Raw genomic sequence first — 56,222 nt, 5'->3', positions numbered from 1 at the left:
GTTTTGCCTGATTTGCTCCTATAGTGAAGCATGGCCGGCGTCGGCCAGGGCCCGAAAAATTCAGGATGAGGGGGATGCAAACCATGCGGACTTCTTTTTCTAGGCGCTTCAAGATCGTTCTGGCATCTTCTGTGCTGGTTCTGCTACTCATCCTGGCGCTGCTGGTCGTTCAGGAGATACGCACATCGAGCTATCAGGCGTATTTTTTTTCCCGGCTGGCCAGCAAAGCCAGTTATGCATTGGGTCCGGGGCCGAGTCCGGCGATTCGTTTTCCGCCGAATGCCCCCTACGACGACAGACTCGGTTATGCCGAGTTGCCGGTGTTTCTCGACAAGCTCCAGGCCCGGGAGTTTGCGATTGTCCAGCAGGCACGGATGTCGACAGGCATGACGGAGATTGTCGACGCTGGTTATTTCGCCCCTTACCCTGAAAAAATCCAGAGTGGCCTAGGCATCGTGGATTGCCACAAGGCCAGCCTGTTCCAGGAGCGTTATCCGAAGCGGGTGTACGAACAGTTTGACGACATTGCACCGATTCTGGTGCAGAGCCTGCTGTTTATCGAGAACCGCGAACTGCTGGATCCCGAGCATCCCAAACGCAACCCGGCCGTGGAGTGGGACAGGTTGGCCAGTGCGGTGTTGATCAAGGCCAAAACCACACTCACGGGTGAGAGCCGCTCGCCGGGCGGTAGCACCCTGGCGACCCAGATCGAAAAATACCGCCATTCGTCCGAGGGGCGGACTTCCTCGATCCGGGAAAAATTTCAGCAAATGGTGTCAGCCGCCTTGCGCGCCTACCAGCAGGGCGAAGATACCAGCGCGGTGCGGCGCCAGCTGGTGCTGAGTTACCTGAACACCATGCCGCTGTCCGCCAAGGCCGGTTATGGCGAGGTGCATGGCCTGGGGGATGGCTTGTGGGTCTGGTACGGCGGCGACATCAACGAAGCCAACCGCCTGCTGAAAAACGTGGACATGGACGCCGGTGATGCCGACCTCAGCGAGCCGGCGCAACAGTTCAAGCAGTTGCTCAGCCTCTTGATTTCACAACGCCGGCCTTCGTATTATCTGGACGCCAACGAGGCGGAGCTGACGCAACTCACGGACAGCCATTTGCGCCTGCTGGGCAGTGCCGGCGTGATTCCGCCCGCGCTGCGTGATGCGGCGCTCAAGGCCCCGCTGCATCGGCGTGTGAGCCGGGTACCGGCGCCCGCAGTTTCTTTTGTCACGCAAAAGGCCGCCAATGCGGTACGCACCCATCTGGCGGGTTTGCTGGGCGGCAGCCGCTTTTATGACCTGGACCGCCTGGACCTCAGCGTGGCCAGCACGCTGGACGCGCCGGTGCAGACCGCCGTGACCGACCTGCTGCGGGACTTGCGTAATCCGGCCAGCGCCAAGGCGGCCGGCCTGTCCGCCAAACAGTTGCTGGAGCGCGGCGATCCGGCCAAGGTGGTGTACAGCGTCACCTTGTACGAACGCGGCGCCAAGGCCAATTACCTGCGGGTGCAAACCGACAACTTTGACCAGCCGCTGAACATCAACGAAGGCACCAAGCTCGACCTGGGCTCAACGGCCAAGTTGCGCACCTTGGTGACTTATCTCGACATCATGGCGAATTTGCACCAGCGCCTGTCGGTGCTGGACAAGCGGCAGTTGCGCGCGCTGGAAGTGGACCGGCAGGACGTGCTGACGCGCTGGGCGGTTGATTATTTCCTGGCGTCCAAAGACACTGGCCTGAGCCCCATGCTGGAGGCGGCGCTGGAGCGGCGTTATTCCGCCAGCACGGGCGAAGGTTTTTTCACTGGCGGCGGCTTGCATCATTTCAGCAACTTCAACCGCGACGACGCAAGCCGCGTGATGTCGGTGCGAGATGGTCTGCGCAACTCGGTGAACCTGGTGTTCATCCGGCTGATGCGCGACATCGTGCACCACTACATGTTTCTGACACCGGGCTCCTCGGCCAAGCTGCTGCAGGATGCCGGGGATCCGCGCCGCGCCGCCTACCTGAGCCGTTTTGCCGACCGCGAGGGGCAGGTCTTCATGCGCCGCTTCCTGGCCAAATACCAGGGCAAAACCGCGTTAGAGATGCAAGCGCTGCTGCTGGAGAACCGGCGCCCCACGGTGTCGCGGCTGGCGGCCATGTCCCGCAGCATTGCGCCTGAGGCCACGCTGGCGCAGTTCAAGGATTTTGTGAAAGGCAATCTGCCGGACGGCGTGGATCCGGACGAGGCCCGGCTGGCCAAGCTCTACGTGCAATACGCGCCGGCGCAGATGTCGCTGGCCGATCGCGGCTATCTCGCGGGGGTCCATCCGCTGGAGTTGTGGCTGGTGGCTTATCTGCGTCAACACCCTGGGGCGAGCCAGGCGCAAGTGGTGTTGGCCAGCAGTGCCCAGCGACAGGCCGTGTATGCCTGGCTTTTTTCCACACATCGAAAACATGCGCAAAACCAGCGGATTCTGGGGTTGCTCGAAAGTGAAGGCTTTCTGGAAATCCACCGGCAATGGGCGCAAATGGGTTACCCCTTCAATTCGCTGGTGCCGTCTTACGGGACCGCCCTCGGCGCCTCGGCCGACCGTCCAGCCGCGCTGGCGGAACTGATGGGGATTCTTGTCAACGACGGTTTGCGCAAACCCACCACACGTATCCAGTCGCTGCATTTTGCCGTTGACACGCCTTATGAAACCCTGTTGCAAAACCAGCCTGGCAAAGCGGAGCGGGTGCTGGCGCCGGAAGTGGCGCAAGCCGTGTTGGGCGTACTTCGGCTGGTGGTGGCGGGCGGCACCGCACAACGTGTGAAGCAGGCGTTTGTGCGGCCCGATGGCCGTGTTTTTGCCGTCGGTGGCAAGACCGGCACCGGTGACCAACGCTTCGATACCTATGGCCCGGGGGGGCGTCTGATTGAATCGCGCGTGGTGAATCGTTCGGCGACGTTTGTGTTCAACATCGACGAACGATTTTTCGGCACCATCATTGCCTACGTGCCAGGCGCGCAGGCTGCGGGCTACGATTTCACCAGCGGCTTGCCGGTGCAATTGTTAAAGGTGCTGGCGCCTAAACTCATGCCCTTGATCCTGGCCGATGCCGGGAGCCCCGCGACGACCGGCGCTTGTACGCATTGAAGGGCGACGGCCGGCGCATGGGGCGTTTGACGCGCCCGACTCCAACAAGAAAGTAATTCATTCATGAGCTGGCAAACCCTGGTGGCCCAACCCTGCGAACTGGGGGAATCCCCTTTCTGGCACCCGCATGAGCAAACGCTGTATTGGGTGGATATTCCCGGCCGGCAGATTCATCGCTGCAATGTGTTCATGGGCACGGTGGAAAGTTGGGCCATGCCGACCGAGCCGGGTTGTATCGCACCGGCGCGCAGCGGTGGTTTGGTCATCGCGCTGCGCGACGGTATTTACCGCGCGCGAAGCTGGGGTGGCGTACTGGAAAAACTGGTGGCTGCAGCGCACGAGGTCGCCACCACCCGCTTCAACGACGGCAAGTGTGATCCCTTGGGCCGTTTCTGGGCCAGCACGATTTACGAGCCACGTGATGCGCGCAAGGCGGCCCTGTATTGTTTGGACAGCAGCGGCCAGCCGCCCAAGCTGGAGGAAAAAGCCGGCGACGCCACCGTCGGCAACGGCCTGGCCTGGTCGGCCGACGGCCGGACCTTGTACTGGTCCGACACCACCGCCCATGTCATACGCGCCTGGGACTGGGACGCCGCGGGCAACCAGTTGCAACAAGGCCGCGTGTTTTGCCAATTTCCGTCCAAACCACCGGGCTGGCAGGCCGGCATGCCTGGTTATGGCGGCCGGCCCGATGGTGCGGCGGTGGATAAGGAAGGCAATTATTACGTGGCCATGTTTGAAGGACGCCGTGTGCTCAAGCTGTCCCCTGGCGGCGATGTGCTGGCCGAAATTCCCACGCCCGTGTTATGCCCGACCATGGTGTGTTTCGGCGGGGACGACTTGCAAACCCTGTATCTGACGACGGCCAGGCATGGTCGACCGGCCGCCGAGCTGGCCGCGATGCCGCTATCGGGCGCGGTGTTTTCCATGCGGGTGGCGGTGCCGGGACTGCCGGTCAATTTTTTTGCTGACTGAGATTGTTAAAAACGAACAGCCACCGTTCAAAAAAATCAAACTGCACCGGCCGGCGCGCCTTTACCATCAGCGCCATGGATTCAGCGCTTCAATTGATCACAGCTCAGGTACACGCGGCCGCCGCCGCCGGCACCCCCTTGCGTATTCGCGGCGGGGGCAGCAAGGACTTTTACGGCGAAGCCACGGACGGCGAGTGGCTGGACACCCGACCGCTGACTGGCATCAGCAGTTACGAGCCGAGTGAACTGGTGGTGACCGCGCGTGCCGGAACAAAGCTGGCCGAGCTGGAAGCCGTGCTGGCCGAACGTGGCCAGTGCCTGGCCTTTGAGCCGCCGCATTTTGCGGGCGGCGCCACGGTGGGTGGCATGGTCGCGGCGGGGCTGAGCGGCCCGGCCCGCGCCAGCGTGGGCGCCGTGCGTGACTACGTGCTGGGGCTGACCCTGCTCAACGGCCGGGGCGAGCAACTCACCTTCGGTGGGCAAGTCATGAAAAACGTGGCTGGTTACGACGTCTCGCGCCTGATGTGTGGTGCTTTGGGCACCTTGGGCCTGATCACCGAAGTCAGCCTCAAGGTCTTGCCGCTGGCCCCGGCCGAGGCCACGCTGAAGTTCCAGATGGACCAGGCCGAGGCGCTGGCGCGGCTCAACCGCTGGGGCGGCCAACCGTTGCCGCTCAACGCCAGTTGCTGGGTGATGGACGCGGGCCAGCCCACGCTGTACCTGCGTTTGCGTGGCGCCGTCGCAGCAGTCGATGCCGCCTGCAAGACGCTGGGCGGTGAACGGCAGGACAACATCGCCGCCGCACCCGACTGGACCTGGTGCCGCGACCAGCAACTGCCCTGGTTCCGGGCCGGTGGTGCGCGTGACTTGTGGCGCTTGTCCGTGCCGCAAACAGCGCCGGTGCTGGACCTGCCGGAGCCGCCGCTGATCGAGTGGCACGGCGGTTTGCGCTGGGTCCATGCGGCTGCGGAGGATGCTTCCCGCTTGCGCGAGGCGGCTGCGCGTGTGGGTGGAAGCGCTACGCTTTTTATAGCTGGTGGCGCTTATCCATTAAGGGCTGGAGGTCGATTTGATGCCTTAAAACCGCCGTTGGACCGGATTCACCGCGAGCTCAAGCGTCAATTCGACCCCGCCGGCATCTTCAATCGCGGCCGCATGTACCCGGGGCTGTAAGTCATGATTGACGCCGAAGCCGCTCGAAATGGCAAATTGTTAGAACTGATTTTTGCCGAAACAGGCAACGGTATCCCCGATCAGCCTAGTCAATCGGGCTTTCTTGCGCTAGCGCATGCCGGGAAAGAGGTATGGAACACCTGGCGTCAAAGCTGGCCGATGCCTGAAGGACATTCGATTGCGTGGCCGTTTGTTGATTTCAGTAATTGTCATTTTGACGAAGAGCTTGATTTCAACGGATTCGAGTTCGGCGATTTCGCGAATTTCCGAGGGGCGACGTTCGCTAAAAAAGTTGATTTTCGCAACACCGTTTTTGGAGACACAGCGGACTTTATTGGTGTTTCATTTCAGGAGCAGGCGCAGTTCGAAAATGCCAAGTTCGGCGCGGATGCTCAATTTGAAGGCGCGCAATTCGCCTTTGGTGCCAGCTTTTCAAAAGCGCAGTTTGATCGGCATGCCAGTTTCTTCGGCGCGCAGTTTGGCGACGATTCAGAATTTGATGGAGCCAGTTTTGGAGAGGACGCACAGTTCGATGGCTGCAATTGGGCCGTCCTGAAATTACGGTATGAAGAGCAGTATTTGAGGCGTAAGCAGTGGGCAGAAGACCAGGAAATGAGCCCTCACACATTCGAATCGCTTAGTTTTCGTGGATGTACGTTTCAGGGAGAGGTTAACTTCTCAAACAGGGAATTTCTTGGGCAGGCAACATGGGCGCCGCTAGAGGGGATGTCGACGACTTTCAATCGAGTTCCGAAATTCCACAATTGCAAACTTCATCAAGACACCAGTTTTGATGGGGCGAAGTTCCCCGCTGCTACCGGAAGCGAATCCGCAGCGCGGGCTTATCGCACCATGAAACTTGCCTCGGCCCAGCAACAGGCGACTCGGGAAGAACAGCGTTTCTTCAAGCTGGAAATGGCCGAGGAGCATCGTTCGGTTGAGGCACCTCGGCGGTGGCTTTATTCTGCGTATGCGCTGTTCAGCGACTATGGTTTTAGTACGTGGCGGCCTTCAATACTTCTGCTAGCCAGCCTGCTGTTTGCATGGGGTAGTTACGGCTGGCTGGCCGGTTATTCTGTTTGTCTTCCTTTTTTGAGTAGTTGTGCGCCGGCCAGAGAATGGTTTGAGTTCGGCCTGGTCAACGCCTTTCCCCTGCCTGGATTGGACAAGTACGCGGAGGGTCTTCGAAGCGTGCTGTTTCCGCCACACCTGCACCCGGCTGCGCAAGTGCTGGTAACGACGGTGGTGATCGTGCAAAAGACGCTTTCTCTGCTGGCCTTCTTTCTAATTGGCTTGGCCTTGCGTAACTTATTCAAGATGAAATAGCGCCATGCAAACCCACCTCGCCCCCGAATTCAAAAACACCGCCGACGGCCAGGCCGCCGAAGCGATTTTGCGCAAATGTGTGCATTGCGGTTTTTGCACCGCCACCTGCCCGACCTACCAGTTGCTGGGTGACGAACTCGACGGCCCGCGCGGTCGCATCTACCTGATCAAACAGGTTCTGGAGGGCGAGAAGCCGACACGCAAGACGCAGATGCATCTGGACCGCTGCCTGAGCTGCCGCAACTGCGAAACCACCTGCCCCAGCGGTGTGCAATACGGCCACCTGGTCGACATCGGCCGCAAGCTGGTCGATGAACGGGTACCGCGTCCGGCGGGCGAAAACGCCTTGCGTTGGGCGCTGAAAGAAGGCCTGCCTTCGCCGCTGTTTGCCCCGGCCATGAAACTTGGCCAGGCCGTGCGTGGCCTGTTGCCAGAAGCGCTACAGGCCAAGGTGCCGGCGCGGCAGCCGGCCGGCGTCTGGCCACAGCGTGAACATGCACGCAAGATGTTGCTGCTGGCCGGTTGTGTGCAGCCGGCCATGATGCCCAACATCAACGCCGCCACGGCGCGCGTGCTGGACGCCGCCGGCATCCAGACCGTGCTGGCGCCCAAGGCCGGCTGTTGCGGCGCCGTCAAGTTTCACCTGAACGACCAGGACGGCGGCAAGGCCGAGATGCGGGCCAACATCGATGCCTGGTGGCCGCATATTGAAGCCGGTGCCGAGGCCATCGTGATGAATGCCTCGGGCTGTGGCGTCACGGTCAAGGAATACGCTTATCACCTGAAAGACGAGCCGGCCTACGCGGCCAAAGCGGCGCGTATCAGCGACCTGACGCGCGACCTCAGCGAGTTGTTGCCCGAACTGGTGGAGGTTTTGCGGATGCGCGTGAAGGCCCACGCCGGCCAAATCGCCTTTCACCCGCCCTGCACCTTGCAACACGGCCAGCAATTGCGTGGCGGTGTGGAGCAGCACCTGGGCGCGCTGGGTTTTCAGATCAAGCTCGCCCGTTGTGAAGCGCATTTGTGCTGCGGCTCGGCCGGGACTTATTCGGTGCTGAACCCCGGCATCGCCACCCAGTTGCGCGACCGCAAGCTGGACAAGCTGAACGAGATGAAACCCGCTGTGATTGCGTCGGCCAACATCGGTTGCATCACGCATCTGCAAAGCGGCACGGCCACGCCGGTGCGGCATTGGGTCGAGGTGCTGGACGAGGCGCTGGACTGATGGGCATGACTGCTGACACCACGTTGTCAGCAGCCCCGGTTTAGCATCCAGCTCTTCCATTCTTCACAGGAGTTCTTGATGCAGCCTACCCGCCACACCCTTGCCACGTCTTTTCCCGTGGCGGGCCTCATGGTTCGTACCACCAACCGGGCCGAGCAAGACCCCGGTACGGCCAAACTAGGGGCCTTGTGGGGTCGCTTTTTTGCCGAAGGGCTGGCCGACCAAATCCCCGGCCGCCTGCCGGACGCCGGTCTATACGGTGTGTATTCCGTCTATGAGTCCGACCATCAGGGCGCTTTCGACGTGACGGCCGGCGTGGCGCTTGCGGCGCCAGGGGCGTCTGCGCCGTGGCACGGCGTGACCATCCAGGCCGGGGACTACCTGGTCTTTACGGCCAAAGGCGCCATGCCGCAGGCGGTGATCAACACCTGGGGCCTGATCTGGCAATTTTTCCAGGACCACCCCGAGATCGTGCGCAGCTACGCCACCGATTTCGAGGCCTATCATGGGCCCGACGAAGTGGCTGTTCACATAGGGGTTCAGGTTTAAACCAAGCCTTCGTACGCTTTATTTTTTATAGCTGCTTGCCTCCATGCAGCATGGGCCAGCGCCTTCAAACACCCGAAAGATTTCATGCGCCGCGCTGATCGCCTGTTCCAGTTGGTCCAGCTCATACGGGGGCGCCGGCTCAGCACGGCCGCTTATCTGGCCGGGCGGCTGACGGTGTCGGCACGCACGGTGTACCGCGACATCGCCGAGCTGCAGCAGCAGGGCGTGCCGCTCGAGGGCGAGGCCGGTGTGGGTTACCGCCTGGGCGCGGGTTTTGCGCTGCCACCCCTGATGTTCACGCAGGAGGAAGCCAAGGCGCTGGTGGCCTCGGTGCGCCTGGCACAGATCGGGCTGGACGCCGGCCTGTCCCGCGCGGCCGACGATGCGCTGGGGAAAATTCTGTCGGTGTTGCCGGCCGCCGCACGTGCGGCGGCGGAAAGCCTGGCGGTTTATGCGCCGCTGATCGCGCTGGATGTGACCCACCAGCAACGCCTGCAGCAACTGCGTGAAGCGCTTCAGGCCCAGCACAAAGTGCGGTTGGATTATTGCGACCCGCGGGGCAAAACCAGCCAGCGCACAATTCGGCCGCTGGGCTGTTTTTTCTGGGGCAAGGTCTGGACCCTGGCGGCCTGGTGCGAAACACGCTGCGACTTTCGCAGTTTTCGTGTGGACCGTATTCAGTCGCTGACGGTGCTGGAGGCCGGTTTTCAGCAGGAGGCCGGCAAAACGCTGGCGGATTTTTTGCGCCAGCTCAACGCGGCGGCCTGAGGCTTTGTTTTGGTCGCTATAAAAACAGGAGCTATCAGAGCCCGTGTTTAAAGGACTAGAGCCGGATTTGACTGTGAATCAAGCGGCGAGTGCGGCTTCCACGTCTTTTGCCAGGTCGGCCGGTTTGTCGGTGGGCGCATAACGCCGTATCACCTGGCCGTCCTTGCCAACCAGAAACTTGGTGAAGTTCCACTTGATGGCCTTGCTGCCCAACAGACCGGGCGCTTCGGACGACAGCCATTTGTACAGCGGGTGGGCGGCCGGGCCGTTGACATCTATCTTGCCCATCATCGGAAAACTCACGCCGTAGTTGAGTTGGCAAAACTCCGAAATTTCCCCGTCGCTGCCCGGGTCTTGCGAGCCGAACTGGTTGCACGGAAAACCCAGCACGGCCAGACCTTTGCCCGCATAACTTTTGTGAAGTTCTTCCAGCCCGCCGAACTGCGGCGTGAAGCCACATTTGCTGGCGGTGTTCACGATCAACATGACCTTGCCCTTGAATTCCGAGAGCGAGATGTCCTTGCCGTTGATCTGCTGGGCTTCGAAGTCATAGATGCTGCTCATGGGTGCTCCTGAAGTGATCTGTCACTTTAACGCAGCGGGCAGGATCAAGGCGATTTTTCGTCGCCTGGCAAGGCGGCCGGGGCGGGGGCCATGGCGGCCAGCACGGCGGCCAGCACGATCAGGCTGCCGCCCAGCAGGAGGCGGGGGCTGAACGCCGCCGCGCCCAGCAGGGCGGCAGACAGGCTGGCGAACAGGATTTCGGTCAACATCACAATCGCCGTGGTGCTGGCGGCCAGCCGCGCCGCGCCGTATTGCAGCGCCATGTTGCTGACCAGGAAAGCCAGGCTCAGGCCCAGGGCCACAGGCAGCCAGGCGCTGGTCCAGGCCGGCGCCGGCACGTATTGCCCGGCCATGCCCAACAAGGCCGTGGCACTGGCCATGAGGGCGCCACCGCCAAACATGGCCATCATGCGTGAGGGGCTGGGTGTGTACGCCAGTTTGCGCAGCAAGACATTGGTGGCGGCAAAACACAGGCCACCCATCAGGGCGAGCCAGTCCGCCGCACCCTGCGGCACCGGCCAGGGCGAGTCGGGCGACTTCAGCACAATCAACACGCCGACCATGGCCAGCAGCAGCCGCAGCAGGGACGCGCGTGTCGGTTGTTCACCCAGCACGGCCCAGGCCAGCAGCACCGACCAGGCGGGCATCAGGTAAAACAGCAACACCACACGCACCACGTCGCCAACCGTGACGGCCCAGTTGAAGCCGACATTGGTCAGGCCGGCCGCCACCGCCAGCAGCCACAGCTGCGGATGTTGCGCAAAGCCGCGCCAGGCGCGGGGCCAGACGCAGAACACGCAGGCCAGTGAAAAAAAGTAGATCAGCGCGGTAGCCCACAGGGGATGCAGGCCCAGGGACTGCAGTTCGCGAAACGGCCACCAGGACACGCCCCAGACAAAGGCGTTGCACACCAGGGCCGCTGCGGCCAGGGGCGGGCCGTGGCGAGCGGGGATCGCGCCGGCCTGCATCAGTGTGATTTGTCGCTGCGGGCGATGGTCAGCAGGTGGTCCACCTGCTCTTTGTACTTGATGCAGTTGCTTTTGTGCCAACGCTGGATCAGCCACATGAAGCCCGCCACCACCACGCCAAAGGTGGTGATCGCGCCAAAGGCCGACAGGCCCATGCCGGTGGACAGGCTGTAACCTGCGCCCAGGGCCAGGATGCAGGCCTGTTCGTTGAAGTTTTGTACCGCGATGGAGCGGCCCGCGCCCATCAGGTTGTGGCCGCGGTGTTGCAGCAGCGCGTTCATGGGCACGACCAGAAAACCGCCCAGGCCGCCCAGCAAAATCAGGAAGGGTGCGGCGACCCAGACGTTGGTGATGAAGTTCATCAAAATCACCAGGATGCCCATGGCGATGCCCAGGGGCATCACGCTGGTGGCGTGTTCCAGCCGCATACGCATGGAGGCCAGGATGGCGCCTATGGCCGTGCCAATCGCCACCACGCCCACCAGGCTGGACGCCTGCGTGGTGCTATAACCCAGCGCGGCGGCACTCCAGGCCAGCACGATGTAGCGCAGGTTGCCGGACACGCCCCAGAACAAGGTGGTGGTGGCCAGCGAAATCTGGCCCAGCTTGTCGCGCCACAGCGCCGCATTGCAGTTCCAGAAGTCGGGCAGCAGCTCCAGCTTGTTGCGCGGCATGGGGCGCATTTCAACGCCGGTGAGCGGGATGCGCAAGTTGAACCAGGCGGCGATCACGTACAACACAATCAGCGCGGAAATGGCGGCTTCGGGGGGTGTGTCTATGCCGGTGTTGATGACGGGGAAATCAAAGGACAGCAGCAAATTCGACACCGAATGGCCAACCAGCTGGCCGCCCAGCAAAACACCCAGGATGATGGAGGCAATCGTCAGGCCCTCGATCCAGCCATTGGCCTTGACCAGTTGCGAGGCCGGCAGCAGTTCGGTGAGGATGCCGTATTTGGCCGGCGAATACGCGGCGGCGCCCAGGCCAACAATCGCGTAAGCCATCAGCGGGTGGGTGCCGAACAACATCATCAGACAGCCCACCACCTTGATGGCATTGCTGATGAACATGACCTTGCCCTTGGGCTGCGCGTCGGCAAAAGCCCCGACAAAAGGCGCGAGTACCACATAAAACAGCGCAAACATAGGCACCAGCGCAGCCGGCTGCCATTTGGGCGCGCCACTGGTCCTGAGCAGCTCGACGGCGGCGACGAACAGCGCGTTGTCAGCCAGCGAGCTGAAAAACTGGGCTGCCATGATGGTGTAAAAACCGCGCTTCATTAAACTGTTTTGATCACCATTGCGTATGCACCAGACAGTCTGGTGCCACAAGATAAAGTGAATGTCTCCTAACGATGGAGGTTTATAGCACGTGGCAAGCTGGCAGAATCGAGAAATTGGCCTTGACAGGCCGGCCCTCCGCCGTATTGGCTTGTCCATTTTTTGTTGTTTTCCCGACCTCCTAGCCTGCCATGCCCCGTCCGATTCTTGCCACTGTTCACCCCGCAGCGCTCAACCACAACCTCGCGCGTGTACGTGCCGCCACGCCCGATGCCCGGGTCTGGGCGGTGGTCAAGGCCAATGCTTATGGCCATGGCATCGAGCGGGCCTTTGACGGTTTGCGTAGCGCCGACGGTTTTGCCCTGCTGGATCTGGCCGAGGCGCAGCGTCTGCGCGCGCTTGACTGGCGCGGCCCTATCTTGTTGCTGGAAGGTTGTTTTGAACTGCGTGATCTGGAGCTGTGTTCGCGCCTGGGCCTGTGGCACACGGTGCACTGCGAGGAGCAGATCAGCATGCTGGCGACCCACAAAACCCAGTTGCCACACCGCGTGTTCCTGAAAATGAACACCGGCATGAACCGCCTGGGTTTCACGCCACAACGTTACCGCACCGCCTGGACACGGCTGAACGCCTTGCCGCAGGTCGACGAAATTTCGCTGATGACCCATTTCAGCGACGCCGATGGCCCCAAAGGCATCAGCGAACAACTGCGGGCTTTCGAGGCCGTCACGCACGACCTGCCCGGCGAGCGCACGCTCAGCAACAGCGCCGCCATCCTGCGCCATGGCGCGCTCATAGGCGAAAAATCCGACTGGGTACGGCCCGGCATTGTGGTCTACGGCAGCGCACCCGATTTCCCTGAAAAAAGTGCCGCCGACTGGGGCTTGTTGCCGACCATGACCCTGGCCTCCAAAATCATAGGCATCCAGCAACTGGTGGCCGGCGACACCGTGGGATATGGCTCCAGCTTCACCGCCGACGGGCCGCTACGCATCGGTGTGGTGGCTTGCGGTTATGCCGATGGTTATCCCCGGCATTGCACAACGGGCACGCCGATTCTGGTCAACGGGGTGCGCACCCGCCTGGTGGCGCGGGTCAGCATGGACATGATCACGGTGGACCTGACACCGGTGCCCGAGGCCGGCATCGGCAGCGAGGTGACCTTGTGGGGCCGTTCGGCCCGCGGCACGGTGTTGCCGATTGACGACGTGGCGCAGGCCGCCGGCACGGTGGGTTACGAGTTGATGTGTGCGCTGGCGCCGCGGGTGCCGGTGGTGGTGGATGGATCTAACACGATCTAAGCAAGGACAAAGACATGCAGTGGCTTATTTTGTCCCTGGCAATTGTTGCGGAAGTGCTCGCCACGTCCGCACTCAAGGCATCCAACGAATTCACACGCCTGTGGCCCTCGGTGATTGTGGTGCTGGGTTACGGTCTGGCGTTTTATTGCCTGTCCATCACCTTGCGCACACTGCCGATAGGTGTGGTGTATGCGATCTGGTCCGGTGCGGGGGTGGCGCTGATTGCGCTGATAGGCTGGTTGGTGTTTGGGCAGTCGCTGGACGGCCCGGCGATTGCCGGCCTGGGCCTGATCGTCGCGGGTGTGGTGGTGCTCAACGTCTTTTCAAAATCCGTCGCCCACTGACGAGGCTCAGCGCTTCCTCAAACCCAGCACCATCACCGCGCCCACCACCAGCAAGGCCCCGGCCACCTGCACAGGCGCAATCGCCTGGCCCAGGATCAGCCAGGCCAGCACCAGCGCAAACACCGGCTCCACATTCATGATGGCCGAATTGCCCGCCACCCCCAGCCGGGGTAAGACGGTGAACATGATGGTGAAAGCCGTGCCGTACAAAAAGGTCAGTGCCAGCAGACCCCACCAGCCCACGGCCGCCTGCGGCAAATGAAAGCCGCCCTGCACGGCCACGCCGACCAGTGCAAAAAGGCCGACGGTGCTCATGGTGGTCAAGGTGCGCACGCGGCCATCCACATCGCCGGCTTCGTGCTGGGTCAACACCAGCGCCACGCCAAAGGTGGCCGCGGCGGCCAGCGCAAACGCCACGCCGGTGCCTATGCGGCCCCATTGGCCGGCGGCCCCCAGGCCTGAGGCCGCACCCAAGACGTCCAGCGCCAGCGCCAGCCCGATCAGGATCACCGGCATGGCGATCAGCATGGCGCGTTCGGGCGCGCGGCGGTACAAGACCCAGTCCCACAAAGCAGTCCAGATCGGGTAGGTGTTGAAGGCCAGCAAGGCCAGCGCCACCGGCAGCCGCGCCACCGCGGAATACAGGCACAGGCTTTGCACCGCGATCAGCAGGCCGATGACCGGCAGGATACGTTTGTTGCGTGGGCTGAAACGGATGCTCACACCCTGGATGGCCAGCAACGCCGCCACGGCCAGCGCGGTGACCACACTGCGAAACGCGACGGCCGTGACCACATCCACGCCGTTGTTGAACGCCAGGCGCGCCGCCACATGGTTGGCGCCCATCATCAGCGCGATCAGCAGCAGGGTGGCGAAGGCCGTACCGCTGATGGCTTTGCCGGCGCTGGGTGCCATCAATACAAACCGTGCACGCGCGCGTGCAAGCGGCTCAGGCCCAGCAGGGCGTCGGTAAACGGCGTGGGCACCTGGGTCAGCTCGCCGAGTTCTTTCACCACTGTGACCAGCGCATCGAGTTCAATGCCTTTGCCGGCTTCCACGTCCTGCAACATGGAGGTTTTGAAGGCGCCTAGCTTGAGCGTGACCGCGTGCCGGTCTTCCGGCTGCTGGTCGATCGGGATGCCGATACGGGCGCCGATTTCCTTGGCCTCCAGCATCACTTTGGAAATGAAACCGCGCACCAGCTCATCACCCATGATCAGGTCGGTGGTGGCGCCGGTGAAGGCGCTGATCGGGTTCACCGTCATGTTGCCCCAGAGTTTGTACCAGGCGTCTTTCTGGATCTGCTCCGACAACACGACCTCGTGGCCGGCTTGTTCCAGCAGCGCCGCCAGCGCCAGCACGCGGGCTGTTTTTTCGCCGGAGGGCTCGCCGATGATGAGTTTGTTGCCGAAGTGATTTTTCACAAAACCCGGGCTGTTCAGCGAGCAACTCGCATGCACCACACAGCCGATGATGTGGCGCGCCGGAATCGCGCGGGCAATCGTGCCGTCCGGGTCCACGGCCTTGAGCCGTGTGCCGGCGTATTGCGCGCCGAAACCTTCAAAAAACCACCAGGGCACACCGTTCATGGCGGTGAGCACCAGGGTGTCGGGGCCGATCAGCGGCGCGATGGCTTTGGCGACGTCGGCCATGGCCGGCGCCTTGACGGCGACGATGACCAGGTCCTGCACGCCCAACGTGGCCGGGTCGGCGCTGGCACGCACGGGCGCGGTTGTGATGTCGTCACCGCGTTGCAGGCGCAGGCCGTGTTCTTGCAAGGCGGCCAGCGTGGCGCCGCGTGCCACCACGCTGAGCTCGCAGCCGGCTTGTGCGAGTTTCACGCCCATCCAGCCGCCGATAGCGCCAGCACCGTAAATACAAACTTTTTTAATGGTCAAAATGGGCTCCAGCCCTTGCTGTACGGACGCAAGGCGCTCTAGTTTTTATAGCTGTCATCAATCCGGTCCATCTGCCGTACCAGGGCATCAAAAACGTCCTGGCCGGCGCCAAACTGGGCGTCGAACTGGAAGGAGTCGTGTGTGGTCTTGCGTGCCACGGCCGCGGACACGGCAATCGCCGGCCCCATCGCCGCTTGCGCCATCTGGATCTCGCAGGCGCGTTGCAAGGTCCAGAGCCGCACAAAAGCCAGCGGCAGGGTCGATGCCCAGGCCAGCAGGCCGTGGTTGCGCAGAATCACCACCGGCTTGTCGCCTATGTTTTTCAGCAGGCGCGGCGCTTCGTCGGCGTGGATGGTGATGCCTTCGAAGTCATGGTAGGCCACCAAGTCATGCAACTGGGCCGAATAAAAATTGTTCTGTGCCAGTCCGCCTTGCGTGCAGGCCACGGCCACGCCGGCCGTGGTGTGGGTGTGCATCACACAATGGGCGCCGGGCAGGCCGTCATGGATGGCGGCATGCACCGTGAAACCGGCCGGGTTCACCGGCCAGGGGTTGTCATCCAGCTTGTTGCCCTGCAGATCGATCTTGAGCAGATTGCTGGCCGTGACTTCCGAATAATGCAGGCCAAAGGGGTTGATCAGGAATTGCTTCGCACCCCCCGTGACACTGTCCGGCAGCCGCACCGTGATGTGGTTGTAAATCATCTCGGTCCAGCCCAGCATCGCAAACACGCGGTAACAGGCGGCCAGCTGCTGGCGCTCCTTCCACTCGTCGGGATGCATGCTGGCGGGAGGTGATTTCAAAACGGTATTCATGGTGTGCTCACGAAATATCAAACAAGGACGGAGACCGGCGCCGGGCCGCCCCAAGCCGGTCGCGCCCCCTCGGGGGGCAGCGCAGTATGCGCAGCGACCAGCGTGGGGGCTATGAATTACGCCTCAGCCGTGAAGCCGACGGACTTGACGATGGGTGCCCACTTGGCGGTGTCCTTCTTGAGCAGCTCGGTCAGCTCGGCCGGTGTGGAAGAGATGGCTTCCAGGCCAAAACCGGCCAGGCCATCGATCACGTCTTTTTGCGCCAATGCGACTTTCAAGGCAGCGTTCATGCGGTTCACCACCTCGGTCGGGGTTTTGGCCGGCATCAGGAAGGCAAACCATTCGCTGTGGATCATGTCCTTCAGGCCTTGCTCGGTGTAGGTGTGCACGTCAGGGGCGAAGCGGCTGCGTTTGGCGCCGGACACCCCCAGGATGCGGACCTTGCCGGTGGGCAGGTGTTGTGTGAGGTCACCGATCGGGCCGGACACGGCCGAGATGTTGCCGCCCAGCAGGTCCAGCATGGCCGGCTGTGTGCCGCGGTAGGCCGCGTGTTTCAGGTCGACGCCGGCGCTTTTGCCGAGCAGTGCACCAATGAAGTGGGGCGTGGAGCCAGCGGCCGGCGAGCCGAAGTTGGCGCCCAGCGGATTGGCCTTGGCCCAGGCCAGGAACTCGGGCACGGTTTTCACGCTGAGCGGCACGGCCGGGCCCACGGCCAAACCGAAGTCGAACACACAGGCCAGCGTTACCGGCGCCAGGTCCACCAGCGGCTCATATGCCAATTTTTTGTAGATGTGCGGGTAAATCGTGAGCATGGACGTGGGCGTCTGCAGCAGCGTCATGCCGTCCGGCGCAGCGCTTTTGACATACTGGATGGCGATCTGGCCACCGGCACCGGTGCGGTTCTCGACCACGGCGGTTTTGGCGTAATCGGGCGCCAGCTTGGTGCCCATGCGGCGGCACAAGGTGTCGGAGGTGCCGCCGGCCGCGAAGCCGGTGATGATCTTGAGGTTCTCCAGTGCCTGGGCCCAGGCGGCGTTGCCGATGCTGGCCAGCAGCGCGGAAGCGCCGGCGGACTGAATAACTTGACGACGTGAGATGTTCATGGATTTGTCTCCTGTTGGTAGTGAAATAAGAAGTTGAAGATCAGGCATCGTCGCGCAACCAGATCACGCCACCCGAGTGGGTGACCGCGCCTTGGTGACTGGGCCTGACTGTCAGCGCATATTTTTCCAGCAAACCACCCCGATGCACAGCCGGGGTTTCACCAGTCGTGGCCAATCTTTCCCGGATTTGTGCATCGCTGAGTTCCACGGAAATACTGCGTGCGTTCGCGCGGGCGTCGATGCTGACCATGTCGCCATCACGCAAGGCGGCAATCGGGCCACCGTCGGCGGCTTCCGGCCCGGCATAACCGATACACAGGCCGCGTGTGGCGCCCGAAAAACGGCCGTCGGTCAGCAGCGCCACCTTGTCGCCCATGCCCTGGCCGTACAGCAGGGCGGTGATGCCCAACATCTCGCGCATGCCGGGGCTGCCCTTGGGGCCTTCGTTGCGGATCACGATCACGTCGCCGCTTTCGTAGCGGCGCTGTTGCACCGCGCTTTGGGCGGCTTCTTCCGAATCAAACACACGGGCCGGGCCGCGATGCACCAAGGTGGCCAGGCCGGCGGTTTTCAGCAGCGCACCGTCCGGGCACAAATTGCCCTTGAGCACGGCCAGGCCACCGTCGAGTGACAGCGCATGCGCCAGGTCACGCACCACACGGCCGTCGGGGGCGGCTGCGCCTTCCAACTCTTGCGCCAGGGTGCGGCCGCTAAAGGTCAGGCAGTCGCCATGCAGGTAGCCGCGTTGCAGCAATTCACGCATCACCACGCCGGCGCCACCCACGTAATACAAATCACGCGCCAGGTATTTGCCACCCGGGCGCAGGTCGGCAATCAGTGGCGTGCGGGCAAACACCTCGGCCACGTCGTCCAGATGGAACTTGATGCCGGCTTCGTGCGCAATCGCCGGGATATGCAGCGCGGCATTGGTCGAACCACCCGTGGCCGAGACCACGGCGCAGGCGTTTTCCAGCGCGTGCCGCGTGACGATGTCGCGCGGCAGCGGGGCCTCGCCCATCACGGCTTTCATCAAGGTTTTGGCGGCGCGGCGCATCAGCGGCGCACGTTCGCTGAAAACGGCGGGCACCATGCTGGAGCCTATGGGCGCCAGGCCAATCGCTTCGGACACCATGCCCATGGTGTTGGCGGTGAACTGACCGGCGCAGGCGCCAGCCGTGGGCAGACAGGCGTGGCTCATGGCGTCGAGTTCGTCCGGCGTCGCGTCACCAGCCAGCACCTTGCCTATGGTTTCGTAGGTGTCCACCACATTCAGGTCGCGGCCATCCACGCCAGGTGCCTGGCCCGGCAGCGCCGAGCCGCCATGCACAAACACGCTGGGCACATTGCAACGCACCATGCCCATCATCAGGCCGGGCAGGTTTTTGTCGCAAGCACCGATGCCGAAAATGCCGTCCCACTGGTGGCCACGTGTGGATGCTTCCACACTGTCGGCGATCAGCTCGCGCGAGATCAGTGAAAACCGCATGCCCGAATGCGCCATGGTCAGGCCATCAGACACAGAGACCACCGGGCATTCGTGTGGCATGCCGCCGTGGGCATAAATGCCGGTCTTGGCGTGTTGCGCCTGATCGCGCAGGTTCAGGTTGCAGGGGCTCATTTCGCCGCCGGTGTGGAAGACGCCGATGTGCGGGCGCTTTATCTCTTCGTCGTCCTGGCCCAGCGCATACAAAAAGCTGCGTGTGGTGGCACGTACCGTGCCTTCGTAAATCGTGGCGGAGCGGAATTTGCGCGGCGGTGTGGGCGGGTCGTTGTTGTCGTGGTTGCTCATGGGTTTCTTATTTATCCTGCGTTGAGGTGCAGGCCGTTGTCCATCATCAGCACGGCGCCGGTCATGCCAGGCGCCTGTGCACTTAAATACCAGGCGAGCGCCGCCACCTCTTCGGGCTGCGACACGCGCTGAAGAACCGAGGCGGCGGTTTGTGCCGCCAACACTTGTGCGTAGCGGGCTTCGTCCAGCACACGGCCGGGCAGGCCGCCATCGACAAACCCGGGCGCAATCGCATTGACACGCACTTGTGGTGCCAGCGAGCGGGCCAGCGACAAGGTGAGGGTATTGAGCGCGCCCTTGGACGCGGCATACGCCATGGACGAACCACGGCCCAACACGCCGCCTATCGACGAGATATTGACCACGGCACCCTGACCGCCGGCCTTGAGCGCGTCTGCGCAAGCCTTCACCATCTGGTAGGCGCCCACCACATTGACGTCGTAAGTGCGGTGAAACTCGTCCGCGTCCAGCGCGGCGAGGTCGGTGTGTGCAATAAAACGCGTGGTGCCCGCGCAATTGATCAGCGCATCGATGCGGCCAAACCGTGCCAGCACGGCTTGCACATAACGCTGGCAGGCAGCGTCATCACGCACGTCCAGGGCTTGCAGCCAGGCTTGCCCACCGGCTGCCTGACAGTCCTCGGCCACCGCCTGGGCTTCGGCTCGTGTGTGTTCGTCCAGGTAACTCAGCGCCACACACCAGCCCTGGCGCGCAAACAAACGCGCGCAGGCTGCGCCTATGCCGGTGGCGGAGCCGGTGATCAGGCAGACAGGCGTATCCGTAGTCATGGGCTCAGTAGGTTTTGCCGGCGGGCGCCACCGTGAGACCGCTTTTGAAACGCGCAGCCAGCGCACTGGTGTGGCGCACCAGCAGGTTGGTGTCCAGGCCCACGGCGACAAAGGTGGCGCCCAGGTCCATGTAGTGGCGGGCCAGCGCTTCGTCGGTGGTCAGGATGCCGGCGGCCTTGCCGGCCTGGACGATACGCTGGATCGCTTTTTCAATCGCCGTCTGCACGTCGGGGTGGCCGGGGTTGCCGACATGGCCTAACGAGGCCGACAAATCGGCCGGGCCGATAAACACGCCGTCCACACCGTCGGTGGCGGCAATCGCGTCCAGGTTGTCCAGCGCGGTTTGGGTCTCGGCCTGCACTAGCAGGCAGACTTGTGCATTGGCTTCATGGGCATAGGCCGGGTAGCGGCCCCAGCGCGAGGCGCGGGCCCCGGCCATGCCGCGAATGCCGCCGGTGGATTTACCCTCTGCGTCAAACTGCGGGTAACGCGTGGCGCGCACCAGCGCGGCGGCCTGCTCGGCGGTGTCGACCATGGGCACGAGCAGCGTCTGCACGCCTATGTCCAGGTATTGTTTGATCAAGGCCTCGCCGACATGGCCATGGCCCATGGGTACCCGTGCGATCGGGTGCGACGGGTAAGCCGCGACCACCTGCAACTGGGCCAGGATGCTGCGCACATCGTTGGGGGCATGTTCGCCGTCGATCAGCAGCCAGTCGAAACCGGCGCCGGCGCAGATCTCGGTGCTGTAGGGGTCGGCCAGGCTGACCCACAGGCCGATTTGGGTTTGTTGCTTGGCGATCGCCTGCTTGAAGGGATTGGTTGGTGTTTGCATGTCGGTCTTCTAGACAAAGGAAAATTCAAAACGGCCCAGCGGGCCATAGTCGGCGTCGAACACATCGCCGGGTTTGGCGACGGCAGGCCGGGTGAAAGAGCCGGCCAGCACAACCTCGCCGGCCTCCAGGCATTCGCCCCAGGGGGCGAGTTTCATGGCCAGCCAGGCCACACCGATGGCCGGGTGGCCCTGCACACCGGCGGCCAGGCCGGTTTCCTCCACCACGCCATTCTGGCGCAGGATGGCACCGACCCAGGGCAGGTTGACCTCGCGCGGCAAGACCTTGCGGCCACCGAGCACGATGCCGGCGTTGGCGGCGTTGTCGCTGATGGTGTCCTGCACTTTGCGCATGGTTTTGCTGTGGCGGTCGAACTGCTCGATACGTGCGTCGATGATCTCTATGGCTGGTTGTACGTAATCCGTCGCTTCCAGAACGTCGTCGATGGTGATGTGGGTTCCTTCCAGTTTGCGTTTGAGTACAAAGGCCAGCTCCACCTCGACACGCGGCGCGATAAAACGCGACGCCGGAATGTCGCCGGGTTCGAAAAACATGTCGTCCAGCAAGGTGCCGTAATCCGGCTCGTCGATCTGGCTGGACAGCTGCATGGCGCGCGAGGTCAGGCCGATCTTGTGGCCGCGGATACTGCGGCCTTCGGCCAGTTTCATCTGCACCCAGGCGCGCGAGATGGCGTAACCGTCCGCAACCGTCATGACCGGGTAACGTTTGGAGAAATGTTCGACCTGCACACGCGATTGTTCGCTGTGTTGCAGTTCGGCGGCGAGCTGGGTGATGAGGTCTTGGGGCAGCATGGCGTTTTACTTGTTGAAAAGTGGATGCAGGTTGCTGTGTTTGGCGTCGTAGACCTGCACACCTTCGTCGATCTGCAAGGTGATGCCCATCAGTGTTGTTGAGAATAGGGATTCAAAATGGGCTTTTGTCCTTGCCAGAAGGGCGTCGCCAGCTATCTTTTTGGTAGCGTCGCTGCGCCCTGTCGCGATCCGCAGGTTCAGGTAGACAAAGGCATAGTCCTGTTTCCCGTCGGCCACCGCGTGGTAAGGCGCGGGGTAGGCCAACACACGGATACCCCCCACGGGGAAGGCCGCTTGGCCCTTCTCATCCCTGGCTTCCAGCAAGACCTGGTTCAGCGCCTTGCACAAGGTGGCTATATCGGCGCGGGCGTCGATGTTGGCGGTGTATTCGATTTTCAGATGTGGCATGTCAGGCTTTCGCGGTGCTCGGTTCGGTCAGCGGCGTGACCGGAAAAATCGCGTTGATCTGGCCGGTGCCCGAGCTGCCGAAATAAGGCGTGATGATTTCCACCGGCGCCGTGTAGTCCTTCCAGCCCAGCAGGCCCAGCAACATGGCGGTGTCGTGCATGTCGCCTTCGCCCCAGCATTTTTCGGCGTACATGGGCAACATGCCGATAAAGCTTGTCCAGTCGCCGGCTTTCCAAAGCTCCACCACACGCTGGTCCACCTGCTCGAGGAAAGGGTCGTAGACCTTGTGCATGAATTCGGGCGCGCGGCCGTTGTCGGCAAAGTGATGCGAGAGTGAACCGCTGGCAAACACCGCGACGGTGCCTTCGTATTTTTCCTCGATGGCCTTGCGCACGGCCAGACCGAAGCGGGCGGACTCTTCCAGGTCGTGCCAATCGCACCAGGCGCTGACACAGACGACCTTGTAATGCTGGTCGCTGTTCATGTAACGCATGGGCACCAGCGTGCCGTACTCCAGCTCCAGCGTGGTGTCCGAATGCGCCCGGCTTTTCACCCCCATGTCGTTGGCCACGTCGGCGATCAGGTGGCCCAGTTCAGGGTTGCCGGGATAGGCGTAGGGCAGGTTCTTGATGAAGTGCGGCAGCTCGTTGCTGGTGTAGGTGCCTTCGAACTTGGGCGCACAGTTGATGTGGTATTCGCTGTTGACCAGCCAGTGCACGTCGAACACCACGATGGTGTCCACACCCAGCGCGCGGCAGCGCCTGTCGATTTCCTTGTGGCCGTTGATGGCGGCGTCGCGGCAGCCGAAGTTGGGCCCCGGAAACTCCGACAGGTACATCGACGGGACATGCGTGATTTTGGCGGCGAGTGCGAGGGTGCCCATGGTTGGCTCCAGCGTTGAGGGTTGATCGGGCTTGCGCCTCAGGTCGTGATGTTGGCGCGGCGGATCACCTGCGCGTATTTGGCGATTTCACTCTGTATGAAGGCGGCGAATTGTTCCGGTGAGCCAGACAGCGAGGCAATCCCGCCTTTGTTGAAGGCTTCGGCCACGGCCGACGTGGCCAGCGCCCGGTTGACCTCGGCGTTCAGGCGCCGCACCACGGCGTCCGGTGTGCCGGCGGGGGCCAGCAAGCCGTTCCAGGAATTCGATTCGATGGGCACACCCTGCTCGGCCAGCGTCGGAATGGCCGGTGCATAGACCGAACGTTGGGCGGTGGCCATGCCCACGGCGACCAGCTTGCCGCTTTCGATGTGGCTGCGGAATTCGGGCCAGTTGCCGAACATCACCGTGACCTGGCCACCCAGCAAATCGGTCAGCGCCGGGCCCTGGCCTTTGTAAGGCACATGCACGATGTCCAGGCCCATCTGTGTCTTCAGCATTTCGCCCGAGAGGTGGGCCGAGGTGCCGTTGCCGAAGGAGGCAAAACTCAAGGTGCCCGGTTTGGCCTTGGCGACGTTGCGCAAGTCGTTGATGTTCTTGATGCCGCTGCCCGGGTGCGTGGCCAGCACATGTTCCGACATGCCCATCAAGGCCACGGGCTTGAGGTCCTTGAGCGTGTCGTAAGGCAGGTTTTTCAGCAAGGTCTGGTTGGCCGTGAAACTGTTGGCCACACACACCAGCGTGTAGCCGTCGGCGGGTGATTTGGCGACAGCATCCACGCCGATCACCGTCCCGGCGCCGGGCTTGTTCTCCACAATCACCGGCTGGCCCAGCAGCTTGCCCAGTTCCACGCCGACCAGGCGCGAGACAAAGTCGGTGGTGCCGCCGGGGGTGAAGGGCACCACGATTTTGAGCGGCTTGCCCGGCCAGGCTTGCGCGTGGCTGAAGGCCGGCAACGCGGCGAGGGCGGCAGCGCCCGAGGTTTGCAGGAAGGTACGGCGGCGCATGGAATGAAAAGTCATGGTGCTGATGGTGAACTGATGGTGAACTGATGGTGAAGTTAAATGCCCCAGTGCGGGATGTGGTGTGAGCCCAGCGACACCGCCACGTTTTTCGGCTCGCAAAAAACCTCGTAACTCCAGGTGCCGCCTTCGCGCCCTGTGCCCGAGCCCTTGGTGCCACCGAAAGGCTGGCGCAGGTCGCGCACGTTCTGGCTGTTGACAAAACACATGCCGGCTTCGACCGCCGCGGCGACGCGGTGCGCGCGGCCTATGTTTTCGGTCCAGACATAACTCGACAGGCCATACTGCGTGTCGTTGGCCAGGCGAATCACCTCGGCTTCGTCCTTGAACGGAATCAGGCAGGCCACGGGGCCGAAAATTTCTTCCTGGGCAATCCGCATGCGGTTGTCCACGTCGGCAAACACGGTGGGCAAGACGTAGTTGCCTTTCTTCACAGGGTCCGGCAAGTCCGGTGTGCCCAGACCGCCGCACAACAGCGTCGCGCCTTCTTTGGGCCCGAGATCGATGTAGCTGCGCACCTTGGCCAGGTGGGCTTGCGAAATCATGGGGCCTATGGTGGTGTTTTCGTCCAGCGGATCGCCGACCTTGATCCGTTTGGCGCGTTCCACAAACTTGGCGACGAAGTCGGCGTAAATCGATTGCTGCACCAGGATGCGGCTGCCGGCGGTGCAACGTTCGCCGTTGTTGCTGAAAATCATGAACAGCGCGGCGTCGAGGGCGCGCTCCAGGTTCGCATCGTCAAAAATCACAAATGGTGATTTGCCGCCCAGCTCCATGCTGAATTTTTTCAGGCCGGCCGCCTGCACGATGCGGTTGCCGGTGGCGGTGGAGCCGGTGAAGGAAATGGCGCGTACATCGGGGTGGCGGCACAGCGGCTCGCCGGCCTCCTTGCCATAACCATGGACCAGGTTCAACACACCGGGCGGAATGCCGGCTTCCAGCGCGAGCTCCCCCAGGCGGGCGGCCGTCATCGGTGACAACTCGCTCATCTTGAGCACGGCGGTATTGCCAAACGCCAGGCAGGGTGCGACCTTCCAGGTCGCGGTCATGAAAGGCACGTTCCACGGGCTGATCAAGGCGCAGACACCGGTGGGGTGGTACAGCGTGTAGTTGAGGTGGGTTTCAGTCGGGTAGGTGTGGCCATCGACCCGGGTGCACATTTCCGCGAAGTAATAAAAATTGTCGGCGGCGCGCGGGATCAGTTGTTTGCCGGTTTGTGCAATCACCTGGCCGCAGTCCCGGGTTTCCATCTGAGCAATTTCGGGCACATGTGCGGCGATCAGGTCGCCGAGTTTGCGCACCAGTTTGGCACGTTGCGGCGCGGGCAGGCCCGCCCATTTGGGAAAAGCCTCCTTGGCTGCGGCGACCGCGGCATTGACTTCCGCTTCGCCGCCCGAGGCAACCTCGGCCAACACCTCCTGCGTGGCCGGGTTGACGGTTTCAAAGTAGTTCTGTCCGGCAACCGATTTGCCGTTGATGAGGTGATCTATTTTCATAATCATTCAATGGTGTTGGTCAAGGCGCCCAGGCTGTCTATGCTGGTGACAATCACATCGCCAGGCCGGCAATCCACCACGCCGTCGGGGGTGCCGGTCAGGATCAAGTCGCCGGGCTGCAGGGTCATGAAGCTGCTGAAATATTCAATCAGAAACGGCACATCAAAAATCATGTCGCGCGTGTTGCCGGTTTGCGTGATCTTGCCGTTGACGGTGGTTTGCAAGGCCAGTGCCATGGGGTTGGCCACGTCGGCGGCATCCACCAGCCAGGGTCCGAGCGGCGTGCAGGTGTCGCGGTTTTTCACACGCAGGTTGGGGCGGTACCAGTTTTCGAGGTAGTCGCGAATCGCGTAGTCGTTGGCGATGGTGTAACCGGCGACAAAGTCATACGCGTCATCCCGCTTGATCTTCTTCGCAGTTTTACCGATGACCACCGTGAGTTCACATTCGTAATGCATGAACTGCACATCGGCCGGACGGCGCGTGAGCTGCCGGTGCCCGGTGAGCGTGCTTTCGCCCTTGATAAAGACCAGCGGTTCTTCGGGGGCCTTGAATTCAAGCTCCTTGGCGTGGTCGGCGTAATTCAAACCCAGCGCGAGGATGGTGCGTGGGCGCGGTGTGGGGGCCAGCGGTGGCAGCCAGCTCACGGCGGTTTCGGTGACGAGACGGCCGTCCTTCAGCAACAACTGGCCGTCGCGTTCCGTGGCATCTTGTACCGCACCTTCGTAAATTATTCGTGCGAGTTTCATACGTTCACCTCTTCCGCCACCAGGGTGTTGCTCAGCGTGCCAAAACCCGGCGCACTGATGTCGATGCGGTCGCCGACTTTGGCCAGCGGCCGGCCCACATCACAACCCAGCATCAATACATCGCCGGGATGCAAGGTCATGAACTCGCTCACATCCGCCAGCAGTTGCGAGGTGTTGCGCACCAGGTTGCCAAAATGGACACTTTGTTTGAGCACGCCGTTGATACGCACCTCCAGCGTGAACTGCGCAGGCTCGCCCACGTCGGCGCGTGTGACCTGACGGTTCCCGATGCCGAGAAAACCATCCAGGCATTTGAACTTGACCGGTGGCCGGAAAAAGCTGGCGTGCGGGATGGAGAGATCGTTCATCAACACATAAGCGACAACCGCGCCGGCTTGGCCCATCACCATCGCGATGGTGGCGCCTATCTCGACCTCAGGCACACGCGCCGGCACCTGGATGGCGGTGCCGTGTGTACTCCAGGTATTAGCCGGTTTCACATACAAGACCGGCGCTTTCGGCGGCGCCTTGTAGGGCGGCTGGTCCATCAGCGCGGCCGTGGCAGCGACTTCGCCGCGGAAATTCAACAGCGTGCCATACACCGTTCCTTGGGGCATCACGTGCATGGCTGCTCCAGTTCAATCACTTTGTCGAGCAGCTCATAGAGCTGCGCCAGTTTTTGTTTGCCCAAGGTGTTTTCCATCCATGCGTAATGTGCTTCTATGGTTTGCGACAAGGTGGCAACCAGTTGCAGGCCTTTGTCCGTGGCTTCAACGACGGTGCGGCGCTGGTCCAGTGGATCACGTGCGCGGCTTATCAGGCCGTCACGTTCCATACGCGTCAACACACCGGTCAGGCTGGGGCCGAGGATAAAAGCCTCGCGTGCGACCCGGCCGGTTTCGACCACGCCGTGTTCGCCCAGCACACGCAGGACGCGCCACTGCTGGTCGCTCAGCGCGTGTTCGCGCAGGCGCGGCCGGGTATAGGCCATGACCGACTCACGCGCTTGCAGCAGCAGGCGGGGCAGGTTGCGGTGAATAAAAGGGGTCACCATAACTTTCGTTGAAATTATTTAATATATTAAATGAATCGCGGGTTTTGCCAAGGCAAATCCACTGGGGATTAACCCGTACTGTGAATAATTACAGTAATATCCCGCATGGCCAAAGACAAGACGATTTACACCTGCACCGAATGCGGCGGCACCAACCCCAAATGGCTGGGCAAATGCCCACATTGCGAGGCCTGGAACACGCTGATCGAGTCCATCGCCGAGACGGTGTCGCCCGTGAAAAACCGCTTTGCCTCGCTGGCCAAAGCCTCGGAAGTCACCACGCTGGCCGACATCGAGGCGACCGACATGGCGCGCACCCCCACCGGGCAGGAGGAGCTGGACCGCGTGTTGGGCGGCGGCATTGTCGAAGGCGGCGTGGTGTTGATAGGCGGCGACCCGGGCATAGGCAAATCAACCTTACTGCTGCAGGCGCTGGACTCCCTGCAGCGCGGCGGCCTGAACACCTTGTATGTCACCGGCGAAGAAAGCGGCGCCCAGGTCGCGCTGCGTTCGCGCCGGCTGGGGCTGGACGGCTCGCAGGTCAAGGTGCTGGCGGAAATCCAGCTGGAGAAAATTCTCGCCACCTTGGAAGCCACGCGGCCGGCGGTAGCGGTGATTGACTCGATCCAGACCGTTTATTCCGACCAACTGACCTCGGCCCCCGGTTCGGTGGCGCAGGTGCGTGAATGTGCGGCGCACCTGACGCGGGCCGCCAAATCCAGCGGCGTGTGTATCGTGCTGGTTGGCCATGTCACCAAGGAAGGCGCGCTGGCCGGCCCGCGCGTGCTGGAACACATGGTGGATACCGTGCTCTATTTTGAAGGCGACACCCATTCGAGCTTTCGCCTGGTGCGTGCCATCAAGAACCGCTTCGGTGCGGTCAACGAGATTGGCGTGTTTGCCATGACCGAAAAAGGCCTGAAAGGTGTGAGCAACCCCAGCGCCATCTTTTTGAGCCAGCACTCGGAGCCTGTGCCCGGCAGTTGCGTGATGGTCACGCTGGAAGGCACACGGCCCATGCTGGTTGAAATCCAGGCGCTGGTGGACGCGGGCGGCCCAAGTCCGCGCCGTTTGTCAGTCGGTCTGGACCGCGATCGCCTCGCCATGTTGCTGGCGGTGTTGCACCGCCATGCCGGTGTGGCTTGTATGGACCAGGATGTGTTTGTCAATGCCGTGGGTGGCGTGCGTATCAGCGAGCCGGCGGCCGATCTGGCCGTGATGTTGGCGATCACTTCCAGCCTGCGCGGCAAACCACTGCCCAAGGGTTTTATCGCCTTTGGCGAGGTCGGCTTGGCTGGCGAGGTGCGGCCGGCGCCGCGCGGCCAGGAGCGGCTGCGGGAAGCCGCCAAACTGGGTTTCAGCGTGGCGGTGGTGCCGAAAGCCAACGCGCCAAAAAAGAATGACAAAGCCTTTGAGGGGCTTACCATTCACCCGGTGGAGCGTATCGAACAAGCCATGGAGTTGGTGCGCAGTCTGAGTTGAGTTTTTGTTATCCCTAAACCCAGGAGCGCTTCATGCAACGTGTGATGTCGGCCGGCATGATTGCCATGGTGGTGCTCTGGGGCCTGTTGTCGCCGGATAGCCTGGACAACGTGCTCAGCCTGCTGCTGGCCAGCATCACGCGCAACTTCGGCTGGTTTTACCTCTGGGTGGTGCTGGGGTTGGTGGTGTTGGCGTTTTTTCTGGCCTTCAGCCGTTACGGCGACCTCAAGCTGGGGGATGAAGACGAGGAGCCCGAGTTTTCGATGGGCGCCTGGTTTGCCATGTTGTTTTCCGCCGGCATGGGCATAGGCCTGGTGTTCTGGGGGGTGGCCGAGCCGATTTCCCACTACAGCACCGCGCCGCCTGGCATCACGCCGGGCACACCCGAAGCGGCCAATGCCGCCATGCGTTACGCCTTTTTCCACTGGGGCCTGCATCCCTGGGCGATTTACGGGATTGTTGGCCTGGCCATCGCGTTTTTCCAGTTCCGCCGCAAGTCCTCGGCGCTGGTGAGTTCAGCGACCGAAGCCTTGCCCTGGAAATTTGTGCAAGGTCTGTCACCGGCCTTCAACGTGTTGGCGGTGGTGGCCACGGCTTTTGGCATGGCCACGTCGCTGGGCATGGGTGCAACGCAGATCAACAGCGGCATGCATGTGGTGTTCGGCTTGCCTGTGGGCGTGATGGCCCAGGCCGGCATCATTGTGGTGACGACGGCGCTGTTTCTGGTTTCTGCCGTGAGCGGCGTGGGGCGCGGCATCAAATGGTTGTCTTCGGGCAACCTGGTGATGGCGGCCGTGCTGGCCCTGACGGTGCTGGTCGTCGGGCCGACGATTGCCATCGTGGACACCTTCACCACCACGCTGGGGGCTTACCTCAGCGAATTTGTGCGCATGAGCTTGCGCATGAGCCCCTTCCGCGACAGCTCCTGGATAGGCGACTGGACCATTTTCTACTGGGCCTGGTGGATTTCCTGGTCACCGTTTGTCGGCCTGTTCATCGCCCGCGTCTCGCGCGGCCGCACCATTCGCGAGTTCATCATGGGCACGGTGCTGGCGCCGACCTTGGTGGGTTTTGCCTGGTTTTCCATTTTTGGCGGTACCGCCCTGTACATGGGGATTTTCCAGGGCGTGCCGCTGGTCGAGGCCGTCAAGGCCGATGTCTCCACCGCCATGTTTGTCATGTTCAACGCCCTGCCCATGGGCGGCCTGATGTCGGTGGTGGCGACCTTGCTGGTGCTGGTGTTTTTTGTGACTTCGGGGGATTCGGCCACGCTGGTGCTGGGCATGATGAGCAGCGGCGGCGACCCCAACCCATCCAGTCGCATCAAGATCATGTGGGGTGTGCTGGTCTCGGCGATTGCCATCAGCCTGCTGTTTGCTGGCGGGCTCAAAGCGGTGCAGACCGCCACCATCATTTTTGCCCTGCCGTTTTCTGTGGTGCTGGTGCTGATGGCTGTTTCGGTCACCCGGGCCATCAGCCAGGACTGGCATGCCGAGCAACGCCGTGACAAGGACCTGCGCAAGAAAATGCGCGCCTTCATCAAGGAGTGAAGGCCCAGGGCAGGCGCGTCCGCGCCGGGTTTGGCGCGCGACAGCCGACAGATGTCGCTATAAAAACAGTAGCTGATGGCGTCCGTGGCATATGGGCTACAGGCCTAAAAAGCTTGTAAAAAGTCGGTTTTCACCCTGCAGCGGGGCGGGCTACGCATTCCCCGCAGCCAGGTGGCGGCCGGTGGCTGCGAAAATAGCGCCATGAAATTTCAGAAAATTCTTGTTCCGATCGCCGGTGTCGCCTTGGTGGTGCTGGCTTACCGCAGTTTTGGCTGGGCCGGGGTCGCTGCGGCGGCGAGTGGCCTGGTGATGTGGATACTGCTGCATTTCACCCGCATGTTGCAGGTGCTCAAACGCGCCGCCAACCGGCCTATCGGTCATGTCGACAGCGCCGTCATGCTCAACGCCAAACTCCGGCCCGGGCTCACCTTGCTGCATGTGGTGGCCATGACCCGCTCGTTGGGAGAACTGCTCTCGCCCAAGGACGAGCAGCCCGAAATCTACCGCTGGACCGACAGCTCGGAGTCCTCGGTAACCGCCACTTTTGTGGGCGGCAAACTGAGCCATCACACACTTTTCCGCCCCGCACCGGAAGAGTCGCAAGCCCTTGCCGCGCCTGAATCCAGTCCGGCCGCGGCAGCGCCGCCATCGGCCCCGTAAAATCAATCTTTCGGGGGCAGCCCTGGGGCCGGCAGATTTTGCGGCCCGCCGCCCTGGTTTCGCAACAGATACCCACAGACATCAATAGAGGATTCGCATCATGTCCCCAGTAGCTCCCTCCATGGCAGACCGCGACGGCAAAATCTGGATGGATGGCCAGATGGTGGATTGGCGTGACGCCAAGATTCACGTGCTGAGCCACACCCTGCATTACGGCTGCGGCGCGTTTGAAGGTGTTCGCGCCTACAACACCGTGGACGGCACGGCGATTTTCCGCCTCGAAGACCACACCACCCGCTTGTTCAACAGCGCCAAGATCCTGCGCATGAAACTTCCTTTCAGCCAGGAAGAAGTCAACGAAGCCCAAAAAGCCGTGGTGCGTGAAAACAAGCTGGAGAGCTGCTACCTGCGTCCGCTGGCCTGGATCGGTTCGGAGAAACTGGGCGTGTCACCCAAGGGCAACACGATTCACCTGATGGTCGCGGCCTGGCCCTGGGGCGCTTACCTGGGTGAAGACGGCATGAAACGCGGCATTCGCGTCAAGACCTCCAGCTACACGCGTCACCACGTCAACATCACCATGACGCAGGCCAAAGCGGTCAGCAACTACAGCAACTCCATCCTCGCCAACATGGAAGCGCTGGACGACGGTTACGACGAAGCCCTGTTGCTTGACGCTTCGGGTTTTGTCAGCGAAGGCGCCGGCGAAAACGTGTTTGTGGTCAAGGACGGCGTGGTCTACACGCCCGACCTGTCGGCCGGCGCCCTGAACGGCATCACACGCAACACCATCCTGCACATCTGCAAAGACCTGGGCCTGGAGCTGGTGCAAAAACGCATCACGCGCGACGAGGTTTATATCGCCGACGAAGCCTTCTTCACCGGGACCGCCGCCGAAGTCACACCGATTCGCGAACTGGACCGGGTTGAAATCGGCATCGGCTCGCGTGGTCCCATCACCGAAAAAATCCAGGCGGCGTTTTTTGACATCGTCAACGGCCGCAATCCGAAATACGCCCACTGGCTGGCCAAAGTGTGAGCCCCCACGCTTGTCACTTCGTGTACGACGCTGCCCCACTAGGGGGCGCTGCGCCTGCGGCCCGGCAAAGCCGGTTCCGCGGCCCCTGCTGGCAGGTAGCTAGCTAGCCCTACGCCTGCTCTCTCGTTGATCAAGGAATTTATGAGCACATCTGCTACCGTTGAACTTCTGGCCCAGGACCTCAATCCGCAAGGCGGCGTGTTCTGCCCCAGCCCCAAGGCCGACATGAAAATCTGGAACAGCCACCCCAAGGTCTACCTGGACGTGGCGCGTACCGGCGAAGCCAAGTGCCCATATTGCGGCACTGCGTACAAACTGAAAGCCGGCGAACATTTCGGCGCAGGCCACTAAGGTGTCTCGCCCCCTGCAAGCGGCCGCCGCGAAACCGGTTTTGCCGGGCCGCACCGGGGGGGCCTCACTGATCATCGCGCCCCAGTGGATAGGCGACGCGGTGATGACCGAGCCACTGCTGCGGCGCTTGCACGCGCGCGGGGAACAACTCACGGTTGGCGCCTTGCCCTGGGTGGCGCCGGTGTACCGCGCGATGCCGCAGGTGCACGAGGTCATCGAATTCCCGTTTGCACACGGCGGTCTGCAACTGAAGGCGCGCCGCCTGCTGGCCAAACGGATCGCCGGCCAGTTCGATACCGCTTATGTGTTGCCGAACTCGCTGAAAAGCGCCTTGTTGCCCTTGCTGGCCGGCATTCCCAAACGGGTGGGTTACCTGGGTGAAGCCCGCGTCGGCCTGCTGACCCACCGCCTCAAAAACCCGGCCAAGGGCAAACGCCCGCCCATGGTGGCGTTTTATTCGGCGCTCAGCGGCGAGGCCCATCTGGACACCGATCGGCCCGAGCTGCAGATGCCGGCGGCCGAGGTGGAACAGGCGCTGGCCGACCTCGGCTTGAAACGCGGCGCTTATGTCGTGTTTGCGCCCGGCGCCGAATACGGTCCGGCCAAACGCTGGCCGGCATCGCACTTTTCAGAACTGGCCAAACATCTGGCGGTGCCTGTGGTCTTGCTGGGCTCCGGCAAAGAGGCTGCGCTGTGTGAGGAAATCGCCGCGCCGGTCAATGCGCTGCAGGCCGGCAAGTGCCTGAACTTCGCCGGCAAAACCACACTCGTGCAGGCGCTTTGCGCGATTGCCGCGGCCCAACACGTGGTCAGCAATGACTCGGGCTTGATGCATGTGGCCGCGGCTTTTGGTGTGCCGCAGGTCGCGATTTTTGGCTCGTCCAGCCCCTTGCACACCCCGCCGCTGAACACGCAGGCCACGGTCTTGTGGCTGAAAAACGATGCGGGCTACCAGCCGCCGCTGGACTGCGCGCCTTGTTTTGCGCGCGAATGCCCGCTGGGCCACACCCGCTGCCTGAACGACATCAGCGCCGCGCGGGTGCTGGCCGCCTTGTAAGAGCCTGTTTACGATCTCGATGGGGTCGCGTTGGGGCGCAATCGGGATGAGTTGGTCGCCAAGATCGCGCAGCATGGGCTCATGCCCATGCAAGGGATTTGGTGGGCAAATCGCCCGATTTCGCCCCAACCCGAAGGGCAGGTGCCTTTTCGGGCGGTCTGCGGCGTTGCGGCGCTTGCCAATAGCCAGCTATTGGCGGCGCACCGCGCCTTGCAGCCCATCCCGAAAAGTCGCCTGCGCGGCCCCATCGAGATCGTAAACAGGCTCTAGGCCCGGACGCTTCAGGCCGGAAAGGCCTGCAGCGCGCCAAAACCGGTTGGGGCTTGTGTGGGGGTACGCGCCACATTCATGACCCAGCAAACCATCGCGAAATAACCGACCAGGGTGGTCAGCTCGACCACCCCTTGTTCGCCGAACAGGCCCAGGGCAGCGGCATAAGACGCATCACACACCCCATGGTGTTGCAGCAGCTCTGTCACCAGCGCCACGGCCGCGGCTTCATCGGCTGCGGCGGACTGCGGGTATTGGCCGGCCGCAATCGTATCCAGGCAAGACTGCGCCACACCGGCCTTGAGCGCCAGCGGCGCATGCATCAGCCATTCGAACTGGTTGGACACATGGCGCGCGACCAGGCACATCGCGAGTTCGCGGATGCGGGTCTCCAGCACGCTGTCAAAACGCAGATATTCACCCACCTTGCCAACCCGGTCCATCAGTTCCGGGCTGCGCAGCAGCGGAATAAACGGGCCCATGACGGCTTTGCGCGGGCCGGCGATCAAGGCGTCTGCCACGGCGCGTTGCGCGGCGGACATGGCTTCGCCGGACAACATCGGAAGCCGCTCTTGCGGCGTTTGGGAAAAGCCCTGGCTGACGAGGGTGGCCTGATGGTTGGGGTTCACGGTAAAACTCCTGCGGTCGATTGGGTTCTTGGCCAAACACCGGGTGGTGCCAGGCCGGATAGTCGGTGGGCCGAGGCCTGGGATGGTAACGCGGCGCACGGCCGGCGGGCAAAAAAAAGCCACCTCGCGGTGGCTTGTCAAAGTCCTTTTTGGGGATGTTTTTTTGTTGGGACGGCGTCAGTCTGTTGGTCGACTTGTTGTCCTCATCCTTTTTCTGCCTTTGTTCCTATCGCAGGTGTTGTCACAGCAACCTGAGAACTGTAGGGGGCGGTCCTTAGGTTTGCCCTCCCCCAATTGGAGGAGGGTTGTCGTTTTTCGAATGAAGAAGGTGTGAAAACCGGACTTTTTTCACGACTCAGGGCTTGAGTGCGCCAGTCACCGCGTCCTTTAGTCCGTCCAGAAAGCTACTGGCTTTGTTGGTACCGCCAAACGCCAGCGCAGGCCTGCAGTGGCTGCGCTGGGAGCTAACGCAGGCCTTGCCGCCAGACGGTTTTCGACTGGCGCTGGAGCGTGGCCAGAGGCAGGCGTATGCGACAGGAAGCGCGCGCTTCCTGTCATGGGCAACTGTCTTTCAGGCGGCAGCCGTCACCGGCAGTTCCACCACGAAAGAAGCGCCACCACCTGACCGGGCTTCGCAGCGCACCGTGCCACCATGGCGTGCGGTGATGGATTTGACCAGCGCCAGGCCCAGACCCACACCGCCTTCGCGTTCGCTGGCGCCCGGTAGCCGGTAAAAGGGTTCGAAGATGCGTTCGCGCTGATCCGGCGGAACGCCAGGCCCGCGGTCGTTGACCCGGATCACCGCATGTGGCGCCTCGCCCTTGTTGGCCAGCGCCAGCTCCAGGCTGATCTCGCCAGTGCCGTAACGCCTGGCGTTTTCCAGCAGGTTGCGAATCAGCCGGCGTAACAGGCGCGCCGAGCCCTGCACCGTCAGGCTGTGGGTCTGGGGCGTGGTGTCCAGTTCGGCCTGCACACGGGCGCATTCTTCCGCGGCCAGGCCGGTCAGGTCCAGCGCTTCAAAAGGTTCCGCGTCGGCCTGCCGGGTGTCCAGCCGGCTGGCCAGCAAAATTTCGTCGATCAACTGGTCCAGCTCGCTGATGCTGCGCGAAATTTCGGCGCGCTGCGGGGAACCGGCCCCGTCGCCCATCAACTCCAGGCCCATGCGGATACGCGCCAGCGGTGAACGCAACTCATGCGAAGCATTGGCCAGTAGCGACTTGTGGGCCACCAGCAATGATTTTTGCGACTCCATCAGGGTTTCAATACGTTCGGCGGCATGGTTGAACCGTTCGGCCAGGAAAGCCACCTCGTCACTGCCCTGCACGGCCACGCGGGCCGACAAATCGCCGTCGCCCCAGCGCTCGACGCCGCGTTGCAGGCCCTCCAGCCGCTGGGTCAGACGGCGCACGATAGGGTAGGTTCCCAGGGCCACCGCCAGGGCGACCACCCCGAGCATCCAGCCAAAACCGAAGGGCGCGCGCGTCCAGGAATTGCCGGGCGGGCGTTTGGGTCGTGGCAGCACCAGGTTCAGGGTCTGGCCGTCGTTGGTCACAAGATCAAACTCCAGGCCCTCGCCCGGCTTGCGGTTGGGCGGGGTCTGGGCCCGGCCGATGAGCTCCCCGGCGCTGTTGTGAACCAGGACTTCACGTATCGGCAACTGCGGCGGGTCAGCGCTGAACTGCCATGCGGCACCGACCAGAAAAGCCAGCACCACCACGGTGGCGACCACAGCCAGCCAGATGCGCACATAGAGGTGCGAGGTAAATCGGGGCCACATAAGAAAAGTCAAAAAGAAAGTAAAAAAGAAAGCCGGTGCGCTCGATGCGCTCAGTCCTGCTGCTTGGCGAAAACGTAGCCGACACCCCGCACCGTCAGAATACGTTTGGGGTCCTTGGCATCGAGCTCGATGGCGCTGCGGATGCGGCCCATGTGCACGTCGATGGAGCGGTCAAAAGCTTCCAGCTCGCGGCCGCGCACGGCTTCCATGATCTGGTCTCTGGAGAGCACGCGGCCGGCCCGCTCGGCCAGGGCCACCAGCAGGTCGAACTGGTAAGAGGTCAACTCGCAGGTCTTGCCGGACACCGACACGGTGCGGGCGTCCCGGTCAATCTCGAGCGAGCCGAAACGCATGGTTTTCTGGCTGCCGGCGGTGCTGACGGTGTCGCCGCCGCGGCGCAACACGGCCCGAATCCGGGCCAGCAACTCGCGCGGCTCAAAAGGTTTGGGCAGGTAGTCGTCGGCGCCGATTTCCAGGCCCACAATGCGGTCCATCGGGTCGCCCTTGGCGGTCAACATCAACACCGCCGTGCGGCCGGCCTCGCCGCCCAGGCCCTTGATGCGCCGACAGACTTCCAGGCCGTCCATGTCGGGCAACATCAGGTCGAGAATCACCAGGTCGGGTTTGCAGGCCTCCAGCGCCTCCAGGCCCTTGCCGCCGTCGACCGCGTGGGTGAAGGCATAACCGGACTGGCGCAGGTATTCCCCCACCATGGTGGCCAGTCGGGTGTCGTCCTCGATCATCAAAAGTTGCTGTGTCATGGTCTGGCTCGCTGGACGGTTGGAGGGCTGCTGGTCAGTGTAGCCACTGGCTGCCGTGGGTGGGCTGGTGGTGCTTGCGCCGCCGTGAACATCGCTCATGGGAACTCCTTCGTCTAGCCTCCCATGCTGCGCCCGCCGCGACAAGTCGCGTTGAAGCGTCTGTAAAGTTAGGTAAACGATTCCTGCGAGATGTGCCGGCGCGGTCGCCATTTGCTATATTTTTAATAGCTGCTTGCGCCCGTGAGATGTGGGCTGGATGGCGATTTCACCTGATTGGCGACCTATCTCGGATGGACTTGAATCTGCCACGGCAGATGGCCTCTACCCGGTAGAGCCGATGCATCGGCAAAGGAGCGTGCCCTGTCCATGAACGCCATCCAGTTCCAGCGCGGCCTGTCACTGCCGCAGTTCCAGGCACTTTACGGCACGGAGCCGCAATGCGAGCGTGCCCTCGTGGCAGCCCGTTGGCCCCACGGCTGGCAGTGCGCGCACTGCGGCTGCAAGCGCTTTTTTCTCACGCGCAACGGTCAGGGCCGCCAGCTGGGCGTGTCCTACAAGAGCGCCTGGCGCCTCAAGCACAAGCTCATGCAGACCATGGAGGTGCGCGATGCGCGTTACCGCCTGCAGGGGCGCGTGGAAATCGACGATGCGTACTTGGGCGGTGAGCGTGCAGGCAGCATTCATGGCGGACGCAAGCCCGCCAACAAGAGCGCCTTCATCGCCGCCGTGCAGACCCGGGCCGACGGCAGGCCCCTGTACATCCACCTGACACCCGTGGCGGACTTCAGCAACCAGGATGTTCGTCAGTGGGCCTTGCGCCACTTGGCGCCTACCAGCCATGTGGTGAGCGACGGCACGCCAGCCTTTGCACAGGTGCGCCAGGCGGGCGCCACGCACGAGAGGCATGTGACGGGCGGTGGTCGCCAGGGGGCTCAAACGCCGCAGTTGCACTGGGTGAACACCGTGCTGGGTAACCTCAAGACCAGCATGGCGGGCACCGACCACGCGTTCGATCACGCCCGCTACGGGGCTCGCTATCTGGCCGAGTTTTGCTATCGTTTCAATCGCCGCTTTGATCTGGCAGCCATGCTGACCAGGCTGTTGCGAGCCCTCGCAACCACCGGACCTCTTCCCTTGAAGGTGCTTCGTTTGTCTGAGGTAGGTCGCTAATCAGGTGATTTCATGCGTGACGCCAGCCAGACCAGCAACAACACCGGCAGGCCCAGCAAAGCCGTGGCGGTAAAAAAGTGGCTGTAGCCGAAGCTGTCCACATAACTGCCTGAATATCCGGCCAGAAACTTGGGCAGCAGCAGCATCATGGAGCTGAACAGCGCGTATTGCGTCGCCGAATAATTGACGTTGGTCAGGCTGGACAGGTAGGCGATGAAGGCGGCTGACGCGATGCCGCTGGACAGGTTGTCGGCGGAAATCACAAAAATCAGGGCCTGGACATCGTGGCCGCGCGAGCCCAGCCAGGCAAACAGCAGGTTGCTGCAGGCGCTCAGCACGGCGCCCAACATCAACACCTTCATCACGCCGAAACGCATGGCCAGCGCGCCGCCGGCAAAGGCGCCGACCAGGGTCATGATCACGCCGTAAATTTTGGTGACGGCGGCAACCTCGTCCTTGGTGTAACCCATGTCGACGTAAAAGGGGTTGGCCATGATGCCCATCACCACGTCGCTGATGCGGTACACCGCGATCAGCGCCAGGATCAGCAGCGCCTGTTTGCCGTAGCGGCGCAAAAAGTCTGCAAACGGATCGACCAGCGCGCCCCTGAGCCACTCGGCGGCGTTGCGGGCATGCGGTATCGCGCGCGGGGCCGGCTCGGGGGAACACAAAACCGTCACCATGCCCAACAACATCGAGGCCGCCATCACAAAGTAGGCGACCTGCCAGGCACCATGCTGGTAGGCGCCGCCGCTGGCCACTTCGGCGCGTGCGGCAATCCACAACACGCCGGCACCGGCCCAGATCATCGCAATCCGGTAGCCGGTCTGGTAGGCCGCTGCCAGCGCCGCCTGGCGCCGCACGTCGGCCGATTCGATACGAAAGGCGTCCAGCGCAATGTCTTGCGTGGCCGAGGCAAAGGCCACGGCCAGCGCGCACCAGACCACCGGCAACAAGGCCAGCCGGGGGTCGGTCAGCGCCATGCCGATCAGGGCCGCCATGATGACCGTTTGCGACAGCAGCAACCAACTGCGCCTGCGCCCGAGCAGGCGCGTGAGGAGGGGGATGGGCATGCGGTCCACCAGCGGTGCCCAGACCCACTTGAAACCATAAGCCAGCCCGACCCAGCTCAGGTAACCAATGGTGGTGCGGTCTATGCCGGCTTCGCGCAGCCAGAAGCTCAAGGTGCCGAAGACCAGCAGCAGCGGCAGACCCGCGGAAAAGCCCAGCAGCAACATGCGCAGGGTCGGCGCCTCCAGGTAGACCCGCAAGGTCTCGCTCCAGCCGGGGCGGTCGGGGACAGCAGGGGGGTGGGCAGAAGCCGGCACCCCGGTTGGTGGCAAGGGTCGGTGTCCGGCCAGGGATTCCTCGGATAGGGTGTCGCGCATGCGGGAATAATACGCTGTGCCCTCTTGCTTAAAAGAGGCCCCTGTACTTTGGAGATGCCATGAAATCTGTTTCGAATTTGACCCTGACGGCGCTGGCCGCGGCTTTGCTGCTGGGCAGTGCCCCGGCCATGGCCCAACGCGAAGGTGTGGAGGTGGGCGGCAATTCCGGCTTCACCAAGCTGGTGCCGGCCGACGAGATCGAACAGGCGGCGAAACAGCAATACGCCAAGATGCTGCAGGAAGCGGCCAGCCAGAAAGCCCTGGCGCCGGCCAGCAGTGCGCAAGTGCAGCGGCTGAGGCGTATTGCACAACGCATCATTCCGCAGGCCACCGCCTGGAACCCGCGCGCCAAGGACTGGCAGTGGGAGGTCAACCTCATCGACAGCAAACAAATCAATGCGTTTTGCATGCCAGGCGGAAAAATCGCTTTTTACACCGGCATTCTGGAGCAGTTGCAGCTTAACGACGACGAAGTGGCAATGATCATGGGCCACGAAATGGCCCATGCCCTGCGTGAACATGCGCGTGAACGCATGGGCAAATCGGCCGCCACCAACATAGGCGCCAGCCTGCTGTCGCAGTTGTTCGGTCTGGGCGATTTGGGCCAGACGGTGGCGAGTTACGGCGTGCAACTGCTGAATATGAGTTTTGGCCGCGAAGACGAGTCCGAGGCCGATCTGGTCGGGCTGGAGCTGGGCGCACGCGCCGGCTTTGACCCCCGCGCCGGCATCACCTTGTGGCAAAAAATGGCCGCCGCCAACAAAGGCGCGCCGCCGCAATGGCTGAGCACCCACCCGGCCGGGGCGACGCGGATTGCCGACATGGAGCGCAATATGCCCAGGGTGTTGCCGCTGTACGAACGAACACGCAAAAACTGATGGGCGCTGACCGCCGCCGCTACGTGGGTTAAGCTGCGCAGCTGACCATGTCTTCCCCCTTCAACAACGCCGGCCTCGACAGCGGCGGCAAGCCGCCTGGGGCTGCCGCTGTGTGGCTGCAGTCGCTGCGCCCGGCCCGCACCCGCATCAACGCCCGCGAGCGTTGGCGCATTGTGGTGGGGGCTTTCCTCGGGATTTTGCTGACCGGTGTGGTGTGCCATGTCGCCGGCGGCACGGCAATCGCCAGCCTGCCCTGGCTGGTGGCGCCCATGGGTGCCAGCGCGGTGCTGGTGTTTGGCGTGCCGGCCAGCCCGCTGGCCCAGCCCTGGTCGGTGCTTGCGGGCAACACCTTGTCGGCGCTGGTCGGTATTGCCTGCGCCCGCTGGCTGGGGCCACCCGAACTGGCGGCCGCGGTGGCCGTGGGTGCTGCCATCGCCCTGATGCTGGCCTTGCGTTGCCTGCACCCGCCGGGCGGCGCCTCTGCCCTGATGATGGTGCTGGGCGGCATCACCGATCCCTCGTTTGCGCTGTTTCCTGTGTTGCTCAATTCCGTGCTGCTGGCTTGCGCTGGCATGGCCTACAACAATGCCACGCGCCGGGCTTATCCGCACCGGCAATTGCCGGTGCCGGCAGAAAAAGACGGCGCCCGCCAGGCCAGTGCTGCCGATGCCGATCTGGACGCGGTGCTGGCCCGCTACAACCAGGTGCTGGACGTCAGTCGCGATGACTTGCAGGCCTTGCTGGAGCAGATGAAGTGGCAGGCCTACCAGCGCAAGCTGGCCGGCGTGCGCTGCGCCGACATCATGTCGCGGGACCTGGTGACGGTGACCCACAGCACACCGCTGGCGCAGGCCTGGGCCTTGTTGCGGGAGCGCCGCATCAAGGCCTTGCCGGTGGTGGATGCCGACTTTCGCATTGTCGGCATCGTCACCCTGGCCGACTTCATGCGTGCGGCCGACCTGGACGGTTACCCCGGCATGGACAGCAAGCTGCGCAAATTGCTGGGCGAGGTCGGTCCTTCCGGCAAACCCGCGGTGGTGGGCCAGATCATGACCCGCCAGGTCCGGGTGGCCGGCCTGTATCGTTACCTGGTGGACCTGGTGCCGCTGTTTGGCGGGACCGGCCACCATCACCTGCCCATCATCGGGGAGGACGGCCGGCTGGTCGGCATCATCACCCAGTCCGACATGGTGGCGGCCTTGTTCGAGCCGCCGACACCGCCTGCGGAGCCGGCGCCATGAGCACGCCGCAAGAAGCGTTTCAGCAATTTCTCGATCAGCAGCGCGCAGATTACCAGCGCGCCTTGCCGGAAAAAATAGCGCAAGTCCAGATGCTGTGGCAGGCCGTGGACGCCGGCGGCCCCAGCGCGCCGCCGCTGGTCGATCTGGAGCGCCAGGCGCACACGCTGGCCGGCACCGCCGGGACCCTGGGTTTTCGCGAGGTGAGTGTGGCCGCCAGAGCGCTGGAGTTGTTGTTGGAGCAGGCCAGCGAGGCCGGCCCGGCCCTGACGCCGACTCAGCGTCCGGACATTGTGCAGGCCGTCGCTGCACTGCAGGCCAGCCTGCCGCCCCCCTGAATCATCAAAGGACGTTTGCATGCCCCAGCCCCTCACCCGCATTCTGTATGTGGAAGACGAACCGGATATCCGCACCGTGGCCCAGATGGCACTGGAAGCGGTCGGCGGTTTTACCGTGATTGCCTGTGCCTCCGGCCGCGAGGCGCTGGCCACCGCGCCCACCGCCCAGGTCGACCTGCTGCTGCTGGACGTCATGATGCCGGGCATGGACGGCCCCAGCACCTTGCAGGCCTTGCGCGGCCTGCCGGCCACCGCCAACACGCCGGTGATTTTCATGACCGCGAAGGTGCAGGCGGCGGAAATTGCGCAATACCTGGCGCTGGGTGCGCTGGACGTGATCCACAAACCCTTTGATCCGATGACCTTGTCGGAGCAGATCAACCGGATCTGGGCGCAACAAGGCGCTAAAGGCGATTGAAGGCGCGGGGCTATCATGCGGTGGTCCGGGCCGATTCCAGTTGGTCTGGCGATGCAACCCCAAGCTCAAGAGGTGTCCATGTTGTCCCTGCTCGCAACCCTGATTGTTGGTTTCATCGTGGGCCTGATCGCCCGCGCCCTCAAGCCCGGCGACGACAAGCTTGGCCTGGTCATGACCACGGTACTGGGCGTGGCCGGCGCTTTTGCCGCGCGTTATCTCGGCATCGCGATGGGCTGGTACCGTGACGGCGAAGCCGCGGGCTGGATCGCTTCGGTGGTCGGTGCCATGGTCTTGCTGTTTGTGTACAGCCTGATCAAGCGCAAGGGCAGCACAGACTGATTTTTTGACGCGGCCCGCAGCTGTTGTGCGGGCCGGCCTGACGGCGACGGGCATCTTTAGAGACAATAGGGACATGCCAGATCACAGCCCGCCCGGCGCCGTTCCCCCGTCTCCTGTTCCCGAAGCCGTTTTGCTGTCAGCCTGGGCGCCGTTGCGCGCGCCGGTTTTCCGCATGTTGTGGGGGACCTGGATGGTCGCCAACATCTGCATGTGGATGAACGATGTGGCGGCCGCCTGGCTGATGACCTCGCTCACCACCTCGCCGATCTGGGTCGCGCTGGTCCAGTCCGCCTCCACCCTGCCGGTGTTTCTGCTGGGCCTGCCCAGCGGCGCGCTGGCCGACATCCTGGACCGGCGGCGTTATTTCATCATTACCCAGTTCTGGGTCGCCGCCGTGGCGCTGCTGCTGTGTGCCACCATTCTCTGGGGCACCATGACCGCGCCGCTGCTGCTGGCACTGACTTTTGCCAATGGCGTGGGGCTGGCGATGCGCTGGCCGGTGTTTGCCGCCATCGTGCCTGAGCTGGTGCCGCGGCCGCAACTGCCTGCCGCGCTGGCCCTCAACGGCGTGGCCATGAACGCCTCGCGCATCATCGGCCCGCTGGTGGCCGGCGCGCTGATCGCCAGCGCCGGCAGCGCTTATGTGTTTGTGCTGAACGCGGTTTTGTCGCTGATCTCCGGCTTTGTGATCATGCGCTGGCGCCGTGTCCATGTGCCGAACCCGCTGGGACGCGAGCGCCTGGTCAGCGCCATGCGGGTGGGTGTGCAGTTTGTGCGTCAGTCCGCACGCCTGCGTGCGGTGTTGCTGCGGGTGGCGCTGTTTTTCTTTCACTCCACCGCCTTGCTGGCTTTGTTGCCGCTGGTGGCGCGCGGTCTACACGGCGGCGCCGGCACCTTCACGCTGCTGCTGGCCTCCATGGGGGTGGGCGCGATTGCCGTGGCGTTTTTCCTGCCGCGTTTGCGCCGGGGCTTGTCGCAAGATGTGTTGGTGCTGGGCGGCGTGGTGCTGCAGTCGGCGACCACAGCCATCGTGGCGCTGGCACCCAATATCTACATCGCCGCGCCGGCCATGGCGCTGGCCGGCGCGGCCTGGCTGACCACGGCCAACACCCTGAGTGTGTCGGCCCAGGTGGCGCTGCCCGACTGGGTGCGGGCGCGTGGCATGTCGATCTTCCAGATGGCCATCATGGGCGCCAGCGCCAGCGGTGCGGCGGTCTGGGGACAACTGGCCACGATGACCAGTGTTCCTGCCAGCATGCTGGCGGCGACCCTGACCGGCACGCTGGCCATTTTTGCCGCGCACTGGTTGCTGCGGGACCGCAGCATCGAAGAAGACCTGACGCCGTCCCGCGAGTTCAAGGTGCCCAGCGCCGACGCACCGCCCTTGACGGGCCAGGTCCGGGTGACGGTGACCTACCAGATCGACCCGGCCAAGGCGGCGGACTTTCGCGCGCTGATGCTGGAAAGCCGGCGCAGCCGCCTGCGCCAGGGCGCCTTGGCCTGGGAGCTGCTGCGCGATATTTCGAATCCCGGGCGTTATATCGAGCAGATCACCGACGAGTCGTGGACCGAACACCTGCGCCGTTTTGACCGCGTCACGGCGGGCGACGTGGCGCTGCGCGACCGCAAGCTGGCGTTTCATCTGGACGAAACGCCGCCGCTGGTGACACGTTGCGTGTTGGAGGCTTAGAGCCTTTTCCTCTTCTGTCGGGCATCTTCGCCTCAGTATCAGAAAATTTATACAAAAAGTGGCTGTAGCCCAGAGTGGGCGAGCGCAAGCAGCTATGACTTTGGTAGCGGTTCGGGGGGCGCGTGCTTCCTGGGGCTCAGCCGCGCGAGCACGAGGCTCACACCTGCCCCGCAGTGCGGGACCGCCCGCCCGCTAGGGTTTAATGATCTAGATCAATTGATAAATTTGACTGTTACATCAAATTAATCAATTAAGTATTAAGTTCATCAATAAATTGCCGATAAATAAGCCAAGGCTTATGCTGCGGCAAGTTGGTGGTTCACTCGGGTGTATTCGCACCTGGTCGCGCTTAGGTCTTTTCTTGTTAAAGAAGCATCTATGTACGCGACAACACTCCCTCCACCCGTCCACCGTGACCCCGCCCCGTTCTCACGGATGAGCCTGCTGGCCATGGCGTCCCGCATCCGCGCGGCGCTGGCCACCCAGGACCTGCGTGCGCAGGCCCCTGGACAAACACCTTCTGATCGTTATCGACACGCCGATGTCCTCGGTGATGTGTCGCTTCCCATGGGGCACTGCCGGCCCGGCAGCGCCCTTTCTTGACCCCGCATCACAACTTTCTAAAACATGACGAGTCCCCTGATGAAAATTAAAAATTTGAAGATTGGCACCCGTCTGGGCATCGCCTTTGCCCTGATCCTGGCCTTGATGAGCTTCACCTCTGTCGCTGGCCTGATGGGCCTGCGGGACGTGGCGAACGCGGTGCAACTGATGCAAAAAGTGGCGTACCGGGAGAGCTTGTCGCAGCAGTGGTTGGGCGGCATCTCCAGCAACGCGGTGCGGACCATCGCCCTGGTCAAAAGTAGCACAGTTGAAGATGAAGCGTATTTCCTGGCCGAGCTGGACAAACAAAGTGTCATCAACGGCAAGTTGCAAGCCGAGCTAGAAAGCCTGGCCGAAGAAGCTTCAGGCAAGGCTTTGCTGGCAACGGTCGCCGAAAAGCGCGATATCTACAACAAGGTCCGCCGCGACCTCGTTAAGCGCCGGTCCGATCCGGACCATGGCCTGTCGCGCGTCGATGTGGAAAACATCATCCATCAGCAATTGACACCGGCCACGGAGGGTTATGTCAAGGCGGTTCTGGAGGTCGTCACGCGTCAGAAAGAGCGTCAGGCGCAAACCAAAACCGAGGCCGAAGCTGTGGTGAACAACTCCGAGACCCTGGTGTCGGTGCTGGGCGTGATCGCGCTGGCGGCCGGTGGCCTGCTGGCCTGGCTGCTGTCGCGCAGCATCACCCGGCCTTTGAGCCAGGCGGTGGAGGCGGCCCGTACTGTGGCTTCTGGCGATCTGACGCACCGGATCGAGGTGAACTCGGAGGATGAAATCGGCCAGTTGCTGAGCGCGCTGAAAGAAATGAATGCCTCCCTGGTCCAAAGTGTGAGCCAGGTCAGGACCGGCGTCGACACCATTGCCACGGCGTCCGGCCAGATCGCCTCCGGCAATCAGGACTTGTCCTCACGCACCGAAGAACAAGCCAGTTCCCTGGAAGAAACCGCCGCCTCCATGGAAGAGTTGACATCCACCGTCAAACAGAATGCCGACAACGCCAGACAGGCCAATCAGCTCGCCGTGACGGCGTCCCGCGTCGCGGTGCAGGGTGGCCATGTGGTGTCGCAAGTCGTTGACACCATGGGTGCGATCAATGCCTCGTCGCGCAAGATTGTTGACATCATCGGGGTGATCGACGGCATCGCCTTCCAAACCAACATCCTGGCCCTGAACGCCGCGGTGGAAGCGGCCCGCGCCGGCGAACAAGGCCGGGGTTTTGCGGTGGTCGCGGCCGAAGTGCGCAACCTGGCGCAGCGCAGCGCTGCCGCCGCCAAAGAAATCAAGGTCTTGATCGACGACTCGGTCGACAAGGTGGAAGAAGGCGGCAAACAGGTCAGCGAAGCCGGTAAAACCATGGATGAAATTGTCGACAGCGTCAAACGTGTGACCGACATCATGGCCGAAATCACGACGGCCAGCCAGGAGCAAACCTCGGGCATCGAACAGATCAACCAGGCCATCGCCCAGATGGACCAGGTGACGCAGCAAAATGCGGCCTTGGTGGAAGAAGCGGCAGCAGCAGCAGCCTCCTTGCAAGAGCAGGCCAGCGGTTTGTCGCAAGCCGTCAGCGTCTTCAAGCTGGACGATGATCAACTCCGGGACAGCCCCAGCCTGTCGAGCGCGCCGCTGGCCCAGCCGCCTGCGGCCAAGCCGGCGATTGCCGCGCCCAAGCGCCGATCCAGCGGCGGCGCCTTGCCTGCCAAGCGACTGGCCGTGGCGTCGGCTTCAGGCACGCCAAGTTGGGAAGAGTTTTAAGTAAAACGCAGGGGCGGCCTCGGCGCGAGGGACGTCAAGGCCTCCCGCTGGCACGCAAATAGGACTAGGATAAGGGCATGTCATTTCACGTCTTCAACCCCAACCCTGGCGACGTTTAGCGCAAGACGAAACCGGGAGAACATCATGCCCGACATCGACCCTCAAAACACTTTTCGTGGACTTCCCCTGACCGCGGAGCAGGACTCGGAAGTCCGGCACTACATCAAGAAAAAAAAGCAGCACGGCGAGCCCTGGGACACGCCGGAACTGGCGGCCATGCTGCACGACATGCTGGAGCCGCCGGGTGAGGACGAGGACGACGAACTCGACCTGACCGCGGAAGAAGCCAAAGCGGCGGCAGAACGCGCGGCGGCTGCCGTCGACGAAGCCATGGACCCGATCGAGGCCAGCGAAGAGCGTCATGCGGCCATGGAAGCCGAACGTATGAAGGGGCCTTGACGGGCCTTAGCTTTGGACTTGCCGGGGCGAATCAGCCGCGTTGGCCGGCGATGTAATGTTCGAGTTGCTCGATGATGAACTTCTGTTCGGAGAGTATGTCCTTGACCAGATCCCCGATAGACACCAGGCCGGTCAGCCGGCCGGCGTCCATCACCGGCAGATGACGCAGGCGGTGCTCGGTCATCAAGGCCATACATTCCTCGCTGGTGCGTTGCGGCGGCACACCCATGACCGAGGTTGTCATGATGTCGCGCACCGGCGTGTCTTTGGGCGCACGTGCCATCAGCACCATTTTGCGGGCCACGTCGCGTTCGGAGACGATGCCTATGACCTGTCCGTGTTCCAGCACCAACAGCGCACCGATGTTCTTGTCGGCCATCAGCTGGACGGCTTCGAACACCGAGTCGGCCGGCGCGATGCTGTACACGACCAGGTCGCCTTTTGACTTGAGGATGTCTACCACGCTTGTCATGATGATTCCTCCCCGCTGCGGGAACAAAAAAGCACGGTGCGTGAAGGTGGTCGGCCGCAGCGGACGGGCCGACCCCACACCCTTGATGCGCCAACCGCTAAGGGACATCGTACGGCAAAACCGGTCTGGAAGTTTGTGCGGCACCGCCGCTTGCGTGAGGAGGTCCCGGGCAGGCTCAGCCACCCATTCTGCTTGAAATTTATGAAAAAAGTAGCCGCAGCCCTTGGTGGGTGGGCGCAATCAGCTACGCTTTTGATAGCGTTACTGGAGGTGACCAGCGCTTACAGCGCCAGGTCGTAGTCCACGGTGATGGGCGCGTGGTCGGAAAAACGTTGGGTTTTGTAAATGGTTTCGCTTTGGGCCAGTGCCGCCAGGGCCGGCGTCGCCAGGTGGTAGTCCAGCCGCCAGCCCACGTTTTTGGCATAAGCCTGGCCGCGGTTGCTCCACCAGGTGTAGGCGTCGCCGGTGGTGGTGGGTTGCAGCTTGCGGTACACATCGACCATGCCGCCGCCGCGCACGGAGCCATCGATTCTTTCTGTCAGCGCATCTGCAGCCTCGTTCGCCAGTTCCGCATCACGCAGCAGCTCGCTCATCCAGGCGCGTTCTTCGGGCAAAAAGCCGCTGTTCTTTTTATTGCCCTTGAAGTTTTTCAGGTCGATTTCCTGGTGCGCGATATTGATGTCACCGCAGAGCACGAAGTCGCGTTCCTTTTTCAGCGCCAGCAGGTAGGGATACAACTCGGCCAGGAAACGAAACTTCGCGGCCTGGCGTTCTTCGCCCGAGGAGCCGCTGGGGAAGTAGGCGCTGATGATGGAAAGTTTGCGCAGATCTTTCCGGCCGGGCCGGTCAAAACGCAGTTCCACATAACGGCCTTCGGCATCAAACTCGGAAGAGCCGTAACCGACGATGACGTCGCTGGGTTCGTGTTTGGTGTAGACGCCCACGCCTGAATAACCCTTTTTCTCGGCAAAGTGGAAGTGGCCCTTGAGGCCGGCCATCTCTTCAAAACGCTCGCTGACATCCGCTGCCTGCGCTTTCAGTTCCTGCACACACAGACAGTCCGGTGTGGTCTGCGCGAGCCAGTCTTCCAGGCCTTTGCTGGTGGCGGAGCGTATGCCGTTGAGGTTCAGGCTGGTCAATTTAAACAAGGGGTTCTCCATGGCTTGGGCCGCCAAGTATAGGACGCACCCGCTGTTTATCTGGCAGCGTCCGCCAGGCGTTGCGCCGCGATTTCAGCCACGCGCCGCACATGCGCCTCGGACGCTTCCTGGGCCGCCTGCGGGTCGCGTTGGCGCAGGGCCTGCACGATGCGCGCCATCTCCGCCGCCGCTTCGGCCTTGCGCCCGCTGGAGCTGATGGTCATGGCGCGCAGGCGGTTGATGCGTGCATTGAGGGACTGCACGATATCCCAGGCCATGGTCAGGCCGCTGCCGACAAACATGGCTTCGTAAAAAGCCGATGTCCGCACCATGACTTCATGAAAATCGTCGTCCCGGAAGGCGGCCTGGATCTGGTCGTTCAGCTCGCCCAGGCGCTGGATGGTGGCATCGCTGGCCTTTTCGGCGCACAGGCGCGCGGCGTGGCCTTCCAGCAGCGCGCGTAATTCGTAGATTTGCGCGGCCCGGTCGGCATCCAGGCTGGCGACCACCGGGCCCTGGTGGGGAACCGACTCGACCAGGCCCTCGGTTTCCAGGTGTCTGAGCACTTCGCGCACGACGGAGCGGCTGACGTCCAACTGCTCGCAGAGCTTGCGCTCGACCAGGCGTTCCCCCGGCTTGAAATGGCCGCTGAAAATTGCACCGCGCATGTTTTCAAGCGTGAGTTCCCTCAGGGTCTTGGTACTGCGGTCGACTTTGATGGAGCTGGTTTGGGGGACGGGCACTGTTTAATGGTCCTGATGGAGATCACCGAGGCAGAAGTATTTCACATCCAGGTAGTCATCCATGCCGTAGTGGGAGCCTTCGCGCCCGTAACCGGACTGCTTGATGCCGCCAAAGGGCACGGCTTCGAAGGACATCAGGCCGGTGTTGATGCCCACCATACCAGTTTCCAGGGCTTCGGCCACGCGCCAGACCCGCGCAATGTTGGCCGTGAAAAAATAGGCGGCCAAGCCGGCTTCGGAGGCATTGGCCTGGGCAATCACATCGGCTTCATCCTGGAAGCGCAGCAGCGGGGCCACCGGGCCAAAGGTTTCGTCGCGGGCGATCAGCATGCCAGGGGTGACGTCGCGCAGCACCGTGGGTTCGAAAAAGAGACCGCCCAGCGCATGCGGTACGCCGCCGGCCGTCAGGGTGGCGCCTTGCGCCAGGGCATCGGCGATATGCGCCTGGACCTTGGCCACGGCTCGCGCGTCTATCAGGGGCCCCTGGGTCACGGCCGGGTCCATGCCATTGCCGACCTGAAGGCGGGCGACCGCGGCGGCGAGTTTGTCGGCAAAGGCGTCGTAGACACCGTCCTGCACGTAAATCCGGTTCGCGCAGACACAGGTCTGGCCGGCATTACGAAACTTTGAGTCCATGGCGCCGCGCACGGCGGCGTCGATGTCGGCGTCGTCAAACACGATAAAAGGCGCGTTGCCGCCCAACTCCATGCTGACGCGTTTGACGGTGTCGGCGCATTGCTTGATCAGCAACTTGCCAACGCCGGTGGAGCCGGTGAAGGTCAGCTTGCGCACCAGCGGGTTGCGGGTCATCTCGCCACCTATGGTTTTAGGGTCACCCGTCACGATGTTGATCACACCGCGCGGAATGCCCGCCAGTTCGGCGAGTTTGGCGAGTGCCAGCGCCGACAGCGGTGTTTGCTCGGCCGGCTTGGCCACCACGGTACAGCCGGCGGCCAGCGCCGGCGCCAGTTTGCGTGCCAGCATGGCGTTGGGGAAATTCCAGGGCGTGATCGCCGCCACGACGCCAACCGGTTGCTTGAGCACGACAAAACGTTTGTCGGTCTGCGGCGAGGGAATCACATCGCCGTAGACACGTTTGGCTTCTTCTGCAAACCATTCGATATACGACGCGCCATAAGCGATTTCGCCCCTGGCCTCGGCCAGCGGCTTGCCCATTTCCGTGGTCAGGATTTGCGCCAGCACCTCGGTATGTGAAACCACCAGGTCAAACCAGCGCCGCAAAAGCCGCGAGCGCTCTTTGGCAGGCAAGGCCTTCCAGGGACCGCCGGCTTGGTGGGCTGCCTCAATCGCCAGCCGTGTTTCGGCCGCGCCCAGCAAGGGGACGCTGGAGACAAGCGCGCCGGTTGCGGGGTTGATGACGTCGAAGTGCTGTGCGCCGGCAATCCATTGACCGTCGATATAACAACGGGTCGCCAGCAGTTCTTCATGGGTCAGGAGCGTCGTGCGCATGCGGTCTTTCGTGAAAGTGTTTGGCTTGTATGCAGGCACGCCGGAGCCGGCCGTTCCTGGCCCGGCTTCCGTGTGCACAGCGGTGGTTCAGGCCGCGATCTGGGGGGCGGTGAGGCGTTGCGTGCCTGGCATGGCCAATGGCTGCGCCAGGAATTTCTGCAGGCCCTGGTTGATACGCTGCGGGTCGGTCATGTTCATCATGTGCCGTGCACCCGGCACGATGTCCAGCGTCGCCAGGGGCGCCCGTTGTGCCATCGCGTCTGACATGGACGGGCTCGAATTCGGGTCGAACTCGCCGGTCATGAACAGGGCCGGCATGGCCAGTGTGGCCAGGCGGTCGGCATGGACCCGGTCGCAGCTGGCAAACAGCCGATAGGTGCGCGCGTAGCCCTGCGGATGCACCCGTGCGAGGATGCCGGACACCAGGCGGGCGGAATCCTGCAGGGCAGTCGGCACCGGATCGCCGAACCAGCGTGCAATGGTCGAGTCCACCGTGGCCTGCACGCCGATGTCCTGCAGTGTCGCGGCACGCGCCAGCACGGCGGCCTGTTGTTCGGGCGTACGCATGAACACCGCGTTTAGCGCAGCGACGCGCAGTGTGCGTGCCGGGTAAGTCAGCGCAAACTCCAGCGCCACCAGCGCGCCCATGGAGTGGCCCACCACATTGGCGGCAGGCAGGCCGAGGTGGTCCAGCAGCCCGGCCAGCTGCGCGGCATAGTCGGCCAGCGTCACGCCTTCGTCAGGGATGCGGCTGGCGCCGTGACCCAGCATGTCGTAGACGATGACCCGGTGATCCCGGGCCAGTTCGCTGATCTGCGGTGTCCAGGCGTCCTGCGCCATGCCCACGCCGTGGATCAATACCAGCGGCTCACCAGCGCCATACACGCTGTAGGCGGTCCCGTTCGCTGTGCCTTTGGCGGAGATCTGCTCAGGCCTCATTGCTGCCCAGCGCCTCAAGGTCTTTGTAGCGGTCGCCGATGCGGTGGTGCGGCCGGCCGCCAATCGACGCGCCCAGTGCCACCACGATTTCATCGGGGGCCGGCGCATCGTTGATGGCGAACTGCAAGGTCAGGTAATGCGAGCGCATGCCCTCGTCATCCTTGTGCATCATGGGGATGGCGATGGAGCAGTTGGGGCCGCCGCGCACATTGGTAAAGCTCAGATAACTTTTGGCGCCCACGGCCTTGCGGTAAAAATTGCCGAAGTGCAGGGTATGGATCAGGGCCGAGGCGTGTTCGACCTCGCCGCTGGTGCCGACGACGGCGGCCTTGCCATAAGCCTCGATGACGGCGCCGGAGCCGGTCATGCCGAGGATGGTGTCCGTCAGCAGTTTGCCAAGGATGGGTGCGATGGCCATGATTTCCGGCTTGAGGTCCTCCACAAAACCGCGACCGGCCCAGGGGTTCCTGAGCACGGCGGCAGCGCCAAACATCCTCAAGGGGGTGGCGGCCTGTTTCTGGCCCTCGATCAGGGTTTCTTCGCAATAGGTGACGATTTTGCGGATGCCGCTGTTTTGCATGGCTAATTCTTTCGGGAATGAAAATGGTGGCGTTTTATTGGGCGGTGATCTTGGCGGCCTTGACGACGGCGCGGTATTTTTCAACCTCGGTCGCCATGAACTTACGCAACTCGTCGGCCGACGCGCCGGAAGCGCTGATGCCTTGTTCGGCCAGTTTTTTGCGGATGGCCGGATCGGCCAGCACCTGCTGGGCGGCGGCCTGGACTTTCTGCAGGATCTCTGGCGGCGTTTTGACCGGCATGAACAGGCCGAACCAGACACCCAGGTCAAACCCTTCCAGTCCGCGCGCCATGCCCAGCGCGGGGATGTCCGGCGCCAGTTCAGACGGCTTGGCGCTGGTCACGGCATAAGCCTTGATTTTTCCGGACTTGATGTAAGCCTGGGCGGCGCTGAGTGTCGAAACACCCAGGTCGATCTGGCCGCCTATCAGGTCCACCAGCGCGGGTGCGGCGCCGCGGTAAGGGATGTGTGTCATGAAGATGTTGGCGCGCATCTTCAGCAATTCGCCGGCGACATGCATGGGTGTGCCGTTGCCTGCCGAGGCGTAGCTCAGCACGCCGGGTTTGGCGCGTGCCAGCGCCAGCAACTCGGCGACATTAGCCGCAGGCAGGCCAGGTTTGCCGACCAGCACCATGGGACCGGTGCCGACAAAAACGGTGGGAGCCAGGTCCTTGATGCCGTCGTAGGCGAGCGCCGGGTTGATCAGCTTGTTGATCAGAATTTCAGAGCCCGAACCCAAAAGAATGGTGTAGCCGTCCGGTGCGGCGCGTACCGCGCGTTGTGTGCCGAGCAGGCCGCCGGCGCCGGACACGTTGTCGATGATGACGGGCTGGCCCAGGCGTTCACCGAGCATGGGCGCGAGGTTGCGCGCCACGATGTCGGAGCTGCCGCCCGGTGCAAACGGGACCACCAGGGTGATGGGTTTGTCAGGGTAGGCGGCAAATACGCCGCCCGCGCCCAGCAGCAGGCCACAGATGGCGGCCAGACGAGCTGCGCGTGGCAAGAGACCTTGGGTGACGAAATTTTGCAAGGAGGGGGTAGGCATAGGTGTTTTGTCCGTAGGAGGCTGGCGGTTAAATTGTATTCTTGTATGTTGGTATACCAATTATCTGGAATAAAAGGCAACTCAAATCTAGGGAAAACCCTTGGCCTGACTTTGCCAGCGGCGGTCAGGATGAATCGGGAACCCTCACCACCCTCAGGCCCGACATGTGCGAAAACAGCTTGTCCAAGGTGGCGCTGCCCGGTCTGCGCTGGCACGGGCCCACCAATACAATCCAGCATGGACGGCACAAGCCGGTCTTCAAGGCCCTTGCGGGTGGCAACACAGATGCCCTTGACGGTCGGGCTGGTTAATTTAAACAAGGACATCTTCAATGAGCACCCCAACGGCCACGCCAGGGCAGGAAAATACACACACGGCCAATACACATGACAGCGCGCTGGCGCTGGAATTTGTGCAGTTTGCCGTCGAATCGGGAGTCTTGCGTTTTGGCGAATTCAAAACCAAGGCCGGGCGCCTGAGCCCCTACTTTTTCAACGCCGGTTTGTTTGACGACGGTGCCAAGCTGGGCCGGCTGGCGCAGTTTTATGCGCGTGGCCTGTTGCAGCAAGAGAAAACCAGTGGCCTGCAGTTCGACATGATTTTTGGCCCGGCCTACAAGGGCATTCCGCTGGCGGCGGCGGTGGCGGTGGAACTGGCGCGGCTGGGCCGCAACGTGCCTTTTGCCTACAACCGCAAGGAAGCCAAGGACCATGGCGAAGGCGGCACGCTGGTTGGCGCGCCGGTGCAGGGGCGGGTGTTGATCATCGACGACGTGATGTCGGCCGGCACGGCGGCGCGCGAGTCGATCGCCATCATCCGCGCGGCGGGTGCCATACCCCACGCCGTGGCGATTGCCTTGGACCGTCAGGAAAAAGCCACGGAAAACGGCGTGGATGTTGATCACAGTGCTGTGCAGTTTGTCACCAGGACCCTGGGACTGCAGGTTTTCGCGATTGCCCGTTTGACCGACTTGCTGCAGTATCTGGCTCAAGCCGACAAAACCCCGCCGGGCGGGGTCGAGTCAAACCCTGGCCAGTCGCTTCAGGCCCATTACCAGCGTGTGCTGGCGTACCGACAGCGTTACGGCGTTGATGAAGGAATCTCTCTTGGCGATACAAGCACGTAGACAAACAAGAGTGGGCGCAGGGGTGGCGGTGTTGACGGCCTTCCTGAGCCAGGCCGCCAGCGCGCAGGGTATTTACAGCTGCGTCGATGCGGCGGGCCGCAAGGTCACGGCGGACCGGCCGATTGCCGAATGTATGGACCGCACGCAGCGCGAGTTGTCACGTTCCGGCCTGGTCAAGCGTGAGGTCGGCCCCTCGCTGACCGCGCAGGAGCGCGCCGTGCAGGATGAAAAAGACAAACTTGCGGCCGAAGTGCGCGCCCGCGAGGCCGAGGAAAAACGCCGCGACCGCGCTTTGCTGCTGCGTTACCCGAGCCGGCCGGTGCACGACAAGGAACGCGCCGAAGCGCTGGGTCAGATCGACGAGGTCATCAAGGCCGCCAGCAAACGCACGTCCGAGCTGGCCGAGCAACGCAAGGCCATCAACATCGACCTGGAGTTTTACAAGTCCGATCCGGCCAAGGCGCCGGGCTCGCTGAAACGCCGGGTCGAAGAAAACGACAGCAGCGTGGCGGTGCAAAAACGTTTCATCGCCGACCAGGATGCGGAGAAAAAACGCGTGAACATGCGTTTTGAAGAAGAGCTGGTCAAGCTCAAGCAGCTCTGGGCCATGGGTGTGGCGGTGCCGGCCAAAGCGCCGCCACCGGTGCCGGTGAGCACCAAAAACTGATTTTCTTAAGGAAAAAAGGGCTGTAGCCCTTGATGGATGGGCGCAAGCAGCTATTTTTTCAATAGCGAGCTTGCAGCCCTTCCTGTTTAGCCCAGCTTTTTCTTCAGCAGCTCATTGACCTGCGCCGGGTTGGCCTTGCCTTTGGTGGCTTTCATGGCCTGGCCGACCAGGGCGTTGAAAGCCTTTTCCTTGCCGGCGCGGAACTCTTCGACGTTTTTGGCGTTGGCTGCCAGCACCTCGTCGATGATTTTCTCCAGCTCGCCGCTGTCGCTCATCTGTTTCAAACCCTTGGCGTCGATGAGTGCATCCACATCGCTGCCTTCGCCGTTCCAGAGTGCGTCAAACACCTGGCGCGCGGCATTGTTGGACAAGGTGCCGTCGGAAATCCGGGTGATCAGTTGCCCCAGTTGCGGCGCGCTGACGCCGGACTGCTCAATGGTTTTGTCTTCGGCATTCAGCCGGCGCGACAACTCGCCCATCACCCAGTTGCTGGCCAGTTTGGCTTGGCTGCACGCCTGGTTGACGGCTTCAAAATACGCCGCCACCGCCTTGCTTTGGGTCAACTGACCGGCGTCATAGTCGCTCAAGCCGAAGTTCGTCACAAAACGCTCGGCCATGACACGCGGCAGCTCTGCCATCTCGGAGCGTGTGCGTTCCACCCAGTCGCGGCCAATCACCAGCGGCGGCAGATCCGGGTCCGGGAAATAACGGTAGTCGGCCGCGTCTTCCTTGGTACGCATGCTGCGCGTTTCGCCGGTGTCCGGGTCAAACAGCACCGTGGCCTGCTGGATCGTGTGGCCGTCTTCGAGCTGTTCGATCTGCCAGCGGATCTCGTAGTCCATGGCTTGTTGCATGAACTTGAAACTGTTCAGGTTTTTGATCTCGCGGCGCGTGCCCAGCGGCTCGCCGGGCTTGCGTACCGAGACGTTGGCGTCGCAGCGGAAGCTA

Annotated in this window: 56 protein-coding genes (1 of these 56 cut by a window edge); 26 read left to right on the top strand and 30 right to left on the bottom strand. The window is 62.7% G+C overall.

What is annotated here, in order from left to right:
- Positions 1-74: 74 nt before the first annotated feature.
- The 7 genes from R6254_RS00545 (at position 75) to R6254_RS00515 (ending at position 9,131) form a co-directional block, all read left to right on the top strand.
- The gene (locus R6254_RS00545) at positions 75-3,116 is read left to right on the top strand and encodes a transglycosylase domain-containing protein (RefSeq protein ID WP_318403648.1); all 3,042 of its coding nucleotides are present in this window, start codon (positions 75-77) and stop codon (positions 3,114-3,116) included.
- Between the two features lie 63 nt (positions 3,117-3,179).
- Positions 3,180-4,091 (top strand): SMP-30/gluconolactonase/LRE family protein, encoded by a 912-nt coding sequence (locus tag R6254_RS00540; protein ID WP_318403647.1) that lies wholly within the window; start codon positions 3,180-3,182, stop codon positions 4,089-4,091.
- 74 nt (positions 4,092-4,165) lie between these two features.
- Complete coding sequence (gene glcE / locus R6254_RS00535) at positions 4,166-5,263, top strand: glycolate oxidase subunit GlcE (protein ID WP_318403646.1); 1,098 nt, start codon at positions 4,166-4,168, stop codon at positions 5,261-5,263.
- A 3-nt stretch (positions 5,264-5,266) separates the two neighbouring features.
- Complete coding sequence (locus tag R6254_RS00530; RefSeq protein ID WP_318403645.1) at positions 5,267-6,589, top strand: pentapeptide repeat-containing protein; 1,323 nt, start codon at positions 5,267-5,269, stop codon at positions 6,587-6,589.
- A 4-nt stretch (positions 6,590-6,593) separates the two neighbouring features.
- Complete coding sequence (gene glcF, locus R6254_RS00525; RefSeq protein ID WP_318403644.1) at positions 6,594-7,814, top strand: glycolate oxidase subunit GlcF; 1,221 nt, start codon at positions 6,594-6,596, stop codon at positions 7,812-7,814.
- A 78-nt stretch (positions 7,815-7,892) separates the two neighbouring features.
- The gene (locus tag R6254_RS00520; RefSeq protein WP_318403643.1) at positions 7,893-8,363 is read left to right on the top strand and encodes a GyrI-like domain-containing protein; all 471 of its coding nucleotides are present in this window, start codon (positions 7,893-7,895) and stop codon (positions 8,361-8,363) included.
- An 84-nt stretch (positions 8,364-8,447) separates the two neighbouring features.
- Positions 8,448-9,131: a helix-turn-helix transcriptional regulator gene (locus R6254_RS00515; RefSeq protein WP_318403642.1), complete on the top strand. Its 684-nt coding sequence runs from the start codon at positions 8,448-8,450 to the stop codon at positions 9,129-9,131.
- Between the two features lie 78 nt (positions 9,132-9,209).
- Here R6254_RS00515 and R6254_RS00510 read toward each other — a convergent pair whose 3' ends face one another.
- Genes R6254_RS00510 through lplT form a run of 3 tightly spaced genes read right to left on the bottom strand, consistent with a single transcriptional unit; the run spans position 9,210 to position 11,943 of the window.
- Positions 9,210-9,695 carry a glutathione peroxidase gene (locus R6254_RS00510; protein WP_318403641.1) on the bottom strand — a complete coding sequence of 162 codons (486 nt, stop codon included), beginning with the start codon at positions 9,693-9,695 and terminating at the stop codon, positions 9,210-9,212.
- Positions 9,696-9,739: 44 nt separating this feature from the next.
- The gene (locus tag R6254_RS00505; protein WP_318403640.1) at positions 9,740-10,663 is read right to left on the bottom strand and encodes a DMT family transporter; all 924 of its coding nucleotides are present in this window, start codon (positions 10,661-10,663) and stop codon (positions 9,740-9,742) included.
- A complete protein-coding gene (lplT, locus tag R6254_RS00500) occupies positions 10,663-11,943 on the bottom strand; it encodes a lysophospholipid transporter LplT (protein ID WP_318403639.1) in 1,281 nt (426 codons plus the stop codon). Before lplT ends, R6254_RS00505 begins: the two co-directional genes overlap by 1 nt.
- A gap of 191 nt (positions 11,944-12,134) precedes the next feature.
- Here lplT and alr point away from each other — a divergent pair, with 191 nt between their 5' ends.
- The gene (alr, locus tag R6254_RS00495) at positions 12,135-13,244 is read left to right on the top strand and encodes an alanine racemase (protein WP_318403638.1); all 1,110 of its coding nucleotides are present in this window, start codon (positions 12,135-12,137) and stop codon (positions 13,242-13,244) included.
- A 14-nt stretch (positions 13,245-13,258) separates the two neighbouring features.
- Positions 13,259-13,588, top strand: a complete 330-nt coding sequence (locus R6254_RS00490) for a DMT family transporter (protein WP_318403637.1) — start codon at positions 13,259-13,261, stop codon at positions 13,586-13,588.
- A 6-nt stretch (positions 13,589-13,594) separates the two neighbouring features.
- Here R6254_RS00490 and R6254_RS00485 read toward each other — a convergent pair whose 3' ends face one another.
- The 15 genes from R6254_RS00485 to hpaR form a co-directional block, all read right to left on the bottom strand.
- On the bottom strand, positions 13,595-14,503 hold the full coding sequence (locus tag R6254_RS00485; protein WP_318403636.1) for a DMT family transporter: 909 nt from the start codon (positions 14,501-14,503) through the stop codon (positions 13,595-13,597).
- Positions 14,503-15,486, bottom strand: coding sequence for a 2-dehydropantoate 2-reductase (locus R6254_RS00480; RefSeq protein WP_318403635.1), 984 nt, complete (start codon positions 15,484-15,486; stop codon positions 14,503-14,505). Before R6254_RS00480 ends, R6254_RS00485 begins: the two co-directional genes overlap by 1 nt.
- 38 nt (positions 15,487-15,524) lie before the next feature.
- Positions 15,525-16,301 carry a class II aldolase/adducin family protein gene (locus R6254_RS00475; RefSeq protein ID WP_318403634.1) on the bottom strand — a complete coding sequence of 259 codons (777 nt, stop codon included), beginning with the start codon at positions 16,299-16,301 and terminating at the stop codon, positions 15,525-15,527.
- Between the two features lie 116 nt (positions 16,302-16,417).
- Complete coding sequence (locus R6254_RS00470; protein ID WP_318403633.1) at positions 16,418-17,404, bottom strand: Bug family tripartite tricarboxylate transporter substrate binding protein; 987 nt, start codon at positions 17,402-17,404, stop codon at positions 16,418-16,420.
- Between the two features lie 40 nt (positions 17,405-17,444).
- Positions 17,445-19,193, bottom strand: a complete 1,749-nt coding sequence (gene ilvD, locus R6254_RS00465) for a dihydroxy-acid dehydratase (RefSeq protein ID WP_318403632.1) — start codon at positions 19,191-19,193, stop codon at positions 17,445-17,447.
- A gap of 11 nt (positions 19,194-19,204) precedes the next feature.
- Positions 19,205-19,981, bottom strand: a complete 777-nt coding sequence (locus tag R6254_RS00460; protein WP_318403631.1) for an SDR family NAD(P)-dependent oxidoreductase — start codon at positions 19,979-19,981, stop codon at positions 19,205-19,207.
- 4 nt (positions 19,982-19,985) lie between these two features.
- Positions 19,986-20,816, bottom strand: a complete 831-nt coding sequence (locus R6254_RS00455; protein WP_318403630.1) for an HpcH/HpaI aldolase/citrate lyase family protein — start codon at positions 20,814-20,816, stop codon at positions 19,986-19,988.
- A 9-nt stretch (positions 20,817-20,825) separates the two neighbouring features.
- Complete coding sequence (hpaH, locus tag R6254_RS00450; RefSeq protein ID WP_318403629.1) at positions 20,826-21,626, bottom strand: 2-oxo-hept-4-ene-1,7-dioate hydratase; 801 nt, start codon at positions 21,624-21,626, stop codon at positions 20,826-20,828.
- A 6-nt stretch (positions 21,627-21,632) separates the two neighbouring features.
- Positions 21,633-22,034 carry a 5-carboxymethyl-2-hydroxymuconate Delta-isomerase gene (locus tag R6254_RS00445; protein WP_318403628.1) on the bottom strand — a complete coding sequence of 134 codons (402 nt, stop codon included), beginning with the start codon at positions 22,032-22,034 and terminating at the stop codon, positions 21,633-21,635.
- A gap of 1 nt (position 22,035) precedes the next feature.
- Complete coding sequence (gene hpaD, locus R6254_RS00440; protein WP_318403627.1) at positions 22,036-22,917, bottom strand: 3,4-dihydroxyphenylacetate 2,3-dioxygenase; 882 nt, start codon at positions 22,915-22,917, stop codon at positions 22,036-22,038.
- 38 nt (positions 22,918-22,955) lie between these two features.
- On the bottom strand, positions 22,956-23,921 hold the full coding sequence (locus tag R6254_RS00435; protein ID WP_318404332.1) for a tripartite tricarboxylate transporter substrate binding protein: 966 nt from the start codon (positions 23,919-23,921) through the stop codon (positions 22,956-22,958).
- Positions 23,922-23,974: 53 nt separating this feature from the next.
- Complete coding sequence (gene hpaE, locus R6254_RS00430; RefSeq protein ID WP_318403626.1) at positions 23,975-25,432, bottom strand: 5-carboxymethyl-2-hydroxymuconate semialdehyde dehydrogenase; 1,458 nt, start codon at positions 25,430-25,432, stop codon at positions 23,975-23,977.
- A 2-nt stretch (positions 25,433-25,434) separates the two neighbouring features.
- Positions 25,435-26,181, bottom strand: coding sequence for a fumarylacetoacetate hydrolase family protein (locus R6254_RS00425; RefSeq protein ID WP_318403625.1), 747 nt, complete (start codon positions 26,179-26,181; stop codon positions 25,435-25,437).
- On the bottom strand, positions 26,178-26,807 hold the full coding sequence (locus R6254_RS00420) for a fumarylacetoacetate hydrolase family protein (RefSeq protein ID WP_318403624.1): 630 nt from the start codon (positions 26,805-26,807) through the stop codon (positions 26,178-26,180). Before R6254_RS00420 ends, R6254_RS00425 begins: the two co-directional genes overlap by 4 nt.
- On the bottom strand, positions 26,798-27,235 hold the full coding sequence (gene hpaR / locus R6254_RS00415) for a homoprotocatechuate degradation operon regulator HpaR (protein WP_318403623.1): 438 nt from the start codon (positions 27,233-27,235) through the stop codon (positions 26,798-26,800). The genes R6254_RS00420 and hpaR overlap by 10 nt, the downstream gene beginning before the upstream one ends.
- A 105-nt stretch (positions 27,236-27,340) precedes the next feature.
- Here hpaR and radA point away from each other — a divergent pair, with 105 nt between their 5' ends.
- The 6 genes from radA to waaF all read left to right on the top strand — a co-directional run bounded on the left by radA (position 27,341) and on the right by waaF (position 33,374).
- Positions 27,341-28,717 carry a DNA repair protein RadA gene (gene radA / locus R6254_RS00410; RefSeq protein WP_318403622.1) on the top strand — a complete coding sequence of 459 codons (1,377 nt, stop codon included), beginning with the start codon at positions 27,341-27,343 and terminating at the stop codon, positions 28,715-28,717.
- 32 nt (positions 28,718-28,749) lie between these two features.
- Entirely contained in the window at positions 28,750-30,267 is a 1,518-nt protein-coding gene (locus tag R6254_RS00405; protein ID WP_318403621.1) for a BCCT family transporter, read from the top strand.
- A gap of 201 nt (positions 30,268-30,468) precedes the next feature.
- Positions 30,469-30,927 carry a glycerate kinase gene (locus R6254_RS00400; RefSeq protein ID WP_318403620.1) on the top strand — a complete coding sequence of 153 codons (459 nt, stop codon included), beginning with the start codon at positions 30,469-30,471 and terminating at the stop codon, positions 30,925-30,927.
- A gap of 100 nt (positions 30,928-31,027) precedes the next feature.
- Positions 31,028-31,966 (top strand): branched-chain amino acid transaminase, encoded by a 939-nt coding sequence (locus R6254_RS00395; RefSeq protein ID WP_318403619.1) that lies wholly within the window; start codon positions 31,028-31,030, stop codon positions 31,964-31,966.
- 141 nt (positions 31,967-32,107) lie between these two features.
- On the top strand, positions 32,108-32,317 hold the full coding sequence (locus tag R6254_RS00390; RefSeq protein ID WP_318403618.1) for a zinc-finger domain-containing protein: 210 nt from the start codon (positions 32,108-32,110) through the stop codon (positions 32,315-32,317).
- Positions 32,318-32,384: 67 nt separating this feature from the next.
- Positions 32,385-33,374: a lipopolysaccharide heptosyltransferase II gene (waaF, locus tag R6254_RS00385; RefSeq protein ID WP_318404330.1), complete on the top strand. Its 990-nt coding sequence runs from the start codon at positions 32,385-32,387 to the stop codon at positions 33,372-33,374.
- Positions 33,375-33,655: 281 nt separating this feature from the next.
- On the opposite strand, the gene R6254_RS00380 is transcribed toward waaF, so the two are convergent.
- The 3 genes from R6254_RS00380 to R6254_RS00370 form a co-directional block, all read right to left on the bottom strand.
- A complete protein-coding gene (locus tag R6254_RS00380) occupies positions 33,656-34,273 on the bottom strand; it encodes a carboxymuconolactone decarboxylase family protein (protein ID WP_318403617.1) in 618 nt (205 codons plus the stop codon).
- 571 nt (positions 34,274-34,844) lie between these two features.
- Positions 34,845-36,050 (bottom strand): ATP-binding protein, encoded by a 1,206-nt coding sequence (locus R6254_RS00375; protein ID WP_318403616.1) that lies wholly within the window; start codon positions 36,048-36,050, stop codon positions 34,845-34,847.
- A gap of 50 nt (positions 36,051-36,100) precedes the next feature.
- Positions 36,101-36,811 (bottom strand): response regulator, encoded by a 711-nt coding sequence (locus tag R6254_RS00370; protein WP_318404328.1) that lies wholly within the window; start codon positions 36,809-36,811, stop codon positions 36,101-36,103.
- 360 nt (positions 36,812-37,171) lie between these two features.
- On the opposite strand from R6254_RS00370, the gene R6254_RS00365 reads away from it, so the two are divergent.
- Positions 37,172-37,981, top strand: a complete 810-nt coding sequence (locus tag R6254_RS00365; RefSeq protein ID WP_318404327.1) for an IS1595 family transposase — start codon at positions 37,172-37,174, stop codon at positions 37,979-37,981.
- Here the strand turns inward: R6254_RS00365 and R6254_RS00360 are convergent.
- Positions 37,978-39,369 carry an AmpG family muropeptide MFS transporter gene (locus R6254_RS00360; RefSeq protein ID WP_318403615.1) on the bottom strand — a complete coding sequence of 464 codons (1,392 nt, stop codon included), beginning with the start codon at positions 39,367-39,369 and terminating at the stop codon, positions 37,978-37,980. The two genes, R6254_RS00365 and R6254_RS00360, sit on opposite strands and share 4 nt — an antisense overlap.
- A 59-nt stretch (positions 39,370-39,428) precedes the next feature.
- Here R6254_RS00360 and R6254_RS00355 point away from each other — a divergent pair, with 59 nt between their 5' ends.
- The 8 genes from R6254_RS00355 (at position 39,429) to R6254_RS00320 (ending at position 47,093) form a co-directional block, all read left to right on the top strand.
- A complete protein-coding gene (locus R6254_RS00355) occupies positions 39,429-40,247 on the top strand; it encodes a M48 family metallopeptidase (protein WP_318403614.1) in 819 nt (272 codons plus the stop codon).
- Positions 40,248-40,294: 47 nt separating this feature from the next.
- Positions 40,295-41,488 (top strand): HPP family protein, encoded by a 1,194-nt coding sequence (locus R6254_RS00350; RefSeq protein WP_318403613.1) that lies wholly within the window; start codon positions 40,295-40,297, stop codon positions 41,486-41,488.
- The gene (locus R6254_RS00345) at positions 41,485-41,823 is read left to right on the top strand and encodes an Hpt domain-containing protein (protein ID WP_318403612.1); all 339 of its coding nucleotides are present in this window, start codon (positions 41,485-41,487) and stop codon (positions 41,821-41,823) included. Before R6254_RS00350 ends, R6254_RS00345 begins: the two co-directional genes overlap by 4 nt.
- A 19-nt stretch (positions 41,824-41,842) precedes the next feature.
- Positions 41,843-42,241: a response regulator gene (locus R6254_RS00340; protein ID WP_318403611.1), complete on the top strand. Its 399-nt coding sequence runs from the start codon at positions 41,843-41,845 to the stop codon at positions 42,239-42,241.
- Positions 42,242-42,319: 78 nt separating this feature from the next.
- The gene (locus R6254_RS00335; protein ID WP_318403610.1) at positions 42,320-42,580 is read left to right on the top strand and encodes a GlsB/YeaQ/YmgE family stress response membrane protein; all 261 of its coding nucleotides are present in this window, start codon (positions 42,320-42,322) and stop codon (positions 42,578-42,580) included.
- A 73-nt stretch (positions 42,581-42,653) separates the two neighbouring features.
- Positions 42,654-44,270, top strand: a complete 1,617-nt coding sequence (locus R6254_RS00330) for an MFS transporter (RefSeq protein ID WP_318403609.1) — start codon at positions 42,654-42,656, stop codon at positions 44,268-44,270.
- Between the two features lie 642 nt (positions 44,271-44,912).
- Entirely contained in the window at positions 44,913-46,634 is a 1,722-nt protein-coding gene (locus tag R6254_RS00325) for a methyl-accepting chemotaxis protein (RefSeq protein WP_318403608.1), read from the top strand.
- A 144-nt stretch (positions 46,635-46,778) separates the two neighbouring features.
- Complete coding sequence (locus tag R6254_RS00320) at positions 46,779-47,093, top strand: hypothetical protein (RefSeq protein ID WP_318403607.1); 315 nt, start codon at positions 46,779-46,781, stop codon at positions 47,091-47,093.
- 31 nt (positions 47,094-47,124) lie between these two features.
- On the opposite strand, the gene R6254_RS00315 is transcribed toward R6254_RS00320, so the two are convergent.
- The 7 genes from R6254_RS00315 to R6254_RS00285 all read right to left on the bottom strand — a co-directional run bounded on the left by R6254_RS00315 (position 47,125) and on the right by R6254_RS00285 (position 53,481).
- Positions 47,125-47,565: a CBS domain-containing protein gene (locus R6254_RS00315; RefSeq protein ID WP_318403606.1), complete on the bottom strand. Its 441-nt coding sequence runs from the start codon at positions 47,563-47,565 to the stop codon at positions 47,125-47,127.
- A 281-nt stretch (positions 47,566-47,846) separates the two neighbouring features.
- Positions 47,847-48,713 carry an exodeoxyribonuclease III gene (locus R6254_RS00310; RefSeq protein ID WP_318403605.1) on the bottom strand — a complete coding sequence of 289 codons (867 nt, stop codon included), beginning with the start codon at positions 48,711-48,713 and terminating at the stop codon, positions 47,847-47,849.
- Between the two features lie 47 nt (positions 48,714-48,760).
- A complete protein-coding gene (locus tag R6254_RS00305; protein ID WP_318403604.1) occupies positions 48,761-49,447 on the bottom strand; it encodes a GntR family transcriptional regulator in 687 nt (228 codons plus the stop codon).
- A 3-nt stretch (positions 49,448-49,450) separates the two neighbouring features.
- The gene (locus R6254_RS00300; RefSeq protein ID WP_318403603.1) at positions 49,451-50,917 is read right to left on the bottom strand and encodes an NAD-dependent succinate-semialdehyde dehydrogenase; all 1,467 of its coding nucleotides are present in this window, start codon (positions 50,915-50,917) and stop codon (positions 49,451-49,453) included.
- An 87-nt stretch (positions 50,918-51,004) separates the two neighbouring features.
- Positions 51,005-51,856, bottom strand: coding sequence for an alpha/beta fold hydrolase (locus R6254_RS00295; protein WP_318403602.1), 852 nt, complete (start codon positions 51,854-51,856; stop codon positions 51,005-51,007).
- Positions 51,846-52,436 carry an amino acid synthesis family protein gene (locus R6254_RS00290; RefSeq protein WP_318403601.1) on the bottom strand — a complete coding sequence of 197 codons (591 nt, stop codon included), beginning with the start codon at positions 52,434-52,436 and terminating at the stop codon, positions 51,846-51,848. Before R6254_RS00290 ends, R6254_RS00295 begins: the two co-directional genes overlap by 11 nt.
- A 34-nt stretch (positions 52,437-52,470) precedes the next feature.
- The gene (locus R6254_RS00285; RefSeq protein WP_318403600.1) at positions 52,471-53,481 is read right to left on the bottom strand and encodes a Bug family tripartite tricarboxylate transporter substrate binding protein; all 1,011 of its coding nucleotides are present in this window, start codon (positions 53,479-53,481) and stop codon (positions 52,471-52,473) included.
- Positions 53,482-53,812: 331 nt separating this feature from the next.
- Between R6254_RS00285 and pyrE the strand changes: the two genes are divergently transcribed.
- A complete protein-coding gene (pyrE, locus tag R6254_RS00280; RefSeq protein WP_318403599.1) occupies positions 53,813-54,607 on the top strand; it encodes an orotate phosphoribosyltransferase in 795 nt (264 codons plus the stop codon).
- Entirely contained in the window at positions 54,588-55,274 is a 687-nt protein-coding gene (locus R6254_RS00275; protein WP_318403598.1) for a DUF4124 domain-containing protein, read from the top strand. The genes pyrE and R6254_RS00275 overlap by 20 nt, the downstream gene beginning before the upstream one ends.
- Before the next feature lie 86 nt (positions 55,275-55,360).
- Here the strand turns inward: R6254_RS00275 and gatB are convergent, their stop codons facing one another.
- Positions 55,361-56,222, bottom strand: the 3' portion of a protein-coding gene (gene gatB, locus R6254_RS00270; protein WP_318404325.1) for an Asp-tRNA(Asn)/Glu-tRNA(Gln) amidotransferase subunit GatB. Its footprint extends 599 nt past the window's final position; the window shows 862 of its 1,461 coding nt (coding positions 600-1,461); its start codon lies off the right edge, out of view — the gene reads right to left on this strand; its stop codon occupies positions 55,361-55,363.

It is taken from the genome of Polaromonas potterensis, from assembly GCF_033446725.1.
GTDB lineage: Bacteria > Pseudomonadota > Gammaproteobacteria > Burkholderiales > Burkholderiaceae_C > Polaromonas.
This window is presented reverse-complemented; position numbering and strand designations above follow the sequence as displayed.

Coding starts and splice junctions, on each gene's coding strand:
- glcF (WP_318403644.1), top strand. CDS start 6,594: ATGCAAACCCACCTCGCCCCCGAATTCAAAAACACCGCCGACGGCCAG.
- R6254_RS00400 (WP_318403620.1), top strand. CDS start 30,469: ATGAAATTTCAGAAAATTCTTGTTCCGATCGCCGGTGTCGCCTTGGTG.
- R6254_RS00285 (WP_318403600.1), bottom strand. CDS start 53,481: ATGCCTACCCCCTCCTTGCAAAATTTCGTCACCCAAGGTCTCTTGCCA.
- R6254_RS00350 (WP_318403613.1), top strand. CDS start 40,295: ATGTCTTCCCCCTTCAACAACGCCGGCCTCGACAGCGGCGGCAAGCCG.
- R6254_RS00345 (WP_318403612.1), top strand. CDS start 41,485: ATGAGCACGCCGCAAGAAGCGTTTCAGCAATTTCTCGATCAGCAGCGC.
- R6254_RS00390 (WP_318403618.1), top strand. CDS start 32,108: ATGAGCACATCTGCTACCGTTGAACTTCTGGCCCAGGACCTCAATCCG.
- R6254_RS00370 (WP_318404328.1), bottom strand. CDS start 36,811: ATGACACAGCAACTTTTGATGATCGAGGACGACACCCGACTGGCCACC.
- R6254_RS00425 (WP_318403625.1), bottom strand. CDS start 26,181: ATGAAACTCGCACGAATAATTTACGAAGGTGCGGTACAAGATGCCACG.
- R6254_RS00405 (WP_318403621.1), top strand. CDS start 28,750: ATGCAACGTGTGATGTCGGCCGGCATGATTGCCATGGTGGTGCTCTGG.
- ilvD (WP_318403632.1), bottom strand. CDS start 19,193: ATGAGCAACCACGACAACAACGACCCGCCCACACCGCCGCGCAAATTC.
- R6254_RS00515 (WP_318403642.1), top strand. CDS start 8,448: ATGCGCCGCGCTGATCGCCTGTTCCAGTTGGTCCAGCTCATACGGGGG.
- R6254_RS00375 (WP_318403616.1), bottom strand. CDS start 36,050: ATGTGGCCCCGATTTACCTCGCACCTCTATGTGCGCATCTGGCTGGCT.
- R6254_RS00290 (WP_318403601.1), bottom strand. CDS start 52,436: ATGCAAAACAGCGGCATCCGCAAAATCGTCACCTATTGCGAAGAAACC.
- pyrE (WP_318403599.1), top strand. CDS start 53,813: ATGAGCACCCCAACGGCCACGCCAGGGCAGGAAAATACACACACGGCC.
- R6254_RS00300 (WP_318403603.1), bottom strand. CDS start 50,917: ATGCGCACGACGCTCCTGACCCATGAAGAACTGCTGGCGACCCGTTGT.
- R6254_RS00470 (WP_318403633.1), bottom strand. CDS start 17,404: ATGAACATCTCACGTCGTCAAGTTATTCAGTCCGCCGGCGCTTCCGCG.
- R6254_RS00335 (WP_318403610.1), top strand. CDS start 42,320: ATGTTGTCCCTGCTCGCAACCCTGATTGTTGGTTTCATCGTGGGCCTG.
- glcE (WP_318403646.1), top strand. CDS start 4,166: ATGGATTCAGCGCTTCAATTGATCACAGCTCAGGTACACGCGGCCGCC.
- R6254_RS00445 (WP_318403628.1), bottom strand. CDS start 22,034: ATGCCACATCTGAAAATCGAATACACCGCCAACATCGACGCCCGCGCC.
- R6254_RS00455 (WP_318403630.1), bottom strand. CDS start 20,816: ATGCAAACACCAACCAATCCCTTCAAGCAGGCGATCGCCAAGCAACAA.
- R6254_RS00540 (WP_318403647.1), top strand. CDS start 3,180: ATGAGCTGGCAAACCCTGGTGGCCCAACCCTGCGAACTGGGGGAATCC.
- R6254_RS00325 (WP_318403608.1), top strand. CDS start 44,913: ATGAAAATTAAAAATTTGAAGATTGGCACCCGTCTGGGCATCGCCTTT.
- R6254_RS00315 (WP_318403606.1), bottom strand. CDS start 47,565: ATGACAAGCGTGGTAGACATCCTCAAGTCAAAAGGCGACCTGGTCGTG.
- R6254_RS00320 (WP_318403607.1), top strand. CDS start 46,779: ATGCCCGACATCGACCCTCAAAACACTTTTCGTGGACTTCCCCTGACC.
- hpaD (WP_318403627.1), bottom strand. CDS start 22,917: ATGGGCACCCTCGCACTCGCCGCCAAAATCACGCATGTCCCGTCGATG.
- hpaH (WP_318403629.1), bottom strand. CDS start 21,626: ATGCTGCCCCAAGACCTCATCACCCAGCTCGCCGCCGAACTGCAACAC.
- R6254_RS00485 (WP_318403636.1), bottom strand. CDS start 14,503: ATGGCACCCAGCGCCGGCAAAGCCATCAGCGGTACGGCCTTCGCCACC.
- R6254_RS00420 (WP_318403624.1), bottom strand. CDS start 26,807: ATGCACGTGATGCCCCAAGGAACGGTGTATGGCACGCTGTTGAATTTC.
- R6254_RS00330 (WP_318403609.1), top strand. CDS start 42,654: ATGCCAGATCACAGCCCGCCCGGCGCCGTTCCCCCGTCTCCTGTTCCC.
- lplT (WP_318403639.1), bottom strand. CDS start 11,943: ATGAAGCGCGGTTTTTACACCATCATGGCAGCCCAGTTTTTCAGCTCG.
- R6254_RS00460 (WP_318403631.1), bottom strand. CDS start 19,981: ATGACTACGGATACGCCTGTCTGCCTGATCACCGGCTCCGCCACCGGC.
- R6254_RS00355 (WP_318403614.1), top strand. CDS start 39,429: ATGAAATCTGTTTCGAATTTGACCCTGACGGCGCTGGCCGCGGCTTTG.
- radA (WP_318403622.1), top strand. CDS start 27,341: ATGGCCAAAGACAAGACGATTTACACCTGCACCGAATGCGGCGGCACC.
- R6254_RS00435 (WP_318404332.1), bottom strand. CDS start 23,921: ATGCGCCGCCGTACCTTCCTGCAAACCTCGGGCGCTGCCGCCCTCGCC.
- R6254_RS00490 (WP_318403637.1), top strand. CDS start 13,259: ATGCAGTGGCTTATTTTGTCCCTGGCAATTGTTGCGGAAGTGCTCGCC.
- R6254_RS00545 (WP_318403648.1), top strand. CDS start 75: ATGCAAACCATGCGGACTTCTTTTTCTAGGCGCTTCAAGATCGTTCTG.
- R6254_RS00395 (WP_318403619.1), top strand. CDS start 31,028: ATGTCCCCAGTAGCTCCCTCCATGGCAGACCGCGACGGCAAAATCTGG.
- R6254_RS00360 (WP_318403615.1), bottom strand. CDS start 39,369: ATGCGCGACACCCTATCCGAGGAATCCCTGGCCGGACACCGACCCTTG.
- R6254_RS00520 (WP_318403643.1), top strand. CDS start 7,893: ATGCAGCCTACCCGCCACACCCTTGCCACGTCTTTTCCCGTGGCGGGC.
- alr (WP_318403638.1), top strand. CDS start 12,135: ATGCCCCGTCCGATTCTTGCCACTGTTCACCCCGCAGCGCTCAACCAC.
- R6254_RS00295 (WP_318403602.1), bottom strand. CDS start 51,856: ATGAGGCCTGAGCAGATCTCCGCCAAAGGCACAGCGAACGGGACCGCC.
- hpaE (WP_318403626.1), bottom strand. CDS start 25,432: ATGAAAATAGATCACCTCATCAACGGCAAATCGGTTGCCGGACAGAAC.
- R6254_RS00510 (WP_318403641.1), bottom strand. CDS start 9,695: ATGAGCAGCATCTATGACTTCGAAGCCCAGCAGATCAACGGCAAGGAC.
- R6254_RS00340 (WP_318403611.1), top strand. CDS start 41,843: ATGCCCCAGCCCCTCACCCGCATTCTGTATGTGGAAGACGAACCGGAT.
- hpaR (WP_318403623.1), bottom strand. CDS start 27,235: ATGGTGACCCCTTTTATTCACCGCAACCTGCCCCGCCTGCTGCTGCAA.
- R6254_RS00530 (WP_318403645.1), top strand. CDS start 5,267: ATGATTGACGCCGAAGCCGCTCGAAATGGCAAATTGTTAGAACTGATT.
- R6254_RS00475 (WP_318403634.1), bottom strand. CDS start 16,301: ATGAATACCGTTTTGAAATCACCTCCCGCCAGCATGCATCCCGACGAG.
- R6254_RS00505 (WP_318403640.1), bottom strand. CDS start 10,663: ATGCAGGCCGGCGCGATCCCCGCTCGCCACGGCCCGCCCCTGGCCGCA.